Annotated in this window: 60 protein-coding genes (1 of these 60 running past the window's edge); 31 read left to right on the plus strand and 29 right to left on the minus strand. The window is 61.8% G+C overall.

The features are described from left to right. The first annotated feature begins 194 nt into the window (after positions 1 to 194). Genes AAC077_RS17960 through mdoH form a run of 3 tightly spaced genes read left to right on the plus strand, consistent with a single transcriptional unit; the run spans position 195 to position 4,860 of the window. Complete coding sequence (locus AAC077_RS17960) at positions 195 to 1,481, plus strand: OpgC domain-containing protein (RefSeq protein WP_339772553.1); 1,287 nt, start codon at positions 195 to 197, stop codon at positions 1,479 to 1,481. After that, positions 1,478 to 3,010, plus strand: coding sequence for a glucan biosynthesis protein G (locus AAC077_RS17965; RefSeq protein WP_339772557.1), 1,533 nt, complete (start codon positions 1,478 to 1,480; stop codon positions 3,008 to 3,010). Before AAC077_RS17960 ends, AAC077_RS17965 begins: the two co-directional genes overlap by 4 nt. After that, complete coding sequence (gene mdoH / locus AAC077_RS17970) at positions 3,007 to 4,860, plus strand: glucans biosynthesis glucosyltransferase MdoH (protein WP_339772559.1); 1,854 nt, start codon at positions 3,007 to 3,009, stop codon at positions 4,858 to 4,860. The genes AAC077_RS17965 and mdoH overlap by 4 nt, the downstream gene beginning before the upstream one ends. 22 nt (positions 4,861 to 4,882) lie before the next feature. Here the strand turns inward: mdoH and AAC077_RS17975 are convergent, their stop codons facing one another. From AAC077_RS17975 to AAC077_RS18000, 6 genes are all read right to left on the minus strand, one after another. Next, positions 4,883 to 5,656, minus strand: a complete 774-nt coding sequence (locus AAC077_RS17975) for a hypothetical protein (protein WP_339772562.1) — start codon at positions 5,654 to 5,656, stop codon at positions 4,883 to 4,885. A 92-nt stretch (positions 5,657 to 5,748) separates the two neighbouring features. Continuing rightward, complete coding sequence (locus tag AAC077_RS17980; RefSeq protein WP_339772564.1) at positions 5,749 to 6,588, minus strand: polyhydroxybutyrate depolymerase; 840 nt, start codon at positions 6,586 to 6,588, stop codon at positions 5,749 to 5,751. Positions 6,589 to 6,635: 47 nt separating this feature from the next. Then, entirely contained in the window at positions 6,636 to 7,103 is a 468-nt protein-coding gene (locus AAC077_RS17985) for a rhodanese-like domain-containing protein (protein ID WP_339772567.1), read from the minus strand. 89 nt (positions 7,104 to 7,192) lie between these two features. Further along, positions 7,193 to 7,714 carry a YHS domain-containing (seleno)protein gene (locus AAC077_RS17990; protein ID WP_339772568.1) on the minus strand — a complete coding sequence of 174 codons (522 nt, stop codon included), beginning with the start codon at positions 7,712 to 7,714 and terminating at the stop codon, positions 7,193 to 7,195. 157 nt (positions 7,715 to 7,871) lie between these two features. After that, complete coding sequence (locus AAC077_RS17995) at positions 7,872 to 8,663, minus strand: SseB family protein (protein WP_339772571.1); 792 nt, start codon at positions 8,661 to 8,663, stop codon at positions 7,872 to 7,874. Beyond that, the gene (locus tag AAC077_RS18000) at positions 8,660 to 9,241 is read right to left on the minus strand and encodes a uracil-DNA glycosylase family protein (protein ID WP_339772574.1); all 582 of its coding nucleotides are present in this window, start codon (positions 9,239 to 9,241) and stop codon (positions 8,660 to 8,662) included. The genes AAC077_RS17995 and AAC077_RS18000 overlap by 4 nt, the downstream gene beginning before the upstream one ends. A gap of 110 nt (positions 9,242 to 9,351) precedes the next feature. Here AAC077_RS18000 and AAC077_RS18005 point away from each other — a divergent pair, with 110 nt between their 5' ends. From AAC077_RS18005 to AAC077_RS18020, 4 genes are all read left to right on the plus strand, one after another. Beyond that, the gene (locus AAC077_RS18005; RefSeq protein WP_339772578.1) at positions 9,352 to 9,711 is read left to right on the plus strand and encodes a metalloregulator ArsR/SmtB family transcription factor; all 360 of its coding nucleotides are present in this window, start codon (positions 9,352 to 9,354) and stop codon (positions 9,709 to 9,711) included. Then, positions 9,704 to 10,747, plus strand: a complete 1,044-nt coding sequence (locus AAC077_RS18010; protein WP_339772581.1) for a permease — start codon at positions 9,704 to 9,706, stop codon at positions 10,745 to 10,747. Before AAC077_RS18005 ends, AAC077_RS18010 begins: the two co-directional genes overlap by 8 nt. A gap of 180 nt (positions 10,748 to 10,927) precedes the next feature. Beyond that, the gene (locus AAC077_RS18015; protein WP_339772583.1) at positions 10,928 to 12,193 is read left to right on the plus strand and encodes a Na+/H+ antiporter NhaA; all 1,266 of its coding nucleotides are present in this window, start codon (positions 10,928 to 10,930) and stop codon (positions 12,191 to 12,193) included. Positions 12,194 to 12,395: 202 nt separating this feature from the next. Further along, positions 12,396 to 13,055: an ATP-binding cassette domain-containing protein gene (locus AAC077_RS18020; RefSeq protein ID WP_339772585.1), complete on the plus strand. Its 660-nt coding sequence runs from the start codon at positions 12,396 to 12,398 to the stop codon at positions 13,053 to 13,055. A gap of 11 nt (positions 13,056 to 13,066) precedes the next feature. Here the strand turns inward: AAC077_RS18020 and AAC077_RS18025 are convergent, their stop codons facing one another. After that, on the minus strand, positions 13,067 to 13,357 hold the full coding sequence (locus AAC077_RS18025) for a hypothetical protein (RefSeq protein ID WP_339772588.1): 291 nt from the start codon (positions 13,355 to 13,357) through the stop codon (positions 13,067 to 13,069). Between AAC077_RS18025 and AAC077_RS18030 the strand changes: the two genes are divergently transcribed. Then, the gene (locus AAC077_RS18030; RefSeq protein ID WP_339772591.1) at positions 13,351 to 14,865 is read left to right on the plus strand and encodes a capsule biosynthesis protein; all 1,515 of its coding nucleotides are present in this window, start codon (positions 13,351 to 13,353) and stop codon (positions 14,863 to 14,865) included. The two genes, AAC077_RS18025 and AAC077_RS18030, sit on opposite strands and share 7 nt — an antisense overlap. Then, on the plus strand, positions 14,862 to 15,695 hold the full coding sequence (gene kdsA / locus AAC077_RS18035) for a 3-deoxy-8-phosphooctulonate synthase (RefSeq protein WP_339772593.1): 834 nt from the start codon (positions 14,862 to 14,864) through the stop codon (positions 15,693 to 15,695). Before AAC077_RS18030 ends, kdsA begins: the two co-directional genes overlap by 4 nt. Before the next feature lie 112 nt (positions 15,696 to 15,807). On the opposite strand, the gene AAC077_RS18040 is transcribed toward kdsA, so the two are convergent. Next, positions 15,808 to 17,748 carry an AsmA family protein gene (locus AAC077_RS18040; protein ID WP_339772596.1) on the minus strand — a complete coding sequence of 647 codons (1,941 nt, stop codon included), beginning with the start codon at positions 17,746 to 17,748 and terminating at the stop codon, positions 15,808 to 15,810. Positions 17,749 to 17,853: 105 nt separating this feature from the next. On the opposite strand from AAC077_RS18040, the gene rimO reads away from it, so the two are divergent. Next, positions 17,854 to 19,227, plus strand: a complete 1,374-nt coding sequence (gene rimO / locus AAC077_RS18045; RefSeq protein ID WP_339772599.1) for a 30S ribosomal protein S12 methylthiotransferase RimO — start codon at positions 17,854 to 17,856, stop codon at positions 19,225 to 19,227. A 77-nt stretch (positions 19,228 to 19,304) separates the two neighbouring features. Here the strand turns inward: rimO and AAC077_RS18050 are convergent, their stop codons facing one another. Beyond that, the gene (locus AAC077_RS18050) at positions 19,305 to 19,937 is read right to left on the minus strand and encodes a hypothetical protein (protein ID WP_339772603.1); all 633 of its coding nucleotides are present in this window, start codon (positions 19,935 to 19,937) and stop codon (positions 19,305 to 19,307) included. An 84-nt stretch (positions 19,938 to 20,021) separates the two neighbouring features. After that, positions 20,022 to 20,201, minus strand: a complete 180-nt coding sequence (locus tag AAC077_RS18055) for a hypothetical protein (RefSeq protein WP_339772605.1) — start codon at positions 20,199 to 20,201, stop codon at positions 20,022 to 20,024. A 581-nt stretch (positions 20,202 to 20,782) separates the two neighbouring features. Between AAC077_RS18055 and AAC077_RS18060 the strand changes: the two genes are divergently transcribed. The 3 genes from AAC077_RS18060 to AAC077_RS18070 all read left to right on the plus strand — a co-directional run bounded on the left by AAC077_RS18060 (position 20,783) and on the right by AAC077_RS18070 (position 22,282). After that, positions 20,783 to 21,145, plus strand: a complete 363-nt coding sequence (locus AAC077_RS18060; protein WP_339772608.1) for a hypothetical protein — start codon at positions 20,783 to 20,785, stop codon at positions 21,143 to 21,145. Positions 21,146 to 21,200: 55 nt separating this feature from the next. Further along, a complete protein-coding gene (locus AAC077_RS18065) occupies positions 21,201 to 21,593 on the plus strand; it encodes a DUF393 domain-containing protein (RefSeq protein WP_339772611.1) in 393 nt (130 codons plus the stop codon). A 62-nt stretch (positions 21,594 to 21,655) separates the two neighbouring features. Then, positions 21,656 to 22,282, plus strand: coding sequence for a hemolysin III family protein (locus AAC077_RS18070; RefSeq protein WP_339772614.1), 627 nt, complete (start codon positions 21,656 to 21,658; stop codon positions 22,280 to 22,282). On the opposite strand, the gene AAC077_RS18075 is transcribed toward AAC077_RS18070, so the two are convergent. Together AAC077_RS18075 and AAC077_RS18080 are read right to left on the minus strand one after the other, a co-directional pair. Next, entirely contained in the window at positions 22,279 to 22,629 is a 351-nt protein-coding gene (locus tag AAC077_RS18075; protein WP_339772616.1) for a YigZ family protein, read from the minus strand. The two genes, AAC077_RS18070 and AAC077_RS18075, sit on opposite strands and share 4 nt — an antisense overlap. Positions 22,630 to 22,758: 129 nt before the next feature. Then, positions 22,759 to 23,481, minus strand: a complete 723-nt coding sequence (locus tag AAC077_RS18080) for a M48 family metallopeptidase (RefSeq protein ID WP_339772618.1) — start codon at positions 23,479 to 23,481, stop codon at positions 22,759 to 22,761. Positions 23,482 to 23,645: 164 nt separating this feature from the next. Here AAC077_RS18080 and AAC077_RS18085 point away from each other — a divergent pair, with 164 nt between their 5' ends. The 14 genes from AAC077_RS18085 (at position 23,646) to AAC077_RS18150 (ending at position 35,257) form a co-directional block, all read left to right on the plus strand. Continuing rightward, positions 23,646 to 23,897 (plus strand): hypothetical protein, encoded by a 252-nt coding sequence (locus tag AAC077_RS18085; RefSeq protein ID WP_339772621.1) that lies wholly within the window; start codon positions 23,646 to 23,648, stop codon positions 23,895 to 23,897. Positions 23,898 to 23,965: 68 nt separating this feature from the next. Next, positions 23,966 to 24,829, plus strand: coding sequence for a branched-chain amino acid aminotransferase (locus tag AAC077_RS18090; RefSeq protein WP_339772624.1), 864 nt, complete (start codon positions 23,966 to 23,968; stop codon positions 24,827 to 24,829). Between the two features lie 4 nt (positions 24,830 to 24,833). Then, positions 24,834 to 25,433 (plus strand): 2-hydroxychromene-2-carboxylate isomerase, encoded by a 600-nt coding sequence (locus AAC077_RS18095; protein ID WP_339772627.1) that lies wholly within the window; start codon positions 24,834 to 24,836, stop codon positions 25,431 to 25,433. Between the two features lie 57 nt (positions 25,434 to 25,490). Then, positions 25,491 to 25,946 carry a universal stress protein gene (locus tag AAC077_RS18100; protein WP_339772629.1) on the plus strand — a complete coding sequence of 152 codons (456 nt, stop codon included), beginning with the start codon at positions 25,491 to 25,493 and terminating at the stop codon, positions 25,944 to 25,946. 56 nt (positions 25,947 to 26,002) lie between these two features. Next, positions 26,003 to 26,752, plus strand: coding sequence for a trypsin-like peptidase domain-containing protein (locus AAC077_RS18105; protein ID WP_339772632.1), 750 nt, complete (start codon positions 26,003 to 26,005; stop codon positions 26,750 to 26,752). A gap of 87 nt (positions 26,753 to 26,839) precedes the next feature. Continuing rightward, a complete protein-coding gene (locus tag AAC077_RS18110) occupies positions 26,840 to 27,403 on the plus strand; it encodes a NifU family protein (protein WP_028954825.1) in 564 nt (187 codons plus the stop codon). A gap of 97 nt (positions 27,404 to 27,500) precedes the next feature. After that, positions 27,501 to 28,085 (plus strand): tRNA (adenosine(37)-N6)-threonylcarbamoyltransferase complex dimerization subunit type 1 TsaB, encoded by a 585-nt coding sequence (gene tsaB / locus AAC077_RS18115; RefSeq protein ID WP_339772659.1) that lies wholly within the window; start codon positions 27,501 to 27,503, stop codon positions 28,083 to 28,085. Next, positions 28,082 to 28,492, plus strand: a complete 411-nt coding sequence (locus AAC077_RS18120; protein ID WP_339772661.1) for a GNAT family N-acetyltransferase — start codon at positions 28,082 to 28,084, stop codon at positions 28,490 to 28,492. The genes tsaB and AAC077_RS18120 overlap by 4 nt, the downstream gene beginning before the upstream one ends. Before the next feature lie 191 nt (positions 28,493 to 28,683). Further along, on the plus strand, positions 28,684 to 29,679 hold the full coding sequence (locus tag AAC077_RS18125) for a BMP family ABC transporter substrate-binding protein (RefSeq protein ID WP_339772664.1): 996 nt from the start codon (positions 28,684 to 28,686) through the stop codon (positions 29,677 to 29,679). Between the two features lie 77 nt (positions 29,680 to 29,756). Then, on the plus strand, positions 29,757 to 31,295 hold the full coding sequence (locus AAC077_RS18130; protein ID WP_339772667.1) for an ABC transporter ATP-binding protein: 1,539 nt from the start codon (positions 29,757 to 29,759) through the stop codon (positions 31,293 to 31,295). Positions 31,296 to 31,389: 94 nt separating this feature from the next. Beyond that, entirely contained in the window at positions 31,390 to 32,520 is a 1,131-nt protein-coding gene (locus AAC077_RS18135; protein WP_339772669.1) for an ABC transporter permease, read from the plus strand. 4 nt (positions 32,521 to 32,524) lie between these two features. Then, positions 32,525 to 33,493, plus strand: coding sequence for an ABC transporter permease (locus tag AAC077_RS18140; protein ID WP_339772672.1), 969 nt, complete (start codon positions 32,525 to 32,527; stop codon positions 33,491 to 33,493). Between the two features lie 88 nt (positions 33,494 to 33,581). After that, positions 33,582 to 34,496: a sulfite exporter TauE/SafE family protein gene (locus AAC077_RS18145; RefSeq protein WP_339772675.1), complete on the plus strand. Its 915-nt coding sequence runs from the start codon at positions 33,582 to 33,584 to the stop codon at positions 34,494 to 34,496. Next, a complete protein-coding gene (locus AAC077_RS18150; protein ID WP_339772678.1) occupies positions 34,496 to 35,257 on the plus strand; it encodes a TIGR02186 family protein in 762 nt (253 codons plus the stop codon). The genes AAC077_RS18145 and AAC077_RS18150 overlap by 1 nt, the downstream gene beginning before the upstream one ends. 37 nt (positions 35,258 to 35,294) lie before the next feature. On the opposite strand, the gene AAC077_RS18155 is transcribed toward AAC077_RS18150, so the two are convergent. The 5 genes from AAC077_RS18155 to AAC077_RS18175 all read right to left on the minus strand — a co-directional run bounded on the left by AAC077_RS18155 (position 35,295) and on the right by AAC077_RS18175 (position 41,488). Beyond that, on the minus strand, positions 35,295 to 36,830 hold the full coding sequence (locus AAC077_RS18155; RefSeq protein WP_339772681.1) for an AAA family ATPase: 1,536 nt from the start codon (positions 36,828 to 36,830) through the stop codon (positions 35,295 to 35,297). 50 nt (positions 36,831 to 36,880) lie between these two features. Continuing rightward, complete coding sequence (locus AAC077_RS18160) at positions 36,881 to 37,519, minus strand: acyl-homoserine-lactone synthase (RefSeq protein ID WP_339772684.1); 639 nt, start codon at positions 37,517 to 37,519, stop codon at positions 36,881 to 36,883. A gap of 100 nt (positions 37,520 to 37,619) precedes the next feature. Then, positions 37,620 to 38,339, minus strand: a complete 720-nt coding sequence (locus AAC077_RS18165) for a LuxR family transcriptional regulator (RefSeq protein WP_339772686.1) — start codon at positions 38,337 to 38,339, stop codon at positions 37,620 to 37,622. A gap of 366 nt (positions 38,340 to 38,705) precedes the next feature. After that, on the minus strand, positions 38,706 to 39,986 hold the full coding sequence (gene ccrA / locus AAC077_RS18170; protein ID WP_339772687.1) for a crotonyl-CoA carboxylase/reductase: 1,281 nt from the start codon (positions 39,984 to 39,986) through the stop codon (positions 38,706 to 38,708). Positions 39,987 to 40,123: 137 nt separating this feature from the next. Continuing rightward, on the minus strand, positions 40,124 to 41,488 hold the full coding sequence (locus AAC077_RS18175) for a 1-acyl-sn-glycerol-3-phosphate acyltransferase (RefSeq protein WP_339772688.1): 1,365 nt from the start codon (positions 41,486 to 41,488) through the stop codon (positions 40,124 to 40,126). A 176-nt stretch (positions 41,489 to 41,664) separates the two neighbouring features. On the opposite strand from AAC077_RS18175, the gene AAC077_RS18180 reads away from it, so the two are divergent. From AAC077_RS18180 to deoD, 3 genes are all read left to right on the plus strand, one after another. After that, a complete protein-coding gene (locus AAC077_RS18180; protein ID WP_339772736.1) occupies positions 41,665 to 43,656 on the plus strand; it encodes a protein meaA in 1,992 nt (663 codons plus the stop codon). Between the two features lie 132 nt (positions 43,657 to 43,788). Continuing rightward, on the plus strand, positions 43,789 to 44,115 hold the full coding sequence (locus AAC077_RS18185; protein ID WP_339772689.1) for an H-NS histone family protein: 327 nt from the start codon (positions 43,789 to 43,791) through the stop codon (positions 44,113 to 44,115). A gap of 156 nt (positions 44,116 to 44,271) precedes the next feature. After that, positions 44,272 to 44,976, plus strand: coding sequence for a purine-nucleoside phosphorylase (gene deoD, locus AAC077_RS18190; RefSeq protein WP_231033342.1), 705 nt, complete (start codon positions 44,272 to 44,274; stop codon positions 44,974 to 44,976). Between the two features lie 83 nt (positions 44,977 to 45,059). On the opposite strand, the gene AAC077_RS18195 is transcribed toward deoD, so the two are convergent. From AAC077_RS18195 to AAC077_RS18245, 11 genes are all read right to left on the minus strand, one after another. Then, positions 45,060 to 45,905 (minus strand): DUF1989 domain-containing protein, encoded by an 846-nt coding sequence (locus AAC077_RS18195; RefSeq protein WP_339772695.1) that lies wholly within the window; start codon positions 45,903 to 45,905, stop codon positions 45,060 to 45,062. A 60-nt stretch (positions 45,906 to 45,965) separates the two neighbouring features. Continuing rightward, complete coding sequence (locus AAC077_RS18200; protein WP_339772698.1) at positions 45,966 to 46,745, minus strand: succinate dehydrogenase iron-sulfur subunit; 780 nt, start codon at positions 46,743 to 46,745, stop codon at positions 45,966 to 45,968. Between the two features lie 12 nt (positions 46,746 to 46,757). Then, a complete protein-coding gene (locus AAC077_RS18205; protein WP_339772701.1) occupies positions 46,758 to 47,084 on the minus strand; it encodes a hypothetical protein in 327 nt (108 codons plus the stop codon). Next, positions 47,081 to 47,776, minus strand: coding sequence for an FkbM family methyltransferase (locus AAC077_RS18210; RefSeq protein ID WP_339772704.1), 696 nt, complete (start codon positions 47,774 to 47,776; stop codon positions 47,081 to 47,083). Before AAC077_RS18210 ends, AAC077_RS18205 begins: the two co-directional genes overlap by 4 nt. A 3-nt stretch (positions 47,777 to 47,779) precedes the next feature. After that, the gene (gene sdhA, locus AAC077_RS18215) at positions 47,780 to 49,585 is read right to left on the minus strand and encodes a succinate dehydrogenase flavoprotein subunit (RefSeq protein ID WP_339772707.1); all 1,806 of its coding nucleotides are present in this window, start codon (positions 49,583 to 49,585) and stop codon (positions 47,780 to 47,782) included. A gap of 25 nt (positions 49,586 to 49,610) precedes the next feature. Continuing rightward, the gene (gene sdhD, locus AAC077_RS18220; protein WP_339772710.1) at positions 49,611 to 49,982 is read right to left on the minus strand and encodes a succinate dehydrogenase, hydrophobic membrane anchor protein; all 372 of its coding nucleotides are present in this window, start codon (positions 49,980 to 49,982) and stop codon (positions 49,611 to 49,613) included. Positions 49,983 to 49,993: 11 nt separating this feature from the next. Further along, positions 49,994 to 50,377, minus strand: coding sequence for a succinate dehydrogenase, cytochrome b556 subunit (gene sdhC / locus AAC077_RS18225; RefSeq protein WP_037925116.1), 384 nt, complete (start codon positions 50,375 to 50,377; stop codon positions 49,994 to 49,996). 208 nt (positions 50,378 to 50,585) lie between these two features. Continuing rightward, positions 50,586 to 51,617, minus strand: coding sequence for a MaoC family dehydratase (locus AAC077_RS18230; RefSeq protein ID WP_339772719.1), 1,032 nt, complete (start codon positions 51,615 to 51,617; stop codon positions 50,586 to 50,588). Continuing rightward, positions 51,617 to 51,820 (minus strand): DUF1737 domain-containing protein, encoded by a 204-nt coding sequence (locus AAC077_RS18235; protein WP_028954851.1) that lies wholly within the window; start codon positions 51,818 to 51,820, stop codon positions 51,617 to 51,619. Before AAC077_RS18235 ends, AAC077_RS18230 begins: the two co-directional genes overlap by 1 nt. Positions 51,821 to 51,830: 10 nt before the next feature. Continuing rightward, positions 51,831 to 52,376 carry an NnrU family protein gene (locus tag AAC077_RS18240; protein WP_339772720.1) on the minus strand — a complete coding sequence of 182 codons (546 nt, stop codon included), beginning with the start codon at positions 52,374 to 52,376 and terminating at the stop codon, positions 51,831 to 51,833. A gap of 4 nt (positions 52,377 to 52,380) precedes the next feature. Continuing rightward, on the minus strand, positions 52,381 to 53,235 hold the full coding sequence (locus tag AAC077_RS18245) for a CoA ester lyase (RefSeq protein ID WP_339772722.1): 855 nt from the start codon (positions 53,233 to 53,235) through the stop codon (positions 52,381 to 52,383). 319 nt (positions 53,236 to 53,554) lie between these two features. On the opposite strand from AAC077_RS18245, the gene AAC077_RS18250 reads away from it, so the two are divergent. Beyond that, positions 53,555 to 53,890: a hypothetical protein gene (locus tag AAC077_RS18250; RefSeq protein ID WP_339772724.1), complete on the plus strand. Its 336-nt coding sequence runs from the start codon at positions 53,555 to 53,557 to the stop codon at positions 53,888 to 53,890. Positions 53,891 to 53,951: 61 nt separating this feature from the next. On the opposite strand, the gene AAC077_RS18255 is transcribed toward AAC077_RS18250, so the two are convergent. After that, positions 53,952 to 54,674, minus strand: the 3' portion of a protein-coding gene (locus AAC077_RS18255) for a sulfite exporter TauE/SafE family protein (RefSeq protein ID WP_339772727.1). Its footprint extends 33 nt past the window's final position; 723 of the gene's 756 nt are visible here — the last part of the coding sequence; its start codon lies beyond the right edge, outside the window; it ends in the stop codon at positions 53,952 to 53,954.

A 54,674-nucleotide genomic window follows, 5' to 3' on the forward strand; every position in this document is an offset into this window, starting at 1 on the left:
ATAGATGCCGGATTGCGCGCCGGTCGGGTTGAGCGTACAGCCCAGATTCTGGCGCAGCGGACGGCCCAGCGGGGCGGTCACGAAGACCGGTTCGCCCAGACCCGCGCGGCGTCGATTTCCCGCGCACGGCGTATTGCCGCCCAATGAGAAAAGTCAATGAAGACAACCGACAGAATGCAGATTAAGAGGCGCGGATGAACCATTCCGAAACCGCGTCCGCTGCCATGACCAAGACCCTGCAACGCCCCCCTGCCCCCGCCGCGGAAGCGCCCCGTACGAAAGTTGCAGAACTCGCCCCGCGCGTGCGCGATTTGCGTCTGGATTTCTTTCGTGGCCTGGCGATGTTTATCATCCTGGTCGCCCACACACCTGGCAATTTTCTGGCAAGCTGGATTCCGGCACGTTGGGGCTTTTCCGACGCGACCGAGATTTTCGTGTTCTGCTCGGGCATGGCCAGCGCGATTGCCTTTGGCGGCGGGTTCGACCGCGCAGGCTGGCGGCTGGGCAGCGCGCGGGTGCTGTTTCGTGTGTGGCAGGTCTATTGGGCACACGTCGGTCTGTTTTGCGCAACGCTGGCACTGACCGTCTGGCTGACCGATCTCGAGATCACCGGAATGAACTATTGGGGGCAGCTCAACCTGTGGCCGGTGTTCGTCGAGAGCGAAAAATGGGCAAACCCCAATATTTTTCTCAGCTTTATGACTTTGCGCTATGTGCCCAATTATTTTGATGTTTTGCCTATGTATATGGTCGTTCTGCTGTTCATGCCGATCATAATGCTGCTGGTGCGAGTGAACCTTTTCGCAGTTGCAGCGTTCGTGTTCTGCGTGTGGTTGATGGCACAGGAGACTTTGATGCATTCCGTAGGACTTGGAGCGTGGCATTTGGCCCTGCCTGCCGAGCCGTGGAGCAGCCGCATCTGGTTTTTCAACCCGTTCGGTTGGCAACTGATCTTCTTCACCGGGTTTGCCTTCATGCGCGGGTGGCTGCCCAAACCACCGGTGTCGATGGTGCTGGTGCTGCTGGCTGCGGTGATCGTGCTTATCACCATTCCGCTGTCTGACGTGGGCGTGCGCGAGTTCGATCTGCCATGGGCCAAGGCATGGCGTGCCGACTACGCGGCCTGGTTCGACAAGACATCCTTTGCGCCACTGCGTTATCTGCATTTTCTGGCGCTGGCCTACCTGGCCTGGGTCGTCGCAGGCGACAAGGGCAACCGCTTGCTGTCGCGTGGCACCGGCGCCGCGGCGCGGGTCTGGGGCTGGGTGGTGGCCATCGTGCTGAAGGTCGGCCAGCAATCGCTGGCGGTTTTCGTGGTCAGCATGTTCCTCGCACGGTTGATGGGCTTTGGCATTGACGTCACCAAGTTCGACACGCTGTCCACCGTATTGATCAATATTGCCGGGTGCATGGGGCTTGTCGCCACCGCATACGGCGCCGGCTGGTTCAAAAGCCAGCCTTGGAAGAAGGCGATTGCATGATGTTGCGACGCGAAGTTTTAGCCTCGATCGCGGCCTTTGCCGCGGCAACCCCCACACTTGGATGGGCGGACGAACCCGGCCTGCAACTCGGCGCACCTGCGCGGTTCGATCCTCGCACATTGATCCAGCGTGCCCGCGAAATGGCAGCCGAAGGGTATGTTACGCGCCCCAAGATCCCCAAAAGCTGGCGCGACCTGTCTTATGACCAATATCGCAAGATCTGGTTCGACGCGCGCAATGCCCTGTGGGAAGGCACCGACGCCCCGCAGCGTGTCGACGTGTTCCCGCCGGGCCTGTACTTCCCGCAAGCCGTCGCCATGTTCGAGGTCGAGGACGGCATCGCGCGCCCCTTGCTGTTCGACATGGATGTGTTCGACAAGACCGACAAGTTCCCCGATGTGGAACTGGACGGAACGCTGGGCTACAGCGGTCTGCGCCTGCGGGCCGAGTTGCACAAACCCGACATTTTCGAGGAATACGCGGTGTTTCAGGGCGCCAGCTATTTCCGTGGATTGGGTGCGGGCGAAACCTATGGGCTGTCGGCGCGCGGGCTGGCGGTCAACACCGGCGAACCCGAGGGTGAAGAGTTTCCCGACTTTATCGGCCTGTGGCTGGAACGCCCCGCGCACGGCGAGGCAACCATCGTGCTGCACGCGCTGCTGGACAGCCCGTCGGTGACAGGGGCCTATACCTTTCACATCACGCCGGGCGAGGTGCTGCGCATGACTGTGGCGGCGCATCTGTTTGCACGCACGGATCTGACCCACATCGGGATTGCGCCGCTGACGTCAATGTTCCTGTTCGATGACACTGAACGCCAGCGGTTTGACGACTTTCGTCCAGCCGTGCACGACAGCGACGGGCTGCTGATCCACAATGGCGGCGGCGAGAGCATCTGGCGCCCTCTGGCCAACCCGACCACCTTGCAAATCAGTTCATTCGTGGACACCGACCCCAAGGGGTTCGGCCTGATGCAACGCAAGCGCAAGCTGGAAGATTTCAACGACCTTGAGGCGCATTACCACAACCGGCCCAGCCTGTGGGTCACCCCTGGCGAAGGCTGGGGCAAAGGGTCGGTGTCGCTGGTGGAAATCCCTGCCGATCTTGAGATTTACGACAATATTGTCGCCTACTGGCGGCCCGCCGAGGTGATCCCCGCAGGGGCAGAGCACAAGATGAGCTATCAATTGGACTGGGGCGCCGACACCGCGCCGACGCCTGACGCAGACCCTATGCGCGTGCTGAACACCGCCGCAGGGGCCCGCCCCGAAGGCGGCCGCGTGTTTGCCATCGACTTTGGCCCCAGCCCCAACCTGCCCGACGATCTGGAGACGATCACCAAGGTCGTGTCGACCAGCGCGGGCACCGTGACCGAAGGTAACCTGCAACACAACCCTGCCACCGGCGGCGTGCGCCTTGCCTTCACCTTTATGCCCGAGGACGCCAAATTGGCGGAATTCCGGGTGCAACTGTTGTCGGGCGGCACCGCCCTCTCCGAGCTTTGGCTCTACCGTTGGACCGCAAAATGACCCAGACCGATCTGACCCACATGCCACCGCGTGCGCCGTTGGCCATGCCCGAACAGGACCTGCGCCGCGCCCCCGGCGCGCGCCCTTGCGCGCAAGACGGATTTGGCTGGCGTCTGGCGGTTTTCGCGCCTGCGCTGATCATTACCGGCTTGTTGCTGTGGGGGCTGCACGGCGTGCTGGCCCAGGCCGGCATGAGCTTTGTCGAATGGGCGCTGCTGGCGATGATCGGTATGACCTTTGTCTGGGTGTCGCTGGCGGTCAGCACCGTCGGTGTGGCCCTGGTTGGCCGGTTCGAGGCACGGGTGCCTGCACAGTCCGGTGCGCCGATTGACGTGGCCCTGCTGGTGCCCGTCTATAACGAGGTCACATGGGATGTCTTCGGCAACGCCGCCGCCATGCTGAACGATGTGGCCGCACGCAACCCGATGCACCGCTATTCGCTGTTTATCCTGAGTGACACGCAAAACCCCGACATCGCCCTGCGCGAATTGCAGGCGTTCGAGGTGCTGCGCCGTGGCGTGCCCGAAGGCATGTCCGTACATTACCGCCGCCGTGCGCAGAACGTGGACAAGAAAGTGGGCAACCTGGCCGACTGGATCACCGGATGGGGTGCCGCCCATGACGCGATGCTGGTGCTGGACGCCGACAGCCTGATGACCGGCCGCGCGATCGTGCGCCTGACCGACGAGATGGCCGCCGACCCGCAGGCGGGGCTGATCCAAAGCTTTCCGCAACTGATCGGGGCCGAAACCGTCTTTGCCCGCATCCAGCAGTTTTCCAACATGGCCTATGGCTGGTTGCTGGCCGAAGGGCTGGCCCGTTGGGCGCGCGCCGAAGGCAACTATTGGGGGCACAACGCGATCATCCGCGTTGAAGCCTTTGCCAGTGCCGCGGGCCTGCCGCACATTCGCGGTGGGCGCGATCTGATCCTCAGCCATGATTTTGTCGAGGCATCGCTGCTGCGTCGCGCCGGATGGACCGTGAAATTCCTGCCACGCGTTGCGGGCAGCTTCGAGGAAACACCCGGCACGCTGGTCGACTATGTGCTGCGCGACCGTCGGTGGTGCCGTGGCAACCTGCAACACCTGCGTCTGCTGGGCACCAAGGGGCTGCATCCGGTCAGCCGGTTCCACCTGTTTCAAGGGGCGATGGCCTATCTGATGAGCCCCGCGTGGTTCGTGCTGCTGGTGTTCTGGACCCTGCTGGGCAAGGACGCCGAAACCAACGTGATCCGCTATTTCAACGAGGCGAACCCCCTGTTCCCGTCGTGGCCGCCGGAAATGAGCCACATCGACAGCGCCGCCTTTCTGATCATCATGTACGCGATGTTGCTGACGCCCAAGGTGACCTCGGCGCTGGTCATTGCCCTGCGCCCCGGTGCGGTGCGGATGTTCGGCGGCAAGCGCGCCTTTGGCACGGCCTTTTTGACCGAAGTGGCGCTGTCCGTGGCCTATGCGCCGATCCTGATGATCCAGCAAACCAAGGCGGTGCTGCGGGCGCTGCTGTCGCGCCGCGAATCCTGGGCGCCGCAGAACCGCGAAGGCACGCGGCAGCCGTTGTTGGTGCTGCTGAAATTCCACTGGGTCGAAACCGCCTTGGGCGTGTTGCTGACGGCGGGGCTGATCGCGGGGCTGATCTCGTGGTGGCTGGTGCCGATCATCGCAAGCCTGCTGCTGGCGGTTCCGCTGTCGGCGCTCAGCTCGCTGAACCTTGCGCGGCACGCCCCTGCGGGCTTGCGGATGGACAGCCCGCTGACGCTGCACGAGCCTGCCATCGTAGGCCGCGCACGTGTGCTGCGCGCCGCATTGCGGGCCGATCTGGAAGGTCGCGGGACGCTGGCAGCCGAATAGGCTGACAAAAACAAAGGTTCGGTCAGCCCGTTGGCGCGCTGACCGAACGCCACTGCATCGGCTTGAAGCCGGGGTAAATCCGCAACCGCACATGGGTGATCCGCGCCAGACGATCCGCGCCGAAATCCACCGCGCGGTCATAGGCGATCAGCCCCTTTTCGATCCGCTCGGCCTGATCGGTGAAGCTGCGAAAGTTCATCGACGCCCCAACCCTGAAATATGCGAACCACACCCACGGACGTTGGCACAGCGACCGCATTAGCGGCCATGTCATCGCGGCGAATGCATCGTCCAGCTTGTCGGAAACCACGCGCTCCTGCTCCCACAGGAAATGCCGGTGGAACAGATCGCGCAGCACCTGTGGCGGCTGCGGTGTGGCCATGGCGGTGGCATAATCGCGGGCCAGATCGACGGGAATCCCTTGGGCGATGGCCGCGTCTGGGCCATGGGCCTTGATCGTGTGGACCAGCACATAGGTTTCGACCATCACAAGCTGGTTGATGTCCTTCAGCGCGGCGACATAGGCAGACAGTTCGCGGTAGCGCCGCACCGGCGCCGGCCGTCCCGTGGGATCAACGCCTGCCAGCCCCGCCGCCACCAGTTTCGCCCCCGCCAGATACCACGAAGCCCAAAGTGCGCCGTGGGCCGCGACCAGGGCGAACATGCAGGCCCCGTTCGAGGCCTCATACAGGTTCAGATACCCGCGCGCCCGACGTCTGAGGGCAGCCTTGGGACCGGCAGCGATCAGGGCTTGGGCACGGATGTCGGACAGGTGATCGGGGGAAAAAGGGGTCATTAACACTGAATACCTTGGGAAATATCACAAGACCCTAGGGCGGCAGTCAGGCAGAAATGCGGCCCTCGGGCGGTGGAATTCTGCCCTGCCTTCTACAGCCCTTCACGCCAGTCCAGCGCCATGTCGATCCAGCCCTCCGGCACCTTGTGGCCGCCCTCGAACAGCGCAAACTCTAACGCTGTACCGGGTGAGCACCGGTCCCACGCGCGGCGCAGGAACGGGCCGGTGGTGACAAAGCGGTCGGCGGCAAGCTGCACGCAGCCGTTGATCTGCCGCCAAAGTTGCATCGCATAGAACACATCGCCCTGCACAAAGGCCTGAGGGTCATTGACGTCGCGCCCGTCTATCACGCGCCCTTCCAGCGGGACGGTGGTGTCAGTCCAGCCGTGGGTGTGCAACAGCTTGACCGGCCCCGCGCAGGTGTCGGGATGCGGTCGCCAAAAGGCACCACCGACGGGCATATAGGCGGCAAATGCATCGGGTGCCGCACAGGCCAGATAGTGGGTCATCGACCCGCCGATGGAAAAGCCCGCCAGCACCATACTGTCCGCAACAAGGCCAAAGCGGGCTGCCGCATCATCGCGCACGGCGGTCAAAAAGGCTGTTTCGTCACGGACCTGAGGGCCTAGGGGGTGAAAGGACCAACTGCGCCCCGCGCGCCCTTCCATCGGGTCGCCGTCCGGACCGATCACTGCATAGCCCCGCGCCAGCGCCCTGCCCGCCCAGCCGTTTTGGCCGATGCTGGCCGCCCCGTTGCCGCCGTAGCCGTGCAGGAACATGATCGCCCCCTTGGGCGGCCCGTCAGGCAAGGTGATATGATAAGTGCCGCTGTCGATCTCGCAGGGGCCCGGTGTTTTGCCACAGTCAGCCCAAGCCATCGGGGCGGTCACAAGCAGCGCGAAGGTCGCGCATAGTCGGTGCAGTGTTTTCATGGTCCGATGCTGCCCCATAGAGTGCCCGACCGCCAAGCGGTTTCACCTCACACCTGCGTGACGGGCAGACCGCGTTTGATCCACCCCGGCCCAGCGCCCGAGCCAAACATGCCTTCGGGCACGTCCAGAATGTCGTCGAACCCGGCTTGCTGCATCTGCTTGACCATGAACCGCGACCGCACGCCCCGCGCGCAGATCAGCGCAATCGGCCGGTCAGGATTGGACTGGGCAAGATGGCCCAGCATGGCGGCAAAGTCGTCGCGGCGCATATCCAGCGGATGCGCGCCCTGCCCCACACCGGTCAGCGCCCATTCATCGGGACGGCGGATGTCGACCAGCAGCAGTTGGCCCGCCGTCGCCTGCGCATGGGCCTGCGGCGGCGTCAGGGTGGTGGCGTCGTTGCGGGCCGTGATGTTGTACCACCGGCCACTATAGAACGCGCCGCCGGTCAGGACGGCAGCGGTGCCAAGGCCTACCATGCGGCGGCGGGCAATGCGGGAAACGGGCTGTGTCATCGCGTCTTTCAGGTCCGCAGAATGGGGGGCTCTGCCCCCGGCGCTGTGCGCCTCCCCCAGAGTTTATCAGGCAAGATGAAGGTATAGGCCTAGTTCGGGGCGGCGGATTTGAATTTGGGAATGCGGCTGCGCGCGGCTGGTTTCGGGTCCAGAGACACCCAGTTGGCAGTGCTTGAGGTCAGGTTGCCGGGAATGTCGTTTTCCCAAAGGTCCACGACATCGGGGGTGATGTTCAGATATAGCTTGCCGTCCACGACCCGCCACAGGTTCGGGTTTGCCGGCACCTTGCTGCCCTGCGCCACACCATAGGCGCAGTGCCCGTCGTATTGCGGGGCAAAGGCCGCAGGGTTTGCAAGGAACCGGTCGCGGTTGGCTTCGGTCGAGAAGGCGAAGGTGGCCCCGTTGTAATCGGCGGTGATGTCAGCGCGTCCGGGGATGGCGGCGGGTTGATCCATGCCCACGGGGGTCTGATCCAGGTCGAAATAAGCGACCACGTCATAGCCCGAAGCGGCATAGCCGGTGCGGTCAATGTATTGTGGACCTGCGAAAGCCGTCGTGGCGAGGGTCAGCACAGTGGCTCCGGCGGAGATGGCAAGGTTGAAACGCGTCATAGGCTGCTCCTTTGCGCGGCATGTGCAACGAAGTTGGCCATAGAACGCAGCGCAAAGCATCCCCCCTGACGCGGATGTGAGGCGGCAGGCGGGTTTCGTGAGCGAAGGCGGCGATTGTTTCAATCCGGCGTGGGTTGCTGTGCCGGGACATAAGCGATTATTTCAGAATTGGCGGCTTGGCCGGGTCCGATCCAGGCGCCGGTCGGGTGCGCTCGGACAGATCTTCGGGCTGTGGCAGGTCGAACCGCAGGCCGGTGCGGGCCAGACGTTCGGCCATTGGATCATCGGCGCGAAAGAACGCCACATCCATGGCGCCTGCTTCGATCCCCGAAAAGGTAAGCGCCTCGGAAGCGGCCTGGGCCAGTGCGCTTTCGGCGTGGGGCAACGCGCCGACAAAGCCCAGCATATGCCCCGATCCGCCACCCGCATAGGTCACGCCCACAAGACAGGCATAGCGCGCAAGGCCCGTGGCGGTGGCCAGCTTTTCGTCAATGGCTTCGATCAGGCTGTCGGGCAGACCTTTGGGAGCGGTCAGGCTTTCGACCCTGGCTTCGACGTCTTGCGGCGCATTGCCCAGCGTGGTGTCCAGCCATGCCATCGCATCGGGTGGCAGCAGGATCGCGGACGGTGCCACTTCGAGGTTCAGGCCAAGGCCAAGATTGTTGGCCGCCAGCAAACCCGCCGTGACGCGTCCCGACAGGGCGGCATAGGGGGCAGCGGGGCCTGCGAAACCGGCCAGCCGTTCCTCGCGGTCAAAGGCAAGGACGTATTGCGTGCCTTCGGCGTCGAACAGTTGCGGGGTGATCTTGTCGCCCTCGGCGTCGCCCTCAAGCAGAACAAAAAGCTCGCTCGCGGCAAGGCGTTCGTAGAACCGCAGGCGCGGGGTGTCGTCATCCGGCGCGGCGGTCATGGCCGCGTGCGCGGCGTCGATGGGGGTGTGTTCTGTCATGTCAGCGCCTTTTGAACCGCTTTTCGCAAGACTGGCAAGAGGTCGGTTTCAAACCACGGGTTTTTGCGCAGCCATCCGGTGTTGCGCCATGACGGATGCGGCAGGGGAAAGACGGCGGGCGCATGGGCGCGCCAGCCTGCAACGGTTTCGGTGACCGGCGCGCGGGTGTTCAGGTGCCATTTCTGCGCATAGCCGCCGATCAGCAGCGTCAGGGGCACGGGGCCGATGTGGTCCATCGCCCCGGCCCGCCATGTTTTATGACAGATCGGCGGCGGCGGCAGGTCGGCCCCCTGCGCGTTATATCCCGGAAAGCAAAAGGCCATCGGCAGGATGGCAATGCGCGTCATGTCGTAGAACGTGGCGCGGTCGATCCCCATCCAATCGCGCAGGCGGTCACCCGACGGATCGTCAAAGGGTTTGCCCGAGGCATGGACCCGCGCGCCCGGTGCCTGCCCGGCCACCAGAATGCGCGGCGCGGCCTTGAACCAGACCACGGGGCGCGGGCTGTGACCGGTGGCGGTGGCTGCGAACCGTTGCGCACAAAGCGTGCAGGTGGCGATGTCGTCGGTGATGGCCATGATGTTTGGTATAGGGGGCAGGCGTCTGCGGGCAAGTCGTTCCCGCGTCATTTCGCAATTCATCGAAATAACAGTTGGCATCAGCATTTCATTTCTATAATTCTAGAAATATGAAAATAGAATCACAAATCCCCGCCCTGACCGATGATCTGGACCTGACCCTGGCTGCAAGCGCCTTTGCCGCGCTGGGGTCCGAGCAACGTCTGAGCGTGTTGCGCACTTTGGTGCGCGCGGGCCCTGAGGGGCTGAGCATCGGCACCCTTGGCGAACGCACGGGCGTGACCGGCAGCACGCTGACCCATCACGTCAAGGTGCTGGCCCAGGCCGGTCTGGTGACGCAGGCGCGTCAGGGCCGGTCGATCATCTGTGCCGCCGTTGCCTATGACACCGTGCGCCACCTGTCGGAATTTCTGCTGAATGAATGCTGCGCGGACTGCGCGGCCCTGTCCAAGGATCATGACCATGGCTGACCTGACCCAAACCACTGATGCCCCCCGCCCACCGCGCCGCTGGTTGCCCAACCTGCGTGGCGCGTGGCCCGCCACCCTGTTGTTGCTGCTTCTGGTGGCCGTGCTGGATTGGCCGCAATTCGGCCCCACGGTGATCTTTGCCGCCAAGGCCTTGCTTGGCACCGCCCCTTTTATCCTGTTTGCCGTGCTGGCGGTGGCCTATCTGAAGGCGAGCGGAGCAGAAACCCTGCTGGCCAAAGCCTTCGAGGGCAACACCGCGCGGATGATCGTGATGGCCGCGCTGCTGGGCGGTCTGTCGCCGTTTTGCAGCTGTCAGGTGATCCCGTTCATCGCGGCACTGCTGGCCGTTGGTGCACCGCTGGCCGCCGTGATGGCGTTCTGGCTGGCGTCGCCGCTGATGGACCCTGCGATGTTTGCCATCACATCAGGCACGCTGGGGTTTGAATTCGCCGTGGCCAAGACGCTGGCAGCGGTGGGATTGGGGCTGATGGGCGGCTTTGGCACATGGATGCTGGCGCGTTCGCCGATCTTTACCGAGCCGCTGCGCGAACGCCCTGCGGTTGGCGGCTGCTGTGGCGTGAAAAAACCGTTCTCTGGCGCGCCGGTGTGGAAATTCTGGACCGAAGACGCGCGGCGCGACACGTTCCGCGAGGCGGCGCTGGAAAACGGGCTGTTCTTGCTGAAATGGCTGACGCTGGCCTATGTGATCGAGGCGCTGATGCTGCACTATGTCCCTGCGGAATGGATCGCGGGACTGTTGGGTGGCACCGGACTGATGCCGATCCTGCTGGGTGCGCTGGTGGGCGCGCCGGCCTATCTGAACGGCTACGCCGCCGTGCCGCTGGTGGATGCGCTGCTGGCGCAGGGCATGACGCAGGGGGCCGCGATGTCGTTCGTGATTGCGGGCGGGGTCAGCTGCATTCCGGCGGCGGTTGCGGTCTGGGCGCTGGTCAAACCACGGGTCTTTGCGGCCTATCTGGGCTTTGCCGTCACAGGCGCGATGCTGGCCGGGGTGATCTGGCAGGCTGTGGCCTGAGATCATCGCGGGCCAAGCGGCCCGTCCCGCTGGCCCGAAGCAATCGGGAAGGGTGTGTTACAATCAGCCTTTCCGACAGCATGATGAACATCCGTCGCTCTAACGCAAACCCAGCCCGCGCATTGCCCGGCAATTCACAATCGGCTAAGGCATGGCGGTACATCTGATGGTGGAGCCCGCATGTACCGCGTCTGGAGCTTTCTGACCAACTATTCACTGTTGTTGATATTCGGCGCACTCATCGCGCTGGTTTGGGCCAACTTCGACGCGGCCAGCTATCACCACTTTATCCATTTTGAACTTTGGGATCACGCCCCCATCGGTCATCTGCACCGCGCAGCCGACGGCCACGAGACCTATCGCACGCTGACCCTGCATTACCTTGTGAATGACCTGCTGATGGCGCTGTTCTTTGCCATCGCGGCCAAGGAAGTCTGGGAAGCGGTGATTTTGCGGAACGGGTCGCTGCGCGGCAAAAAGGCGGCAACGCCCTTGTTTGCGACGCTGGGCGGAATGCTGGGACCGGTGACGGTTTATCTGGGGCTGGCGATGATACTCGGATCGTCCACCTTTGACGCCGTGTCGAACGGCTGGGCCATTCCGACCGCAACCGACATCGCGTTCAGCTACCTGGTCGGGCGCATCGTCTTTGGCGCGGGCCACCCTGCGGTGCGGTTCCTGCTGTTGCTGGCGATTGCCGACGACGCCGCAGGGCTGATCATTCTGGCGATCTTCTATCCCAGTGGCGATCTGGCCCCCGAATGGCTGCTGGTGTCGCTGGCCGCAGCGATTGGCGTGTTCGTGCTGTTCAACTGGCTGCCCCGCAAGCTGGATCGCGGCAATCAGGACCGTACCGTGTCGACATGGGTGCGCGTGAAGCTGACTTTTATCCCCTATCTGCTGGCAGGCTGCGCAAGCTGGTACGGCTTTATGGCCGCAGGGCTGCACCCGGCGTTGGGCCTGCTGCCCATCGTGCCGACCATCCCCCACGCTGACCGCGCGTTCGGGCTGTTCTCCGAGGCCGAACAATACCTGCGCGATCTGTTGAACCAGTTGGAACACGCACTGAAACACCCTGTTGAAATCATCCTGTTCTTCTTTGGCCTGCTGAACGCAGGCGTCGTGTTCGGTTCGATCGGTGAAGCCACATGGCTGGTGCTCTTGGGTCTGCTGGCCGGCAAACCGCTGGGCATCTTCCTGTTCGGCTGGTGCGCCGCGCGGCCGCTGGGTCTGGGCATTCCCGAGGGGATGCGGATCATTGATCTGATTGTGATCGGCTGTGTCGCGGCCATCGGCTTTACCGTGTCGCTGTTCATCGCCGCCGTCGCCTTTGACGCAGGTCCGGTGCAGGACGCCGCCAAAATGGGTGCATTGTTCAGCTTTGCCAGCGTGATCATCAGCATCTTGGCGGGCAAACTGCTGCGGGTTCAAAAACAAGAGCTGTAAGCCTAGGCGCCATTGCCCATGTCCCTACGCTGCGGTTGCGCGCAAAAGGACAATCCACTGTTGAAGTATACTTTTGTTATGGATCAAGACATAATATGGCCAAAATCTGTGGTTAAATCGTCCGCAACCCTCTGATAACGAGGGAGAGGCGAGACCAATTGAGGGGCGTTCTCCTTTCGGAGCCACGTGACCGGAGCAGGCGATGCTTGAGTTTGAGAATGTCAGCAAATCCTTCTGGACGGGCAGTCATCGCAAGGTGATCCTGGACCGCGTGTCGTTTCGCGTCGAGCTGGGCAATTCGCTGGGCATCCTGGCACCGAACGGCACAGGCAAGACAACGCTGATCAACATGATGGCGGGGCTGGAAAAGCCGGACGAGGGCGAAATTCGCCGCGATTGCAATATTTCGTTTCCGCTGGGCTTTATGGGCGGCGTCGTGCCAAAAGTGTCGGCAATGGAAAACGCCCGTTATATTGCGCGGCTGTACGGGCTGGACCCCGACTATGTCGAAAGCTTCTGCCGCTGGCTGTGCAATCTGGGTGAATACTTTGACCAACCGCTGGGCACATATTCGTCCGGTATGCGGGGGCGGTTTTCATTTGCACTGATGCTGGCACTGGACTTTGATATCTATCTGATTGACGAAGGTATGCCAGGGTCCACCGATGTCGAGTTCAACCGCAAGGCGGGCGAGATCCTGCAAGAGCGGCTGCGCACAACGACCATCGTTATCGTGTCGCACCAGGCACAGACGCTGGAGAAATTCGCCCGTTCCGCCGCCGTGCTGCTGGATGGACAATTGCATATGTTCGATACGCTGGAAGAGGCGAAAAGGCTTTATGACTACCAAACCAAAGGCTAGAAAGTTCCGCATCAAGCGGACAACGCCGCAGTCGAGTGGCACATCTGACAGCGCGCCATCAGCGGCCTCTGCGCCGCTGCGCCCCGTGCAGGATTCTGCCGCCCCGGCCACGCCACGCCCGACCACGGCAGCCCCTTCAGCGCCAACGCCCCGCCCGTCTGCTGCACCGGAACGCCCTGCCCCCGCCCAACAGGCCGCGCCGCCGCAACAGCCGCGCCCGCAGCCCCCGCAACAGCCACAGGCCGCCGCGCGCCCCGCTCAGCCGCAGCCTGAACAGCCACAGCCAGAACAGCAGATGCCACGACAAGGCGAGGTGTCTTCGGCCCGCGAAGTCGAGGGCGAAAACGACATGGACGCGATCCGCCACGAAGGTCTGACAGGCCGCCAGTTGCGCATGGCGCGGCGCGTGGCGCAAAAGCACGGGCTTGCGCCCACCTCGGACTTTGACGCGGTGCGCCTGCTGCGCGCCGAAGGGATCGACCCGTTCCAGCGGTCAAACATGCTGGATTTGGTTGTACCCAGCGAAAGCGGCCGCCAGCCCGGCGAGCCGGACGGCTTTGAAAACCTGCCCGCGCGCACTGACCAGAACCGCAATCAGTTGCCGCAAACGGTGCCTGCGGGCCGCATGAACCTGCCCTCGACCGAGCTGAGCCCGGCGGAAAAGCGGGTGCGCGAAATCTCGCAAATCCAGCGCGACATCGGCAAACGCCGCCGCAAGAAGCTGGGCCTGCTGCTGGTGCGTCTGGCGTTCTTCGTCGCGCTGCCGACCTTTCTGGCGGGCTGGTATTTCTACCAGATCGCCACGCCGATGTATGCGACCAAGGCCGACTTTCTGATCATCCAGAACGAAGGCAGCGGCGGTGCTGGCCCCTTGGGTGGCCTGCTGCCCACACAGTTTGCCACCAACTCGGACGCCATCGCGACCCAAGGCTATCTACAGTCCAAGGACGCGATGTTGCGATTGGATGATGACCTGGGGTTCAAGGCACATTTCACGCAGGACTGGATCGACCCGATCCAGCGCCTGAACACCGACCCGACCAATGAAGAAGCCTATAAGATCTACAAGAAAAACGTGAAGATCGGCTATGACCCAACCGAAGGCATGATCCGCCTGGAAGTGGTCGCCGCCGAGCCGGAAATGTCGGCAGAGTTTGCGCGCCGCCTGATCAGCTATGCGGAACAGCGGGTCAACAACCTGAGCCAGCAAAAACGCGAAGACCAGATGAAGGACGCCCGCGAAGGGTTCGAAAAGGCCGAAGCCGAACGGCGCGCAGCCCAGGAAGCGCTGGTGAAGCTGCAAGTGGAAAGCAGCACGCTGGACCCCGAAGCGGTGATTGCCGCCCTGCGCACACAGATCACCAACTATGAAACGCTGCTGCTGGAAAAAGAGCTGGAGCTGGCCGCCCTCGAAGACAACGCACGCCCGAACCAAGCCAGGTTGGACGGCGTCAAGGGCGACATCCGCCGCCTGAAAGACCAGTTGGCAAAGCTGAACCAACGCATGAACGACGCCTCTGAGGGTGAAAATTCGCTGGCCCAGATGGCGGTGAACCTACAACTGGCCCAAGCCGACCTTGCCAGCCGCGACATGATGCTGCAATCGGCCCTGCAACAGATGGAGCAAAGCCGCGTCGAAGCCTCGCGGCAGGTGCGCTATCTGACCGTTGCGGTGAAACCGGTGGCCAGCCAGGAACCGACCTATCCGCGCAAGTTCGAGAACACCGTCTTGGCATTCCTGATTTTCGCAGGCATCTACCTGATGATCTCGCTCACCGCGTCCATTCTTCGGGAACAGGTAACATCATGACCCATGTAAACGTCGCCGATCTGACCATCGGCAATGACCGTCCGCTGACACTGATTGCTGGCCCCTGCCAGCTGGAAAGCGTCGACCACGCGCAGATGATCGCAGGCAAGATGAAAGAAGCCTGCGATGCCGCAGGCGCGCAGTATGTGTTCAAGGCGTCCTACGACAAGGCCAACCGCACCTCGCTGTCCGGCGTGCGCGGCATGGGCATCGACGCCGGGCTGAAGGCGCTGCAATCGGTGGGCAAGGCCATCGGCGTGCCGGTGCTGACCGATGTGCATTCCGAAAGCCAGTGCGCGATTGCTGCCGAAGTGGCCGACATCCTGCAAATCCCCGCCTTCCTGTGCCGTCAGACCGACATGCTGCTGGCCGCAGGCAACACCGGTGCCGCGATCAACGTCAAAAAGGGTCAGTTTCTGGCGCCTTGGGAAATGCCCAACATCGTGACCAAGATCGAAAGCACCGGCAACAAACGCATCCTGCTGACCGAACGCGGCACGACCTTCGGCTATAACACCCTTGTGGCCGACATGCGCAGCCTGCCGCAGATGGCGCAAACCGGCTATCCGGTTGTGATGGACGCCACCCATTCGGTGCAACAACCCGGTGGCCAAGGCGGATCAAGCGGTGGCCAGCGCGAGTTCGCGCCCGTCATGGCCCGCGCCGCTGTCGCCTTGCGCGTGGCTGCGGTGTTCATCGAAACCCACGATGACCCCGACAATGCGCCCAGCGACGGGCCGAACATGATTTACCTCGACGACATGCCCAAGCTGATCGACGTCCTGATGCAACTGGACGCAGTGGCCAAGGCCAATCCGGTCACGCTGTAAGCGATTTTCTTTTGGCGGGAAATATCCCCGCCGGAGGCATTAAAATTCTTCTGGAGCACCAGAGGATTTCAAGCCTCCGGCGGGGATATTTGTGGCCAAAAGAAACCGGTGACTATTCGAAAATCTTCAGCAGTTCCTTGGCGATCTTTTCCTTCGCCTTGGCCTTGGCCGCATCTTCGACGCTTTGACCATCCTCGGCTTTCACGCCCAGCTTTTTCTCGACCGCCGCTTTCAGCTTGGCCTCGGCGGCGTCCTTCAGCTCTTCCTTTTTCGCGCCAAGGTTCAGGTCAATGGCCGCCTCGATGTCGGGGATGATGCGCAGGTTCGACCACGGGCCGGTGATGCGCACGGGGATGGCAATGCCGTTGCCTTCGTTGGCGTTCAGCGCGATGGGGGTGAACGTGTAATCCATGTCCTGCTGGCCCAGCCCGATCCGCCCCTTGCCGCGCGCCTGATAGCTGGCAAGGGTGAAGAGCAGGTCATCGTTCTGGACATTGCCCGCAGCCATGTTGAACGTCGCCCCAAGGCTGTCGAACACGGTCGTGCCGCTGCCCGTCGCTCCCGAGCGCATCAGCTTGTCCAGGTCGATCCCCTGAATGGTGCCTTTGCCGATGGCAATGGCGCCCGACCCTGACAGCGATTTCATGATCGCATCGACCGTATTGCCGGAGCCCAGAAAATTCAGCTCGGCATCGGCGCCCCCCGTCAAGCGGGTCAACCCCAGCGCATCGTTCAGCAGGGGTTGCATCGAGATGCCATTGGCAAACAGCTTGCCACCCACCGACAGGCCCGAACGGTTGTTCATAATGAACTGGCCGGTGATCGTGCCCTCGTAGGCATCGACTTCGCGCAGATCGAAGACGGCGCGGGAATTGTCGTTGGTCAACAGGGTGCGGGTGGCTCCCAGCTTGAAGCTGCCCAGATCGACCGAACTGGCGCGCAGCGCAATCTCGCCGTTGAATGCTCCCAGGCCCGAGGCGTCAATCCGGTCCTTGGGCCAGCCGGTTGCGGCGCTGTCAGAGCTGCCGCCGGGGCTGTTCTCGCCCGTGCCGGTCACGCCGGTCAGATCCAACGCGCCGGCGTTCAGTTGCGCATTGACCCGTGGTGTGCCGTTCAGGGCAATGTCTGCCGCCCCTGTCAGCGTGTTGCCGCCCAGGTTGGCCACCACTTCGCGCATCGACAGGCGGCGGTCCTTGGTCAGGGTGATGTCCGAGGCTATGTCGATGCTGCGGCCCAGCCCCTGCGGCAGTTCCACGGCGCCGGCGCCCAGCGCCTGCAAGAACGCGCCGGTGTCGGGCAGGTCCAGCGTCAGCTTGCCTGCAACCTCGCCCGCCGTGCTGGCGCGTCCGTCCAGCGATGCGGTGCCTTTGCCAGCGGTCAGTTGCACGGTCACGGGCTGCACCTGACCTGCAAGGAAACCGGCGAAGGCGCCGATGGTCGCGTTGACCTTCACCGCCGCGCCAGCAGGGCGCAGCGTGGCGCGAATATCGGCAGAGCCTGCGCGCTCGGGCCAGTCCAGCGCCAGGTCAACGCCGTCGTATTGCACCAGATCGGCACCTTCGGCGTCATAGATCAGCGTGGCGTCGGTGATATCCATCTTCTGGATCGAGAACGGGCGCGGTGCGACGTCGGGCGAGGTTTGCGTTTCGATCGTCGCAGCCCCAGAGGCGTCGGTGAACTGCCAACTGGCACGGCCGTCCTTGCGCTGTTCCAGCCGGATCGTGGGGCTGGTCGCAGCGATGTTGGTGATGCGGATCTCGCCCGACAGCAGGGCCGCGGCGTCAACGCCGATGGCGGCGTTTTGCGCGGTCAGCATCGGCCCCTGTTCGGACCATTTGGCGTTGCCGATCTCGATGCTGCCGACGGATGCCCCCAGCACCGGCCAGATCGAGAGCGACACATCGCCGGATATGGTCACATCGCGCCCGGTGGCATTACGGATCTGGTCAGCGGCGATGCGTGCGATCCGGTCGGCAGGCAGGAAAAACAGCGACACACCGGCCACAACCACGATCAAAACGATCAATCCGATCAGACGCCCGATCCATTTCATGCTAAACACCTTCCGCTAATCCATGGCCAATAGCTACGCGTCTTGCTGCCCATTCTCAATCAAGAACCCTTTCCGCCGCGCCTGCGTTGCACTAAAGGAGCGATCATGAGCACAAACCCACCCAACCTGCGCCCCGACATCGCCCCCGCCGCCCGGCTGGATGGCAAGACACGCCCCGGCCAGCCGTCCATCGGCATGGTCAGCCTGGGCTGCCCCAAGGCGTTGGTGGACTCGGAACGTATCCTGACGCGCCTGCGGGCCGAAGGATACGGGATTTCGCCCGACTATTCCGGCGCGGATGCGGTGATTGTGAACACCTGCGGATTTCTGGACAGCGCCAAGGCAGAAAGCCTTGAGGCGATTGGCGAGGCCTTGTCCGAGAACGGGCGGGTGATCGTGACGGGATGTCTGGGGGCAGAGCCCGAGTATATCACCGGCGCGCACCCCAAGGTTCTGGCCGTCACCGGTCCGCATCAATACGAACAGGTTCTGGACGCTGTGCACGCCGCCGTGCCGCCGTCGCCCGATCCTTTTGTCGACCTGCTGCCCGCCAGTGGCGTCAGCCTGACGCCGCGCCATTACAGCTATCTGAAGATTTCCGAAGGCTGCAATCACAAGTGCAAGTTCTGCATCATCCCAGACATGCGCGGTCGCCTGTCCAGCCGTCCGCACAAGGCCGTGCTGCGCGAGGCTGAAAAGCTGGTCGAGGCAGGGGTGCAGGAACTGCTGGTGATTTCGCAGGACACATCCGCCTATGGCACCGACTGGGACCGCGAAGTGCGGCGCGGGTTGACCGAACAGCCGATCACCACGCTGGCGCGCGATCTGGGCAGCCTGGGCGCGTGGGTGCGCCTGCATTACGTCTATCCCTACCCGCATGTGCGCGAGATGATCCCGCTGATGGCGGACGGGCTGGTGCTGCCCTATCTGGACGTGCCGTTTCAGCACGCCCACCCCGACACGCTGAAACGCATGGCCCGCCCCGCCGCGGCCGAGGCGACGCTGGACCGAATCGCGGAATGGCGCGACATCTGCCCCGACATCGTTTTACGCTCGACTTTTATCGTCGGCTACCCAGGCGAGACCGAGGCCGAGTTCCAGACCCTTCTGGACTGGATGGACGAGGCGCAACTGGACCGCGTCGGCTGTTTTCAATACGAAAACGTCGAAGGCGCGCGATCAAACGCCCTGCCCGATCACGTCGCCCCCGAGGTCAAACAAGAGCGTTGGGACCGGTTCATGGAAAAGGCGCAAGCCATATCCGAGGCCAAGCTGGCGGCCAAGGTCGGCACACGCATCGACGTGATCGTGGACGAGGTGGACGCCGACGCCGCAACCTGCCGGACCAAGGCCGACGCGCCCGAGATCGACGGCAACCTGTTCATCGACGAAGGGTTCGAAGCGTTGACACCCGGCCAGATCGTCACCGTCGAGGTGGACGAGGCGGGCGAATATGATTTGTGGGGTCGGTTGGTCTGATACAGAAAACGAGTATTTATGCAGATCCTATTCACGCCCGTGATTTAGTTATTCGATGGTTTCCCTAAGAACTTCGGCTATTCTAAATTTTCCAGCCGACCGCGAAGCCTTATGACAGACTGATTGTACGTAGGGCGGCACGCCAAACGAGCATATACGAGTGGGATACGAAATTTCTTAGAGAACCTTAGAACATCTTCTTCTGAAGCAGCCGTCTCGAGAAAATCCATTCGGAACTCCACCGGAAATAACGTCTCAAGGGCCAAGAGTTCTGCTTCTTGCTCTCGATTCAAGGGAGCAAAGTTTCCTGTCAGTGCTGTAGTATCCGCGGCTAAGAGTTCCAGCAACGCCGTCAGAGATTCGACCGTCGCAACGCGATCTGCGATAATACGATCTATCATGCAATGATACATTTCTTTACAGACGCCAAAACGCCGCCAGCAGTAATTGTGGTTCTTAGCGTAGTAGATTTTTGCAAGGTCTAAAGTACCGCTATACGGGGTCGTCTGTCCTTGAAACTTCTGCACCTGAGCAACAATATGTTTAGTAGTAATATCAGCCTCGAAGATTGCGATCTTATCCACGACTCCACGCGCTTCAATGTATGGATGTAAAAGCGAAGTTCTAATCGGAGGACCGCCACCTTCACTCATGTCCAAACGATGCTCAGTGTGATAATCTTTGAGTACATTCCCTACGTTTTCAAGCATGGTTCATTCCAATAAAAAAGGAGGCCGTTAAGCCTCCTTATAGAAAATTGTAGATGTGTAAAACCCAGAACCAACTAAATATGGCTAGTCGACACCATCTACCTCTTTAACGTTCCCAGCATCAATTGCCTCTTGGAATGCCAACGCATCACTCATCAACGCATCAGAGGTAACTGACGCATCTCGCCGAACAAAAAACTTGATGTCGGCAAGACCTCCATCAAAAGCTTTTTGAAAGCGCTGGTCAAATGTCATATCTGTCATTTCGCTCTCCATTTTCCATCTAGCCTCTCCGGCTTTGCTAGTTCTGAACCTTGAACGCCTCTCGACACTCAAATAAATACCTATTTGCACCTACGCGCAAGATACACCACGTTTGCGGCGTTTTTTTGACGTCTCCGGAGCACTCACCTCCGCACACATCGTTAATTCAGAAAACATACCAACGTGGAGGCAGTTCACTTTTATAACTATGAGCCTTTTCGGCTTTGCTTCGACTTGCTTCGCAAGACTATTTTTGACAACCAGTCAAGCCCATGACACGCACTACTTAGCACCTTGTACGCACATCCCCAACCACAACACAACTCCTTGACATGCGATTGTCCGCTCAACGTATCTGATTCGTTACACCAATCCGATAGTCAAGTGCGTTCTTGTCTTGACAAGTGGTGCTTTTCGAGCGCTCGGCAAGGCCAGTCTAATCACAAAAAAGTTAAGAAAGTGCGATGCACCAGTTAACTCGCCATAATTTCGTGATTTGAGCGTTGAGGGCTTTGATGAATCCTTGAAAATGTTCCGCCTTTGTTCTATTTTGTTCTTAACAGGAACAAAGGAACGCCGTCATGGCCCATGCATCTGTTTATGAACCCGCCCTGCCCGGACTGTTTGTTCCGGTGCAATCCGACCTGCCGCTGAACACGCCCGAACCTGCCACGGACAAGCAGGTGGCCTATGCCATGGCCATCGCCAAGCGGACGGGCAAGGAATTGTCGCAAGCCACCTTGCGCGACCGGCGGGCGTTGTCGGCGTGGATTGATGCGCACAAGGTCAAGCCGGTCGAGGGCAAGTTTTCCAACTACCCCTCGGGCAAACAGGTCGCCTTTGCCGAGCGGATCGCACGGATCAAGCGGCAGGACGTGCCGCGCGAGTGTTTCAAGGACAAGCAGTTGATGTCCCGCTGGATCGACGGAAACAAGCCGCGCTAAGGTGTGCCGCTTTGTCGTCTGTTATAACGCGGGTGCGCGCCCTATCTTTTAGGGCATGGAACAGAACACCACAAAAGACACCAGCGTATTGTACAACGCCGAATGCCCGGTGTGCCGGTTCGAGATCGACCATTACGCCGGGTACAGCCGTGAACAGGGCCTGCCGATCCGCTTTGACGATTTGAACAGCGATGCATTGGAAAGCTGGGGTGTCAGCGCCGATGATGCGGCCAAGCGGTTGCATGTGCGCAAGAACGGTCAGGTTTATTCCGGCATTCCCGCCTTTGTGCTGCTGTGGCAGGACATGCCGCGTTTTCGCTGGCTGGCGCGGGTGGTATCGTGGCCCGTGGTGCGGCCCGTTGCAGTGTTTTTATACGATCGGGTGCTGGCGCCTGTTTTGTACCGCTGGCATCTGGCGCGCGGACGCAAAGCGGCCAAGGTCCAGTAACGTCAACCGGATTGTTACACTTCTGCCATAGCCTGCGGGCTGAAACAGGCTAATCTGATCTTATGGCTTATCCACGATCTCTTGCTGAAACGCTTGCCGACGGGTCGGTGCATGTCATCGGGCTGACGGGTTCGGTGATCGGTGCCGCGATCCTGCTGGTGCATGTCACAACCCATGCGCCAGCGGCGACAGTTGCGTCGGTCAGTGTCTATCTGGCGGTGCTGGTCTTTGCCTTTGCGGCCTCGGCCGCCTATCACCTGCTGCCGTGGGATCACACGCGGCCTTTGCTGGCACGGGTGGATCATGCGTCGATCTATCTGAAAATTGCAGGCACCTATACGCCGCTTGTGGTGATGCTGGGCACTGTCAGCGGCTATGTGGTGCTGGCCTTTGTCTGGCTGGTGGCCCTGGGCGGCGCGATTGCCAAGCTGTCGTTCTGGTCAACCGAGGGGCGCGGGTCGCTGGCGTTATATCTGGCTTTGGGCTGGGCCAGTGTGCTGCTGATCTGGCCGATGTGGTCAAACCTAAGCGGGGCTGCCATGACATTGGTCGCAGCGGGCGGGCTGACATATTCGGCGGGGGCCGTGTTTTTTGCCATGCGCGAATTCCGCTTCCAGATGGCGCTGTGGCATGTGTTTGTGCTGGTTGCTTCGGCCTGTTTTTTCGCGGCCATCGCGCTGAGCGTTTAAAGCGCGTCCAGATAGGCGCGCACGCAGGTTTGCACATGGCGAAACCGGTCGCCCCCCAGATGCTTGCCGCCGTACCAGCGTGTCACCACGATCAGGTGATCGGCCAGATCTTCGCGCTCTAACATGCGAATGATCACCATGCCCGCGCCGGCCTCGCCGTCATCGCCCTTGATCGGGCCACCGTCCGTCAGCAGCGCCGCCCATGTGTTGTGGGTCGCCTTGGCATAGGCTTTGTCGCGTTTTAGCTGTTTGAGTGCTGCGTCAATATCGGCGCGGCTGCTGACAGCCACGCCAGACACCGCGTATTTCGACCCGCGGTCGGTCAGGATATGTCCCAGCAATCGCATCCGCTCAGGTTTCGGCCAGCTTGCGCAGAACTTCAACCACGCGTCGGCAAAAAATCCGGCGCATTCCCGAAACAATGCAACGGTTTGCGCCCTGCCCTGCGGCAAAGGTCCTAGGCACAGTGGATGTGATTACAGCTTGGCCGCCGTGCGCCGCACAGTTTCAAGCCGCGCACCGTTGGGCGGATGGGTGCCCAGGAACCGATTGCCGGGATCGGGGATGCGGGTAAAGAACTCGGCCCCGCGCAGCGGGTCATAGCCCGCGCGGTGGGTGATGATGGTGCCCAGCGCGTCGGCTTCCAGCTCGAACTCCTTGGAATAGGTCCGCGCGCCCACCTGTTCGCCCAGCCGCTGCGCCGATTCCACAGCGCCCGCGTCGCCGCCGGTCAGCGTCGCCAGACCGGCAAAGATCACAGCCCCCGCCACCGCGTTCTGACGCTGGCGCGCGATGTGGCCCGCAATGTGGTGCGCCGCCTCGTGACCCATGACAAAGGCGATTTCGTCAACATTATAGGCGTCTTGAATAAGCTTGAGCGTAAAGACGATCACCGGGCGGTTGGTCTTGTCCAGCGTCTGATAGGCATTGGCAGGTTCGCCCGGGCGGTCGTCAACGACAATGCGGAAATCGCAGTTCACGCCGGTCGTCCGGTTGCGGCATTCGCGTTCTGCCACCGGTTCCAGCCGCTGCAACACCTGCACAAAGGCGCGTTCAGCCTGATCCGAATTGCGCAACTCGTCCGCGCCAGAGGCGCGAACAGACGTCGTCTGCTGTGCAGGGCCTGATACCGTTGTGGGCACGTCGCAGGCGGCCAACAGCGCCAGCGGTAGCAGAACCTGCACCAGTTTTTTGAACATGCGTATCACTCCCCTGCCTTGCACGGCGCGCGCCGTTAGCCTCATCCGCTAACTTAACATGTCCGCCGCCCGCTTCCAGCCCCGATAGGCCGCAATCACAGGTCCGAGATCGCAAGATGCGGATCACCGCTTGCATGTGTGCACGGCAAAGGTAGGCTTGGGGCATGTTTACAATTGAACACGAATTCGACTCGACCGTGATCACCCTGGTGGACGACGGCGGCGTGCCGTTGCAGGAAGATGTGATCGTGAACACCTTTACCGAATGCGTCACCGTCGAACAGTTCGACCCGCGCACAGGCCAGGTCATGAAGATCACCCTCAGCCATGCGCAAGTGCGCGATATGTCGGCGGCGCTGGACCTGCCCGAGGGGGTTTACGCCATCCGCGAAGGCAGCAACGACGACGGGACGTAACTGCGCCTTTCTGGCTGGACGCTGGGGTCGTTGCTGATAACGTCCTGCCAAATTCAGGAGAGCGCGAGATGCCCATAGGAACCGAGATCAGAACATTCTTCGAAGGCCGCTGGCACGATGGCGATGTGCCGGTGATGAAGGCCGCCGATCACGGATCGTGGCTGGGCAGTACCGTATTCGACGGCGCGCGGTTCTTTGACGGCCTGACCCCGGATCTGGAAGCGCACTGTGCCCGCGTGAACCGGTCCGCCAAGGCGCTGATGATCACGCCCACGGTCAGCACCGAAGACATGGTCGCCGCCGTGCACGAAGGGCTGAAAGCCTATGATCCCGCCGATCCGGTCTATATCCGACCGATGTATTGGGCGCTGGACGGCGACGCATCCGGCATTGTGCCGATGCCCGAGGGGACCGGCTTTGCCATCTGTCTGGAAAAGGTCCCGATGGCGGCCCCCGAGGCATCGACCACGCTGACACGAACCAAATTCCGCCGTCCGGTGCTGGAAGACGCCGTGGTGAACGCCAAGGCAGGGTGCCTGTACCCCAACAACGCGCGCATGCTGGCCGAAGCCAAGTCCAAGGGGTTCGGCAACGCGCTGGTGGCCGATGCTCTGGGCAACGTGGCCGAAACCGCCACCGCCAACGTGTTCATGGTCCGCGACGGCGAGGTGTTTACGCCGGTGCCCAACGGCACCTTCCTGTCGGGCATCACGCGCGCGCGCCACATCAGCAATCTGCGCGCCGATGGCGTGACCGTGCACGAAACCGTTCTGGGTTTTGACGACTTTCACGACGCGGACGAAGTGTTCCTGAGCGGCAACATGATGAAAGTCACCCCCGTGACCGCCTTTGACGACACCCAATACCAGATCGGCCCCGTCACACGACGCGCCCGGCAACTGTACTGGGACTGGGCCGCATCCGAAAGGTAACACCATGACCAAACCGCTTGAATTCTGGTTCGAATTTGCCAGCACCTACAGCTATCCCGCCGCCATGCAGGTCGAAGCCGCCTGTGCCGCGCGTGGCGTTCCGCTGGTCTGGAAACCCTTCCTGCTGGGGCCGGTGTTCGGTGCACAGGGCATGACGGATTCGCCGTTCAACATGTATCCGGTCAAGGGCGCCTATATGTGGCGCGACATGGAACGCATCTGCGCCGCAGCCGCCCTGCCCCTGCAAAAGCCGTCGACGTTCCCGCGCGGCAGCATGTTGGCGGCCCGTATTTGCGCAGCCCACGCGGGCGCGGACTGGATCGGGGATTTTGTGCGCGCGGTCTACACCGTCAACTTTGCCGAGGATCTGGACATTGGCGCGGCCGAGGTGATCGGGCCGGTTTTGCAGGCGCTGGGACAAGACCCCGCCGCCATCATCGACAGCGCAGGCACGCCCGAGGCCAAACAGGCCCTGCGCGCCTTGACCGACGACGCCATCGCACGCGGTATCTTTGGCGCGCCCAGCTTTACCGTGGGCGACGAACTGTTCTGGGGCCATGACCGCTTGGACATGGCCTTGACCGAAGCGGCCGCCCTTGCGTGATCAACATTGCGCGGCACGTTGTGTTGCGCCATGTTGTGCAGTGAAACGGAGGACGTGATGCGCAAATTTCTGGTCGTGCTGGATGACAGCCGCGAATGCTTGAACGCCATGCGCTTTGCCGCCATGCGTGCGGCCAAGACCGGCGGCGGCGTGGCCGTGTTGTCGGTGATTCCGCCGGACGAATTCAACCACTGGATCGGTGTCGGCGACATCATGCGCGAAGAGGCCCGCGAACGGATCGAGGCGCACTTTGAAGTGTTCGCCAAGTGGATGCGCGACAAACAGGGCGTCAATCCCGAGCTGGTCATTCGCAACGGTCAGGCGGCGGACGAAATCATCGCGCAGATCACCGAAGACCCCGAAATTGGCGTTCTGGTTCTGGGCGCTGGCACCGACAATAAAGGACCGGGGCCGCTGGTCACACAATTGTCGCGCAACGCCGCATCCTTGCCCATTCCGATCACCATCGTGCCCGGCGACCTGAGCAAGGAAAAACTGGAAGCCATCACCTGAACGGATCGCGCGGATGTGCATTGTGCGCCGACCCGGACCGGCATAGCGTCCGCGCTATGAAACAGCTTTTGTGCGCCTTTGTTTTCCTGCTTTGCCCGCTGGTGCCCGTCTGGGCATCAGGTGCCGACGATCTGGTGCGCGCGCTACAGGCGCAAGGCGCACAAGCCGACAGCCCCGAAACGATGGTCGAGGCAGATGATGCCAAGGGCCAGACACGCCGCGCCGGCGTCGGGTTTTACATCAACGAAACGACCTTTGTGACCGCTCAGAACGCGGTGGATCATTGCGGCGACGCAGGGCTGCGGTTGCCAGACGGCACGCCGGTTGAACTGTTGGCCGAGGCCGCTGACGCAGGGCTGGCGGTGCTGACCAGCGCGCGCCGGTCCGGCCATTGGCTGGCCCTCGGCGGCGACGCCATTGCCGACCCACGCAAGATCACTGTTCTGGGGGTGACCAAAGACGGCTGGAAAGAGGCAGAGGCCAAACGCTCCGAAGTGCGCCTTTTGGGTCAGATCGAAGCCACCGGACAGATGATTGCGCAAATTCCCGCCAAGAAACGCAACATCGGCGCGCCGGTTTTGGACGCACAGGACCAGGTGATTGGCGTGGTCGCAGGTCCGCTGACCTTGCACGGGGCCACAGACGCCCAGGCCAAGGGGCTGCGCAAGCTTGCCGCCGTGGTTGGCATCACGGGACTGCCTGCCTTTCTGGATGCGCATCAGATCACCTATCAGCGCGCGGCCGCAGGGCCGGATGCACCGCCAAACGATCCCGCTCAGGCGCTGACCGGGGTCATGTGCCGCTAAGCGATACAGTTTAGAATGGTTCCAAACCTTGACTTGCGGGCCCATCATCCGCATATCAGGTGTAACAGCCCACGAGGAGCGCCTGCCATGTTCATCCAAACCGAATCGACGCCGAACCCCGCGACACTCAAGTTTCTGCCCGGCCAGACCGTTCTGGACATGGGCACCGCCGACTTCCCCACAGCCGACGCCGCTGCAAAATCGCCGCTGGCACAGCGTATCTTTGCCGTATCGGGCGTGACTGGCGTGTTCTTTGGCACCGACTTTGTCACCGTGACCAAGGATGACGCGACCGAATGGGATCACATGAAGCCCGGCGTTCTGGGCGCGATCATGGAACATTACCAGTCCGGCGACGCGGTCATGGACGAGGGCCACGCGCCTGCATCCGGCCATGCCGAGCATTCGGGCGAGGATGGCGCGATTGTCGGCCAGATCAAGGAACTGCTGGACAGCCGCGTGCGCCCCGCCGTGGCACAGGATGGCGGCGACATCACGTTCCACGGCTTTGACCGCGGCGTTGTCTACCTGCACATGCAAGGCGCCTGCGCCGGCTGCCCGTCGTCCACGCTGACGTTGAAAATGGGCATCGAAAACCTGCTGCGCCATTACATCCCCGAAGTCACCGAAGTGCGCCCCGTCGCGGTCTGATCTTCGTGCGTGATGTCTCAAGTCCTTGCGGGCGCTGCATGTGCGGCGCCCTGCGCGTTTCTGCCAAGCGCGTTTCTGCCATGTGCGGGGTCGCGCCATGAGCACCATCCTGGGCTTTGACACCTCGGGCGCGTGGTGTGCGGCTGCCCTGTGGTCAGACGGCAGCGTGGTCGAGACGGTGGCCGAAGAGATGACACGCGGACAGGCCGAACGCCTGATGGGCCTGCTGCAAGAGCTTTTGGCCCGTCATGGCCTGACGTGGCGCGATCTGGATGCGCTGGGGGTTGGTGTCGGGCCCGGCAACTTCACGGGCATTCGCATCGGTGTCTCTGCCGCGCGCGGTCTGGCGCTGGGGCTGGATGTGCCAGCCTACGGCGTCACCGGCTTTGACCAACGCAATGGCCTGCAATTGCCACTCGTCTGCGTGCCCGCGCCACGCGAATCGGTCTATGTGATGCGGGCAGATGGCCCCGCTTTGGTCACCCGCGCAGAGGTTGAAGCTGACGGCACCACGCTGTCCCCCGATCCTGCACCTGCCGATCTGGCCGCCGCCATCGCCCGCCACGCCGCAGCGCGGTTCCCGCAAAGCGCCCCGCCGCCCGCGCCCTACTACCTGCGGCCCGCCGATGCGGCACCGGGCCGTGACGTGCCGCCGGTGATATTGCCGCCTGTCACGTCATGACCCCGCAAGACATGGCGCAGATTCACGCCGCGGCCTTCACCGACGCGCGCCCCTGGACCGCCGCCGAATTCACCAGCCTTCTGGACAGCCCGCATGTTTTCACCAGTACGGCACCGCACGGGTTTGCCCTTGTGCGGGTGGTCGCAGGCGAGGCCGAGCTGCTGACCATCGCCGTCGATCCTGCCCATCAGGGCCAGGGGACCGGACGCAGATTGATGACCCGCTGGATGACGCTGGCCGCGCAAAGCGCCAGTGACGCTTTTCTCGAGGTTGCCGCAGACAACGCCCCTGCGCGCGCGCTTTATGGCAGCTGCGGCTTTGCGCAATCCGGGCTGCGCACGGCCTATTATGCCCGTGCAGGCGCGCCGGCCGTTGACGCCGTGCTTATGCGCGCGCCGCTCGGCTAACCTCACCTTAGGTCAGCCTGCCGAATCCGCACCCATCCGCAGAAAAAGCGGTTGACCCGGCACCCACGGTGCGGCCTTATTTGCATCTGATCAATCTGATCTGCCTGTTATGCACACAGAAATGCACGGGCGTCGGGCCCCGCCGCCCCATCGGGCGACAGGCTCCAAACACGAACACTGGGAGATACCACATGACCCTTATGCAAAAATTTCTGGGCGCCGCTGCCGGGCTGGCCCTGACCGCAGGTGCCGCTTTTGCCGAACCCGCGCTGGTCTATGATCTGGGTGGCAAATTCGACAAATCCTTCAACGAAGCCGCCTTTGCCGGCGCGCAACGCTGGGCCGAAGAAACCGGCGGCACGTTCCGCGAGATTGAAATGCAATCCGAAGCACAGCGCGAGCAGGCCCTGCGCCGCTTTGCAGAATCGGGTGCCAACCCGGTGATCACCACCGGCTTTGCGTTCTCAAGCGCGCTGGAAGTGGTTGCTCCCGATTATCCCGACACAACATTCGTCACCATTGACGGCTGGGTCGACGCCCCCAACGTCAAGGTCATCGGCTTTACCGAGCACGAAGGGTCCTATCTGGTTGGCATGCTGGCAGCCGAAGCGTCGAAAACCGGCACCGTCGGCTTTATCGGCGGCATGGACATCCCCCTGATCCGCAAATTCGCCTGCGGCTACGCCCAGGGCGTCAAGGCGGTGAACCCCGATGCAACCATCATCTCGAACATGACTGGCACAACACCGGCAGCTTGGAATGACCCCGTCAAAGGTTCGGAACTGACCAAGGCGCAAATCAGCCAGGGCGCTGACGTGGTCTATGCCGCAGCCGGCGGCACCGGCGTGGGCGTTCTGCAAACCGCCGCCGACGAGGGCATCCTGTCCATCGGCGTCGACAGCAACCAGAACCACCTGCACCCGGGCAAGGTTCTGACCTCGATGCTGAAGCGTGTTGATGTGGCCGTGTACGAATCGATGAAAGCGGGCGACGCGCTGGAAGGTGGCGTCGAAGTACTGGACCTGGCCAACGGCGGCGTCGGCTATGCGATGGATGAAAACAACGCAGACCTGGTCACCGAAGCGATGAAAACCCCCGTAGACGCGGCAGCCGCGTCGATCGCATCGGGTGACATCGTGGTCCACGACTACACATCCGACGACAGCTGCCCCGCACTGTCGTTCTGATCGCTTTTTGAAACCATGCAGGGGCCGCGCCATGTCAACTGGCGCGGCCCTTTCGCAAGACAAAGGGTTCGCCAGCCATGTCAGCCACCTCCGTTGCCCCCGCGATTGAACTCAAAGGCATATCCAAGGCCTTTGGCCCCGTGCAGGCCAACAAGGACATCTCGATCCGCGTGATGCCCGGCACGATCCACGGGATCATCGGCGAGAACGGCGCAGGCAAATCCACCCTGATGAGCATCCTCTACGGTTTTTACAAAGCCGACGCAGGCGAGGTTTTCATCAGTGGCACCAAAACCGACATTCCCGACAGTCAGGCCGCGATTGCGGCGGGCATCGGCATGGTGTTCCAGCACTTCAAGCTGGTCGAAAACTTCACCGTGCTGGAAAACATCATCCTGGGCGCCGAAGACGGCTGGTCGCTGACCACGTCGCTGGGCAAGGCCCGCAAGGAACTGGTCGCGCTGGAACAGGAATACGGGCTGAACGTGAACCCCGACGCCGTGATCGAGGATCTGGGCGTGGGGATGCAACAGCGCGTCGAAATCCTCAAGGCGCTGTACCGGCAGGCCGACATCCTGATCCTGGACGAACCCACCGGCGTGCTGACCCCCGCCGAGGCCGACCAGCTGTTCCGCATTCTGGGTCGGCTGCGCGAAGAGGGCAAAACCATCATCCTGATCACCCACAAGCTGCGCGAGATCATGGAAATCACCGACACCGTCAGCGTCATGCGGCGCGGGCAAATGACCGCCACGGTCAAGACAGCAGAGACCACGCCCGAGCAACTGGCCGAGCTGATGGTGGGCCGCAAGGTGCTGTTGCGCGTGGACAAGGCCCCCGCGGCGCCGGGTGACGTCGTGCTGGACATCCAGAACCTGCATGTCACCGACGAGACTGGGGTGGAGCGGCTCAAGGGCATCAACCTGCAAGTGCGGGCCGGCGAAATCGTCGGCATCGCCGGTGTCGCAGGCAACGGCCAGTCCGAACTGCTGGAACTGCTGGGCGGCTATGCGCGCGGCACCGGCACCGTGCTGCTGAACGGCGATCCCATCGACCTCAGCGGCAAACATTCCGACGGCCAGTCGCGCCGCGCCCGCGGCATCGCCCACGTGCCCGAGGATCGCCAGCGCGAAGGTCTGATCATGGATTTCCACGCCTGGGAAAACACCGCCTTCGGTTATCATCACGATCCGGCCTATCGGTCCGGGCCGCTGATGGACAACGCCGCCATTCAGGCGGACACCGCCGAAAAAATGGAACGTTTCGACGTGCGCCCGCCCAATCCGAAACTGGCGGCCAAGAATTTCTCGGGCGGCAACCAGCAAAAAATCGTCCTCGCCCGCGAGATCGAACGCAACCCCGACCTGCTGTTGGTGGGCCAGCCCACGCGCGGCGTTGACATCGGTGCCATCGAATTCATCCACCAGCAAATCGTCGCCCTGCGCGATCAGGGCAAGGCGATCCTGCTGGTCTCGGTCGAGCTTGAGGAAATCTTTTCCCTGTCAGACCGCATCGCGGTGATGTTCGACGGGCACATCATGGGCGAACGCCTGCCCGAACAGACCGACGAAAAGGAACTGGGGATGCTGATGGCCGGCATGGAGGTCCCGCAATGACCCTGCGTTCTTTTGGCTGTAAATATCCCGGGGGAGTCCCGCAGGGACGGGGGCAGCGCCCCCACCGCCCCGCCCACCAGACAGGAGCCGCCGCATGGATGTGATGCCAAAATGGGCCGAGGTGATCCTCGTGCCGCTGATCTCGCTGATCCTGGCCGCCATCATCTCGGCGCTGGTGATCCTGGCCATCGGCGAAGACCCCATCGCCGCCGTCAAGCTGATGGTGTCGGGCGCGCTGGGGTCGACCTATGGCTGGGGCTATACGCTGTATTACGCCACCAACTTCATGTTCACCGGCCTTGCGGTCGCCGTGGCCTTTCACGCACGGCTGTTCAACATCGGTGGCGAAGGTCAGGCGGCCCTGGGCGGTTTGGGCGTGGCGCTGGCCTGTCTTTACATCCCCTGGCCGCACTGGTCGCTGGCGCTGCTGGGTGCAATTGTCATGGCCGGCATTTTCGGCGCGATCTGGGCCGCGATCCCCGCCTATCTGCAAGCCAAGCGGGGCAGCCATATCGTCATCACCACGATCATGTTCAACTTTATCGCCGCCTCCTTGCTGAACTACATCCTTGTGAACGTCCTGCGCCCACGCGGCAGCATGGACCCCGCGACCGCCCGTTTCCCCGAAGGGACGCATCTGCCGACCTTGCACGATGTGCTGGCCCCCTTGGGCATCAACTTTTCCAAGGCAGCCCCCGCCAACATCACTCTGCTGGTGGCCGTTCTGGCCTGTGTGCTGGTCTGGGTGCTGATCTGGCGCACCCGTCTGGGGTACGAGCTGCGGGCCTATGGGCATTCTGAAAGTGCTGCGAAATACGCGGGTATTTCGCCGTTCAAGATCACCATGATCACCATGATCATTTCCGGCGGGCTGGCCGGTTTGATGGCGATCAACAACGTCATGGGCGAGGCCGAGCGGCTGGTCCTGAACGCGGTGGAAGGGGCCGGTTTCATCGGCATCGCCGTGGCCCTGATGGGCCGCAGTCATCCCTTTGGCGTTTTCATCGCCGCGATCCTGTTCGGATTTCTGTACCAGGGCGGGGCCGAACTGGCGCTATGGACCACGATCCCGCGCGAGCTGATCGTCGTCATTCAGGCGTTGGTGATCCTGTTTACGGGTGCGCTGGACAATATGGTGCGGATGCCGCTGGAGCGGATGTTTCTTGCATTGCGCCGCGCCCGCGCGCCCAAGCCCGAACGCAAACCTGTAGAGCCGGCGGAGTAATATCATGGATTTCCTGACCCTGATCCAACTGCTCGACAGCACTGTGCGCCTTGCCACGCCGCTGCTGCTGGCCTGTCTTGCCGGCCTGTTCAGCGAACGCGCGGGTATTTTCGACATCGGCCTCGAGGGCAAGATGCTGGCCGCCGCCTTCTTTTCCGCCGCCGTGGCTTCGGTCACCGGATCGGTCTGGCTGGGCCTGCTGGCGGGCATCGCGGCGTCGTTGATGCTGAGCGCACTGCACGGCGTCGCCTCGATCACCTTTCGCGGCAACCAACTGATTTCCGGCGTGGCGATCAACTTTCTGGCCTCGGGTCTGACGGTGCTGATTGCGCAAAGCTGGTTCCATCAGGGCGGGCGCACACCGTCGCTGATGGGCGGCGGGCGGTTCACGCCGATCACCCTGCCCTTTGCCGATGCGGTGGCCGATGTGCCGTTTCTGGGCCCGATCTATTCCGAGCTGATCTCGGGGCATTCCATCCTTGTCTACATGGCCTTTGCCGCCGTGCCGCTGACATGGTTCATTCTGTTCCGCACCCGCTTTGGCCTGCGCCTGCGGGCCGTGGGCGAGAACCCTGCCGCTGTGGACACCGCCGGCGTGTCGGTCGTGGCGCTGCGCTATGCCGCCGTTGCGATCTGCGGCGTGCTGTGCGGCATCGCCGGGGCCTATCTGTCGACCGCCCTTCAGGCCGGGTTCGTCAAGGATATGTCAGCCGGACGTGGCTATATCGCACTGGCGGCGCTGATCTTTGCAAAGTGGCGGCCTTGGTACGCGCTCTATGCCACGCTGTTGTTCGGGCTGTTCGGCGCGCTGGAAACCCGCCCCGATGTGATCACTGCCCTGACCGGAATGCGCGTGCAGGGCCAACTGTTGGGCGCCCTGCCCTATATCATGACGGTGATCATTCTGGCGGGCTTTGTCGGCCGCGCCAACCCACCGCGCGCCGGGGGCGAGCCATACGTCAAGGAACGATAGGTCCAGATTTCGCGATTTGTCGGTCCTGACGCTCCATGCTGCGGTGTAGCATATTGCTTTCGTCCCGTGACGTGGCCTAAGTAGGGGTATGCAAATATACCTTCCCATTGCAGAAGTTTCGGTAAATGCCTTCTTGCTGCTGGGCTTGGGCGGGCTGATCGGCATTTTGTCAGGTATGTTCGGCGTCGGCGGCGGCTTTTTGATGACGCCGCTGCTGTTCTTTATCGGCATCCCACCGGCAGTGGCCGTGGCCACGGGCGCGAACCAGATTGTCGCTTCGTCCTTCTCGGGCGTTCTGGCGCATTTCCGGCGGCGCACGGTGGATCTGCGAATGGGCACGGTCCTGCTGGTCGGCGGTCTGATCGGGGCCGCCGCCGGTGTGGCGATTTTCAACTACCTTCGGTCGATCGGTCAGGTCGATCTGATGGTGCGGCTTTGCTATGTGGTGTTTCTGGGCATCATCGGCTCGCTGATGTTCGTCGAAAGCCTGGCCGCGCTGCGCCGGTCGTCGTCGGGCATCAAGCCCAAGCGGAAAAAGCACGGTCTGGTCCACAAGATGCCGCTCAAGATGCGGTTCCGCGTTTCGGGGCTGTATATCTCGGTGATCCCGCCGCTGATGGTGGGGCTGTTCGTCGGGGTTCTGGCCGCGATCATGGGCGTCGGCGGCGGGTTTATCATGGTGCCCGCGATGATCTACATCCTTGGGATGCCGACCAAAGTGGTGATCGGCACGTCGCTGTTCCAGATCATTTTCGTGGCCGCCTTCACCACCATGCTGCACGCAACCACCAACTATACCGTCGATGTGGTTCTGGCGGTTCTGCTGCTGGTGGGCGGCGTCATCGGTGCGCAGATCGGCACCAACATCGGCCTGCGGATGAAGGCCGAACAGTTGCGCGTCTTGCTGGCCCTGCTGGTGATCATCGTCTGTGGCAAGCTGGCGCTTGAACTGTTGTTGCAGCCGTCGGAATTGTATTCGATTGCCCCCATGGTGGTGCAGTGATGCGCGGTCTGGTGCTGGCCTTTCTGACCTTTTGCGCCGCCTTGCCTGCGCGCGCCGAAGAGGTCGTTCTGGGCCTGTCCAAAGACGAAGTTGCGATCACTGCCAGCTTCGACGGCTCGGAAATCCTGATTTTCGGCGCTGTTCGCCGCGAACAACCGATCCCCGATGGGCCACCGCTTGAGGTGGTGATCACAGTTGCAGGACCATCCATGCCCGTCACCGTGCGCCGCAAGGAACACCGCTATGGCATCTGGATCAACACCGATGCCGTGGATGTCGACCGTGCGCCCAGCTACTATGCCGTGGCGTCCAGCGGCCCGCTGCGCGAGGTCCTTTCCAATATCGAAGACCTGCGCCACCGCATCACCGTGCCCCGTGCGATCCGCTCGGTCGGCGCGCCGATGACCATTCTGGACTCGGCATCCTTTACCCGCGCACTGATCCGCATCCGTGGCAACGTGGGCCTGTATCAGGTGCTGGAAGGCAACGTAAACGTCGATCAGCAAACGCTGTTTCGCACGTCGATCCAACTGCCGTCGGCCGTGACCGAAGGCGGCTATGTCACCCGCATCTTTCTGACGCGCAATGGCAAGGTCGTGACGCAATACCAGACCACAATCGAAGTCCGCAAAGTCGGGCTGGAGCGGTGGTTGCATTCGCTTTCACGCAATCAGCCCCTGTTGTACGGGCTGATGTCGATCGCCATCGCCATCGCAGCCGGTTGGGGCGCATCGGCGGGTTTCGCGTTGTTGCGGCGTTAGGGTCAGGGCCCTAGCAACTGTATCTTCAACTTGCTGGCTACAGGAACGCTTCGGGTTCGGCCAGATTAAGCGGCGCGGCAGGCACCGCGCGCAGATCATCCACACGCAACGGTTCGGTCGGCTTCGACAGGCGGTTGCGCACCACCCAGATCAGACGGTCCTGCGCGCGGGTGATGGCCACATAGGCCAGACGCTTCCACAAGGGTTGCCCTGCCTCGACACGGCCCATGCGTGCCGCGACGAACAGATCGGGTGCGAACACCTGCACCGTGTCCCACTGGCTGCCCTGGGCCTTGTGAATGGTCACGGCGGCGCCGTGCAGGAACGTGGCCCCCATACGGGCAGCAAAGGGGATGAACGGTTCTTCCTCGTCCGGCTTTTCGATCTTCACGATCGAGGCGGCGGAAATCTGCGGGTCTTCCGCGCCCATCACATGCAACCGTGAAAAGCCCGGCTTGCGCCCTGCCCCCAGAAACACCACCTGCGCGCCCTTGATCAGGCCGCGTGCCTCAAGGTCCAGTCGTTTCTTGCGGTGCTTCAATGGCAGTTCGATCCCGTCGCAGATCAACGGCTCGCCTTCGATCAGCGCGTCTTCGGGTGCGCCGTAAACGGTGCGAAAGGCGTTGATCAGCCGGATACGCGTGGCATTGCGCCAGACCAGAACCGGGCTGCGCGCCATCAGGTCCACCTCGACCCGCTGGCCCCAGACCACCCGCTCGTCACGTTTTGCAGCGTCCTCGATCATCTTCTCGAAGTGATGGAATTCCAGCGCCGGATCGGCCAGCGCGTGCGCCAGGTCCAGGATCGGGTTGTCGGCGGCCTGCCGGTGCACACGGCTTAGGTTCAGCACGCGCGGGGCGGGCAGTTTTTCAAACACCATGGTGCCGGATTGTCCCACAGGGGCAAGCTGAGCCGGATCACCGAACAGCAGCAGCGTCGGGAAGATTTCCTTCAGGTCGTCGAACTGCTTGTCATCCAGCATCGAGGATTCGTCGATAAAACCGATGTCCAACGGCTCTTCCCGACGCTTCCAGCCGGTGATGAAATCGCTGCCCCGCAGACCGGCGGCCGCCAGCGCGCCGGGGATGGATTTGTTGTTGGCATAGAACGCCGCCGCGCGGTCCAGAGCGAGCTCGGTCAGGTCGGGAATTTCGGGGCGTTCGCCATTGCCGGCCAGCCATTCGGCGATGCGTTCATATTCGGGATCATAGACCGGCGTGTACAGAATGCGGTGGATCGTCGTCGCAGGCACCCCGCGCAGACGCAGCACGCTGGCCGCCTTGTTGGTGGGGGCAAGGATCGCCAGCGTGCGCTTTTCCTTGCGCTTGCGCGATTCGTAGTCGCCCGACACAACCTCGACCCCCGCCTGCTCCAGCGCCTTATATAGCTGCGCCAGCAGCAGCGTCTTGCCCGACCCTGCCTTGCCCGTGACCGCCATCACCGCGCTGGCCGAGGATTTCGGCGGCATCAACAGGTGTTCGTCCAGATCAATGCCTGCGCCCCGCAGCATCTCGGTCACTGCGTCATAGGCCACGGCCTGATCGTCGGAGTATGTAAGGGCGGTATCGGTCATTTGGCGACCCTAAGCCCGAGCCGCCGCGGGGACCAGAGGGAAGGCGCGCTTTAGGCAGTGCGCGCCAGATTTTGTCTGTGAGTGCTGCCAAAGGACTGGTCGAACCACTGGCGCGACAGGTCCGGGCGGACTCCGGCCCGCTGTGCCACGGCGGCCTTGTCTGCGGGCGCGAACTGCCACAAACCGACGCTGATTTTGTCGCGGCCCGCGCCCGTGCTGCCCAACACCTCGGGCGACGCGCCGATCATGCGATAGATGCGCACCATGCGCGCGTCGAACACGCCGACGAAATGGTCCACTTCGAAGTTTTCCATAATCTCGCCCCCGCCCAGCATCAACGCCGCCGCAACGTGGCTGCCCGCACCGCGTGCCAGACAAAAGCGGGTGCATTCCCAGATGCGGGGGCTGGCGATGGGCACACCATCGGTCAGATGGCCAAAATGGTCGTTCACCATCACCGGCCCCGTAGTGGGCAGAAACCGCATCGAGCCGCCGTGGCTGCCGTCGGGTTCCTCCCAAATCACATACAGCGGGTTCAGGTCATCGTATTGATCCCGCTCGGCCCCGGTGTCGTCCACGCTGACCTCCCAGCCAAGGCGCGTTTTGAACTGGTCGGCGCGGTCGCGGAACATGGCGTCGCGCAGGGCGGGAAAGGTATGAAGGTCGGTGCCGTAGATGTAACGCAGCATGTGTGTGGCTCCCCATTGGTCTGATTGACCAACGGGGTAGCGGCACGCGGGTTAACGTGGGCAATAGCGACCGTGCGCTGCTAGAGATGGTTGCGCAACACTACACAACAATCAGCCCACGGCTCATAGCGCGGGCCACCGCATGTGTCGTGTTCATCGCCCCCAGCTTGAACCGCGCACTTTCGATATAGACCCGCAAGGTATGTTCGGAAATCGACAAGGTTTCAGCCACTTGTGCGCGGCTGTATCCCATCGCCAGCAAAGTCATGCTGTCCACTTCACGCGGCGACAGGCTGCGCGCTTGCTCTGGCTGGCGGTCGGGTTCGAATTCAAGCGCCTTTTGGTTGAAAGCGTGGGCAATCAGGATCAGCGCACGGCGATGGGTTTCGGTGAATGTGGCCCATGTGGCGTCGTCGCAACTGTGCGATACGGTGAACAACGCAAACTGGCCGTTGGGGCCGCGGATCGGCACGGTAAACCCCTGATTGCCGACGCCGTATTCAATCGCTTCGGCCTGAAAGGCGCGGGCGGCTTTGCTGGACCAATCCAGACGCTTCCAGTCAACGGGATGAAACCGCTGGTAACACCCGATCACCACGGGGTCGATGCGCAGGTAATTCTGTTCCAGGTAACGTGTACGCCATTCGCCGGAATATGTACCACATCCGTACTGATCGCCCGCACTGTCCACCCAGTGATAGATCATGTGATTTACGCCAAAAACCTCGGCGAACTCTTCAATGACACTCTGAAGAACGTCCAGCGTTTCAGACCGCTCCAGCCTCTCCAAAATGGTTTCCATCTGCGCATTCAGCGTCATCGGGCCCGCCTGTTACCGGTTCTGCTTTTCCCGAGATCTCGGCCATTGCAACGATTGCGGTGTCGTCCAGCTGCTCGGCCAGAAGGGGCAATCCGTTTGCGTGGGCAAAGGCCCGGAGATCCGTCAGAACATCCAAAATCCAATCGCTCTTCATATCAGGTTCGCCCTCAGTTGGTTAACAGTCGGTTAATTCAACTATAGCAGGAGCAAATTTCTTAAGAAATTCGCGTATTGGCACTCCCCCGAAATGGCGAGAGCGGTTTTGCCAAGTCATTGAGGTTGCAGGGCAAGGTTTGCAAACGCAAAAACGCCCGCGCGTCACAAGTGATTCGCGGGCGTTTGGTTCATCTTAGACGTGCGCAGGTGTTACCGGCCGGCTTCCAATGCGTCCTCGAACGTGCGCAGGCCGGTCTTGGGGGCCTGCACCAGCACCGACATGTTGCCGGGCTTGTGTTCGTTGCGCATCATTTTCATATGCGCATCGGGCAGGTCGTTCCACAGGAACACCTCGGACATACACGGATCAAGACGGCGTTCCAGCATCAGGCGGTTGGCGGCAGACGCTTGTTTCAGGTGGGCAAAGTGGCTGCCTTGCAGACGCTTCTGGTGCATCCACATGTAACGCACGTCAAAGGTCAGGTTGAAACCAGATGTGCCCGCGCAGATCACGACCATACCGCCCTTTTTCACCACAAAGGTCGACACAGGGAATGTCGCCTCGCCCGGATGTTCGAACACCATGTCGACGTTCACGCCCTTGCCGGTGATGTCCCAGATGGCCTTGCCGAACTTGCGCGCCTCGGCGAACCAGGCGTTGTATTCAGGCGTGTTCACCTTGGGCAACTGGCCCCAGCAGTTGAAATCCTTGCGGTTCAGAACGCCCTTGGCGCCCAGATCCATCACAAAGTCCCGCTTGCTTTCGTCCGAGATCACGCCAATGGCGTTGGCCCCTGCGGTGTTGATCAACTGGATCGCATAAGAGCCCAGACCACCCGACGCGCCCCAGACCAGAACGTTCTGGCCAGGTTTCAGGTCGTGCGGCTCGTGGCCGAACAGCATCCGGTAGGCGGTGGCCAGTGTCAGCGTGTAGCAGGCACTTTCTTCCCATGTCAGGTGCTTGGGGCGCGGCATCAACTGCTGCGCCTGCACGCGGGTGAACTGGCTGAACGAACCGTCGGGCGTCTCGTAACCCCAGATGCGCTGGCTGGGCGAATACATCGGATCGCCGCCGTTGCATTCCTCGTCGTCGCCATCATCCTGGTTGCAGTGGATCACAACCTCGTCGCCGACTTTCCAGCGCTTCACCTTGTCGCCCACCGCCCAGATGATGCCCGAGGCATCGGAACCGGCAATGTGATAGGGTTGCTTGTGACCGTCAAAAGGGCTGATCGGCTGCCCAAGGGCCGCCCAAACGCCGTTGTAGTTGATGCCCGCAGCCATCACCAGAACCAGCACATCCTGGCTGTCCAGCTCGGGCACATCCACGACCTCTTGCAGCATCGCCTTGTCCGGCTCGCCGTGCCGTTCGCGGCGGATGGCCCATGCGTACATCTGCTTGGGGACATAACCCAACGGGGGCATTTCGCCCACTTCGTACAGGTCTTTTTCGGGTGCTTCGTAGTGCGCGATGCCAGTGTCCAAAGCCATGCCAGTCTCCTTAGCCGTAGATGAATCGCCGCAGTGCAGAATCGCGACGGGTTTAGGATGAAATATTAAGACCCGCGCAACATTGCAACCGCATTTGGTCACTTTTTGTAATTTTATGACTTTGCGCGCGCAGAAATTTAGGGCGCAGTCGCAGCATCAGGATAAAAATGCGCGATCGAGTTGGCATAGAACTGCAAAACGTCCCGTTCCGCAGGGTTCATGGCGTACTGCCCGTCGGTTTCGATGATCAGCCCGCGCAACAGCATGTGCTTTTCCGCCTTCAGGCTGATGTTGCGGATCGAATCCTGTGACGCCAGCACATTGGTCTTGGCGGCGCGTATTTCGGTTTGCATGGCCTGTTGCAGGGCATCGTGATCCAGCGGAGCCGTCGCCCGCAGCATCACCCGCGACAGCACCGGCACAAAACACAGCGGCATTTCGCTTTCGATCCGGCGCATCAGGTCGGCCCCCAGCGCCTCGATGTCCGGCTTTGGCGCGTAGCTGGACAGGGCCACAGGCTGGCCGAACACCACCGCCGCCTCGCCAAAGCGCATTTGCGTGCCGAACAGCCGAAGCCACCCCTTGCGCAGGATGTAGAACAGGATCACCGAAATACGCGCCCGGAACCGGCGGCTGCCTTCGTTGCTGGCGGAAATCAGAATGCGGTCTTCCAGCACCCTGTCATAGTTGATGGCCACGGGAACAAAGACGACCTCGCGGCCCGATTCCTCCCAGGCCTCGACCACATAGGACAGCAGCCCCAGCTTGGGCGGCATCACGCGCCCAGACAGCGACAGACCGCCCTCGGGGAAGATCGCCTGTGTCGCGCCCCCTGTGGTCGCCATCTGGACATAGCGTTGCAGAACGCGCCGGTAGAGCGCACCACGGGATTTGCGCCGGATGAAATAGGCACCCATCGACTTGATCAGCACGCTTAACGGCCAGACCCGTGCCCATTCGCCCACCGCATAAGACAGCGCCGACGCGCGCGCGGCCAGATAGGTGACCAGCACATAATCCATGTTGGACCGGTGGTTCATCACAAAGATCACCGTGGCATCAGGGGCCACGTTTTTCAGCGCGGTTTCGTTCAGCAGACCGGTGCGCACATCATAGACCGTGTTGGCCAGAAACCGTGCGATGCGAATGCCAACGCCAAAATAGGTAAAGGCTGAAAAGCTGGGCACGATTTCGCGGGCATAGCGTTTGGCCTGCTCAAAGGCGACGTTTTCCGGCACGCCTTCTTTGCGTGCGTGTTCCACAATGGCCTGCGTCACCTGCGGGTCATACACCAGACGCTGGATCATATCGTGCCTGCGCGCCAGCTTGAACGGCTCGATGGGCCGCGTCAGGCGGGTGTTCAGCCGCGCGACGGCTTTCTCCAGACGCCGCCGAAAGAACCAGCGCACGGACGGCAGCAGGAAATGGCTCAGCGCCGTGACCGTTGCGAACAACACGATGACAATGAACAGCCATAAGGGAAGTTGGATGGTTTGCGTCATGCCGCCACATTTGCAGCCGGATCGGTCCAAGGACAACACCCAACTGCACAAAGCGGCGCAGCAGGTGCGGTTGACGGCTTGGCAATCGGGCACAGATCACAAAATGCGTTTACGCCGCGATGCAGCGAATTGACACTACCCGAAAGTTTCATATAGCTAGTCCATGACGCAATAATATTGCCCACCCAGATTCACGAGGCCTTTCGATGACACAAAAAGATCGCCCCTGGCTTATCCGCACCTACGCAGGCCATTCGACCGCCAAGGCGTCGAATGCGCTGTACCGGTCGAATTTGGAAAAAGGCCAGACCGGCCTGTCTGTCGCTTTTGATCTGCCGACGCAGACCGGCTACGACAGCGACCACATTCTGGCACGGGGCGAAGTGGGCAAGGTTGGCGTGCCGGTGGCGCATCTGGGCGACATGCGGGCGTTGTTTCAGGACATTCCGCTGGAACAGATGAACACGTCGATGACGATCAACGCGACCGCCCCTTGGTTGCTGGCGCTGTATATCGCCGTCGCCGAAGAACAGGGCGCGGATGTGGCGGGGCTGCAAGGCACCGTGCAAAACGACCTGATCAAGGAATACCTCAGCCGCGGCACCTATATCTGCCCCCCTGCCCCGTCACTGAAGATGATCGCGGACGTGGCCGAATATTGCTATACCAATGTGCCGAAATGGAACCCGATGAACGTGTGTTCCTATCACCTGCAAGAAGCGGGTGCCACGCCCGAGCAGGAATTGGCATTTGCGCTGGCCACCGCCACCGCCGTTCTGGATGCGTTGAAACCCCGCGTTCCGGCAGAAGACTTTCCCGTATTGGTTGGGCGTATTTCGTTTTTTGTGAATGCCGGAATTCGGTTTGTGACCGAAATGTGCAAAATGCGTGCCTTTGTTGATTTGTGGGACGAAATATGCGCGACCCGGTATGGCGTTGAAGATGCAAAATACCGGCGTTTCCGATATGGCGTTCAGGTCAATTCGCTGGGGTTGACCGAACAACAACCTGAAAACAACGTTTACCGTATTCTGATTGAAATGCTGGCCGTGACGCTGTCGAAAAAGGCACGCGCCCGCGCGGTGCAATTGCCTGCGTGGAACGAGGCGCTTGGCCTGCCGCGCCCCTGGGATCAGCAATGGTCGATGCGGATGCAGCAAATTCTGGCCTTTGAAACGGACTTGCTGGAATTCGATGACTTGTTCGATGGCAACCCTGCGGTCGATGCCAAGGTGGAAGAATTGAAAGCCGGCGCGCGGGCGGAACTGGACAACCTTGACGGCATGGGCGGTGCGATTGACGCAATCGACTATATGAAAGCGCAACTGGTGCAATCGAACTCGGACCGTCTAAGCCGTATTGAAGCGGGCGAAACCGTGGTTGTCGGCGTGAACAAATACACCAATACCGAACCATCGCCGCTGATGACCGAAGACGGCGGAATCATGACCGTGGACCCCGCCACCGAAGCCGAGCAGATCAGCCGCTTGCAAGACTGGCGCAGCAGCCGCGATCAGGCGGCTGTAGATGCCGCATTGGCCGATTTGCGCGCGGCAGCCGCGGCAGGCGAAAACATCATGCCGGCATCCATCACCGCGGCGCGCGCAGGCGTGACCACCGGCGAATGGGCCGCCCAAATGCGCAATGTGTTTGGCGAATACCGCGGCCCCACGGGCGTCTCTGCATCTGTGTCAAACAAGACCGAAGGTTTGGACGATCTGCGCGCCGCCGTTGACGCGGTCAGCGACAAGCTGGGCCGCCGGTTGAAATTCCTGGTGGGCAAACCGGGGCTGGACGGCCATTCCAATGGCGCCGAACAGATCGCCGTGCGCGCCCGCGATTGCGGCATGGACATCACCTATGACGGTATTCGCCTGACGCCCGAAGAGATTGTCGCCGCCGCATTGGACCAAGACGCCCACGTGGTCGGCCTGTCCATTCTGTCGGGCAGCCATGTGCCACTGGTCGAGGATTTGATGGACAGAATGCGCAATGCAGGTCTGGGACATATTCCCGTCATCGTCGGCGGAATTATTCCTGACGAAGATGCAAAACGTCTTCAGGGATTTGGCGTCGCACGGGTCTATACCCCGAAAGACTTTGAATTGAATACAATAATGAAAGACATCGTAACTTTGGTCGACCCCAAAGCAGTTGCCGCTGAATAGCGTCAATTGCCCTTGATACGGGAAAAGAACGCCCCTTTCCCGAATTCCGAGAAAGCTTGATTACTTTCAAAAGCTTGCTAAATGCTTGGTTTTACGCAATGCAGAAATGTACGCTTTTGGAAAGGCACCGTAATGAATATTGATCTCGACACCATGTCCCACAAGGATCTGGAAAAATTGCTGATCGACGTTAAAGCAGCGATTAAGAACGCCCAGGCCCGCGACCGTCGCGAGGCCCTCAAGGCCGCTGAAAAAGCGGCTGCGGAATACGGGTTTTCGCTGGACGAATTGTCCGGTGCCACCGGTTCGAAAAAGGGCGGCAAGGCCAAAAGCCCCTCGGTTCCGAAATTCGCAAACCCTGCGGATGCCTCGCAGACCTGGACCGGCAAGGGCCGCCAACCCAAATGGTATGTCGAAGCGATTGAAGCCGGCAAAAAGCCCGCCGATCTGGAAATCTGAACCAGACGGCTTTTTACAGTTTTGCAACGGCGCCTTTTGACCAGGTTAAAAAGTGCCGTTGCATTCCCCCCACCTCTTTGGCTTCCCTAACGTGTCCCCTTGCCCCACCGCAGTCATGCGGGCACTCTGGGCAAGACACAGTTTAGGAGCCCCCCAATGACCGTCCACATCGGAGCCAAACCCGGCCAGATCGCTGAAACCGTTTTGATGCCCGGCGACCCCTACCGCGCCAAATGGGCGGCGCAGACCTTTCTGGAAGGCGCAGAGCTGGTCAACGAAGTGCGCGGGATGCTGGGCTTTACCGGCACCTACAAAGGCAACCGGGTGACGATTCAGGGGTCCGGCATGGGGATGCCGTCGCTGTCGATCTATGCCAACGAACTGATCCGCGATTACAATGCCCAGACACTGATCCGCATCGGGTCCTGCGGCGGGATGCAGCCCCATGTGGGCATCCGCGACGTGATCGTGGCGATGACCGCCAGCACCATCACCTCGCCGTCATCGGGCATTTTCCGCGAACTGAACTATGCCCCCTGCGCCGATTACGGATTGCTGGCGGCTGCGGTCAAAGCGGCCGAGGCGCGCGGAACCAAGACGCATGTGGGCGGCATCTATTCGTCAGATGTTTTCTATGCTGAACGCCCCGATCTGGACGAACAGATGGTGCGCCACGGGATATTGGGCGTCGAGATGGAAGCGGCCGAGCTGTACACACTGGCCGCGCGGCACGGCCGTCGGGCGTTGGCGGTATTGACCGTCAGTGACCATTTGCAGACCGGCGAGGCGCTGCCGTCCGAAGACCGCGAAAAGACCTTTGGCGACATGGTCGAAATCGCGCTTGAAGCGGCGTTCGCCTGATCGTCTGAGCGGTCGCGCGGGGGCTTCTGAGGGAGCCTCCGGCGGGGATTTATTGAACCAGAGAAGTTGGACCGTGTCGGCGTTCAACGCCCGTGAGTGCGGTCGTAGCCGTTGGGCTTGGGCGCGCGCCAACCTGCCAGCGCATCCGCTTGCGGTTGGAACACCTCGACCAGCAGCGGATAACAGGCGGCGGTGTCGCTGGAGTGCTCGGACGAACAATCGCCCCCCGGGCAAGCGCTGAGCGCACCAAGCAGGTCGATCTCGGCGAAAAAGTCGATGTGATCGCCGGGGCGCACGGGGCTGGCTTTCATGAAATACTGGCCAGTGTCGCGGGTAAAGCCGGTGCACATGAACACGTTCAGCACGTCATGCACATGCGGCTCTGCCTGATGCGGGGACACACCCAGATGGTCGGCCAGCGCGCGTGTCAGGTTTGAATGACAACAGTGGTGGTACTGCCCGCCCGCCAGCAAGTTGTGGGTGTAGGGATCGCAACGGGTGCCGATCACGTCGTGGACCGACCCGCCAAAACTGTCGATGCCGTACCAGTCCAGCGTGTCGTGGATCACCGTCGCCATGGGGCGCATCCCCGGAAAGCTGGACCACATGCGGTCGCCGGTGCTGATGTGGGTGCCGTGCAGCGCGCGGGTTTTGCCGGAATAGAACCGTTCGGACAGGTCACGGGCGTTCCACAGGTTCAGGTCGCCCACCTGCGGCCCCTCTACCGATGAAATGCGGAAAATGTGGCCCGCAGGAACGGTAAAGGTCGCTGCATCGCGCGGGGGCACTGTGACCGCGTCGACCTTGGTCAAGCCCGCGCGGGCCGCTGAATAGAACGCCATATCGGGCTGTGGCAGCGTTTCAACCGGATAGCAGATCACCGGCGCTATGGCGCGGCGGGCGTCGGCATCGTCTGGGGGATGGGGCACAGGTGCAACCTCGGGTCAGAGGGCAAAGGGCGCGCCCGGCAGGGGCGCGCCGCAGATGGATCAAACGGCGCGTTCGACCATCATTTTCTTGATGTTGGAAATCGCTGCGGCAGGGTTCAGACCCTTGGGGCATGTCTTGGCGCAGTTCATGATGGTGTGGCAGCGGTACAGCTTGAAGGGATCCTCAAGGTCGTCCAGACGCTCGCCCGTCGCCTCGTCCCGGCTGTCGATGATCCAGCGGTAAGCGTGCAGCAAGGCGGCTGGCCCAAGGTAGCGGTCGCCGTTCCACCAGTAGCTGGGGCAGGATGTCGAGCAGCACGCGCACATGACGCATTCGTACAGGCCGTCCAGCTTTTCGCGGTCCTCGACCGACTGCTTCCACTCTTTCGCGGGGCGGTTGGTCTTGGTTTCCAGCCACGGCATGACCGATGCGTGCTGCGCATAGAAGTGTGTGAGGTCGGGGATCAGATCCTTGACCACCGGCATGTGCGGCAGCGGATAGATCTTCACGTCGCCCTTCACCTCGTCCATGCCATAGATGCAGGCCAGCGTGTTGATGCCGTCGATGTTCATCGCGCACGACCCGCAGATGCCCTCGCGGCACGAGCGGCGGAAGGTCAGCGTCGGGTCGATCTCGTTCTTGATCTTGATCAGCGCGTCCAGGATCATCGGGCCGCAGGCGTCCAGATCAATCCAATAGGTGTCGACCTGCGGGTTTTTCCCGTCGTCGGGGTTCCAGCGGTAAATCTGGAACTTGCGCAGGTTGGTGGCACCTTCGGGCTTGGGCCATGTTTTGCCGGTCTTGATCCGGCTGTTCTTGGGAAGCGTCAGTTGAACCATCTGGTGTCTCCTTTACGCGGTCAGGGCTGCGAGGCCCGCCTTGGTGATGCATGATTGTGTTTCTGGCCGTTCGATCACACTTCGAACCAGCGCAGCGGTTGTCTCACTGACGCCGATCACGGCGTCCTTGGCGAATTCGCCGATTTCACGGGCCGAGGCGTTGTCGATGACGCAGTCGGAAAACGGCGTCACGGCGGCCTTGGGCACCATGGGAAAGCGGGTGGCAAAGGTTTCGGCCACCGCCGCCTTGGCCGAGCGGCGCGCCACGCCGTCCACCGCCTGGGTGGTTTCGGCGCAGGCGGTCAGCGCCAGCAGCGATACGATCAACAGCGCCCTCATGCCGCCCACCGCGTGAACATCACGTCCATGTGGCGCGGCTGTGCGCGTTTGCCGGGGCCGTCTGCGATGGCAAGGATGTCGCGCAGTTCCAGGCCTGCGTCCGCCAGCAGCGCGATGGCCGCCGAAGGTGGGGTTGATTGGGTGAACCGTTCGGTCACGCTCAGCTCCAGTATCACAAATTCGCAGCGTTTCAGGGTGTCGGGTCCGCCTGCCAGCACGGCAGTTTCAAACCCTTCGGTGTCGACCTTCAGCCCGACGCGCCCGTCATAGGCCGCCGCCACGTCGTCCAGCCGCTTGACCGGTACATCGTAGGTGTCGACCTTGTTGAACGTACCGGCCAGATTGTCCGTCCGTTCCATCAACGACGCCATCGCGCCGCCCTTGCCAGGTGCCGTTTCGGGCACGTTCAGGGTGGCTGTGCCCGCCTCGGCCCCCAGCGCCACGGCGTGAAAGTCGAAATCCTCAAGCTGCCCCGAGGCGCGCACGACGTCGCCGCAACCGGGTTGCGGGTCGATCAGCACAAAGCGCGCATCGGCAAAGGATTTGTACAGCCACGGCGTGCCGTCATGCACCCCGACATCAAACACGACATCGGGGGAAAATCCGTATCCTTTCAGATAGAACGCACGTGTCTTGATGGGATGGACAGCCAACCCTTCGGACTTGAGCGTGCGCCGGATTTCACCAAGCATGGGTCAGAACGTCCGCTTCTTCGGCGCGATCTTCTTGGGGTCGATCCCGCCTTCGGTTTCGTTGGTCAGCGGGTCCATGTGTACGGCCCGATAGCCCAGCGTCGCCTTGTTGTCGTCGAACCATGTCAACGAGTGCTTGCGCCAGTTCTCGTCGTCGCGCTCGGGGTAGTCCTCGTGGGCATGTGCCCCGCGGCTTTCCTTGCGCGCCGCCGCCGCCGTGATGGTTGCCACAGCGTTGGGGATCAGGTTGGCCAGTTCAAGCGTTTCCATCAGGTCCGAGTTCCAAACAAGGCTGCGGTCGGTGACCTGAATGTCAGACCACTTGCCCGCAATCTCGTCCATCGCAACCTTGCCCGCCTGCAACGTCTTGTCTTCACGGAAAACAGCGGCGTCTTTTTGCATGGTCTGCTGCATTTCCATGCGCAGTTCTGCGGTGGGCGTGCTGCCCTTGGCGTGGCGGGTGTTGTCGAAACGGTCCAAAGCGGCCTGAACCGACGCAGGGTTCGGCGTGGGCACGGCGCTGTCGGGGTTCACGATCTTGCCCGCGCGGATCGCCGCGGCACGGCCAAAGACCACAAGGTCGATCAACGAGTTCGAGCCAAGCCGGTTCGCGCCGTGCACCGAGGCACAGCCCGCCTCGCCCACGGCCATCAGGCCGGGTGCGACGCGATCGGGTTCGTCCTCGGTCGGCGACAGCACTTCGCCCCAATAGTTCGTCGGGATACCGCCCATGTTATAGTGCACGGTCGGGATCACGGGGATCGGTTCCTTGTTCAGGTTCACACCTGCGAACACCCGCGCGCTTTCCGAAATACCCGGCAGGCGCAGTTTCAGCGTCTCGGGCGGCAGGTGGGACAGGTTCAGGTGGATGTGGTCACCGTTCTTGCCGACACCGCGGCCTTCGCGGATTTCCATCGTCATGCAGCGGCTGACATAGTCGCGGGGCGCGAGGTCTTTATACTGGGGCGCGTAACGCTCCATGAACCGTTCGCCTTCGGAGTTGGTCAGATAGCCACCCTCGCCGCGCGCACCTTCTGTGATCAGGCAGCCCGCACCATAGATGCCGGTGGGGTGGAATTGCACGAATTCCATGTCTTGCAGCGGCAGACCCGCACGCGCCACCATGCCGCCACCGTCGCCGGTGCAGGTGTGGGCGCTGGTTGCGCTGAAATAGGCGCGGCCATAGCCGCCGGTGGCCAGCACGACCATCTTGGCGCTGAACAGGTGCAGGGTGCCGTCGTCCAGCTTCCAGCACATCACGCCTTGGCATTCGCCCTCTTCGGACATGATCAGGTCGATGGCGAAATATTCGATGAAGAACTCGGCCTTTTGCTTCAGCGACTGGCCGTACAGCGTGTGCAGAATCGCGTGGCCGGTCCGGTCGGCAGCGGCGCATGTGCGCTGCACGGCGGGGCCTTCGCCGAATTCGGTGGTGTGGCCGCCGAACGGGCGCTGGTAAATCTTGCCCTCGTCGGTGCGCGAGAACGGCACGCCGTAATGTTCCAGCTCGTAAACCGCCTTGGGCGCTTCGCGGGCCAGATATTCCATCGCATCCGTATCGCCCAGCCAGTCCGACCCCTTGACGGTGTCGTACATGTGCCATTGCCAGTTGTCGGGGCCCATGTTGGACAACGACGCGGCAATGCCGCCTTGTGCGGCAACGGTGTGCGAGCGGGTCGGGAACACTTTGGTCACGCAAGCGGTGCGCAGGCCCTGTTCGGCCATGCCCAGCGTCGCACGCAAACCAGCGCCACCGGCGCCTACGACGACGACGTCGTATTCGTGTGTTTCATATTCATATGCAGCCATTGAAATGTCTCCTCTGACTGGCGATTTAAAGTGCGATGCGGGCGATGGCGAAAAGGCCCGTCGCCGCAATGGCGTAGCAGACGCAGATCATCACCACGATCGAGATTTTTTCAGCGACACCGTGGACATAGTCCTCGATCAGCACCTGAACGCCGTCCTTGAAGTGTTTCATGGTCACGGCAAAGGTCAGCGCAGCCACGATGGCCGGGAACGGGTGGCTGAAGTATTCCAGCACCTCGGCGTGGGGCTTGCCCAGCATCGGGCCAAAGGTAAAGACGAACAGCGGGATCAGGATCAGCAGCGCAACGGCGCTGACTTTCATCGCCCAGAAATGGGCGGTGCCGGATTTGGCCGATCCCATGCCCACGGCGCGCTTGCGGTCTGTAAGATAACGCATCGGTGGCTCCCTTAGATGATGATGATGGTCAGGATGGTCAGAACGACCGATCCGCCAATGACGGCCCAGCCAAGTTTCTCGGCGGTGTTGATCTCAAGGCCAACGCCGTTGTCCCAGATCAGGTGCCGGACACCGGCCAGCGTGTGATACCAAAGCCCCCACAGCGACAGCGTCATCACCAGATCGCCAAACCAGCTTGTCAGGAAACCGTCTGCGGTTGCAAAGGCTTCGGGCGATGTGGCGGCGGCGATGAACCACCATGTGATCAGAAATGTGGTGACCAGCAATGCGTTGCCTGTGATCCGTGTGAGGATCGACGTCATCGACGTCAGTTGCGGGCGGTAGATGGTCAGATGCGGTGAGAGCGGGCGGTTGCCCCGGTTCACGTCGGCCATGACGACTCCTTTGGCTTGGTGCTTGGTCTCTTACTAAACCGTTTTTTCGCGCTGTCACGTAGATGCGCCAATTTGTTACCACTAACAGGGGTGGTTTTTCAGCGCACCCCGCAATAATCGGCATATTGTGATCACAGTAGATTGCGCCGTGATCACAAATAAATCATGACTGTTTTTATAGGGTTTATGCGCCACCCCTGCCCTGCACTTAAAGCGGAACCAGCGCCCAATAATCCAGATCCAGCAGTACGTCAGGCAAATATTTGCCGTCTTCGCCGCGCAGCTTGAACGGATCGCCGCCCTTGGTCGCCACCAGCCGCAGCCGCAGCGCACCCACACCGGGGGCGCTGGTTTCGGCCTTGTCCAGAACCTCGGACCACGCGCGGATCGTGTCGCCGGACAGGCAGGGGTTCGCATGTGCGCCGCCGTTCAGCCCCACAACCATCTGCGCGTTGGCCAGCCCGTTGAACGACAACGCGCGCGCCATCGAAATCACGTGGCCGCCATAGATCAGGCGGCTGCCGTCGGGGCGTGCGGATGTGTCAAAGTGCACCTTGGCCGTGTTCTGCCACAGCCGCGTCGCCATCATATGCTCGGCCTCTTCCACGGTGACACCGTCCACGTGGTCGATCTGTTCGCCGATCTCGTAATCGCCCCAGCGGTGCGGCTCGCCCGCCAGGGTGAAATCATAGTTGCTGAAATCCAGCCCCTTGGGGATCACCAGCGCGGCGGGGTCGACCACATTGGTCAGCTCGGGCACCACCGTTTCGGGTGCCGGCGCATCAACGTCGCCCTTGCGCACCATGACCCAGCGCACATATTCCAGCACTTCCTCGTCATGCTGATTCAGTCCCGTGGTGCGCACATAAACCACGCCGGTCTTGCCGTTCGAGTTCTGTTTCAGCCCGATCACCTCGGACCGTGCACGCAGGGTGTCGCCGGGCCAGACGGGCAGTTTCCAGCGTCCTTCGGCATAGCCAAGGTTCGCCACCGCGTTCAACGACACATCCGGCACGGTTTTGCCGAACACGATGTGAAAGGCGATCATGTCATCCAGCGGCGAGAACGGCAGACCGCAGCCTTGCGCGAACTGGTCGGACGAATACAGCGCATGACGCGCCGGATACAGCATGTGATAAAGCGCGCGTTCGCCCATTTTGACGGTGCGCGGCACCGCGTGGTCGATCACCTGCCCCAGCGTGTAGTCTTCGAAAAATCGGCCCGGATTGGTCTTTTTCATCAGTGCGCCCCCAGCTTGGTGTCGGGGGTATAGGTGCCGGGCGCTTCTTTCACCACGGCCTGACCGCAGCGCATGACGCCTGCGGCGTGGTCCCATGTCTGGGTCGGGCTGCCGTGCAGTTCCCACCCCTTGTTCAGCGCATCCGTCACCTTGTGACAAAAGGCCGACGTGTCCTCTTCGGACAGAAAACGATAGAGTTTCATAATCTTATCCTTACCCGAACGGGTTATAGCCCAGCCATGTGTGGATGGCGCCGATCACGCCCAGCAGCACAAACGAGATACCAAGGAACATGATGTCCTTGGAAATCGCGCCCTTGGCGGGCGGTGTCCATGCGGGCTCGGCGCGGTTGATCACGACCATTTCGGCCAGCGCCCAGACCAGCAAGCCGCCAAACAGCACGAACGATGGCACATCGCCGTTCACCAACAGGTGCGCGATGGCCCACAGTGAAAACCCCGTCAGCATCGGATGGCGCATCTTGTAGAAGATCGCGCCCTTCTTCGGACCGGGGCTGACGAAATACAAAGCGGCAACCATCAGCAGGTTGTTGATCCCCGTGGTCGCCGGATGACGCCCCCAGAAAAACGCACCATCCGCCGCGCGGTAGCCAAAGATCATCAGCAGCACAGAGGCCACAAGCGCAATTGCGACAACGCCCTTGCCGGCGTTGCCCATGGCGGCGCGCTGTGCCGGCATGGCACGTTTAAAGAAATGGGCCGCGGCCCACAAAAGAACCCCAAGAATAAGCAGTGTCATGTGTTCAACCCTCTGCCATGGCTGCAATGGCCTCGGCTTGTGCGATCAGTTTGCGCGCGGTTTCTACGTGCAGATTCTCGACAATCTTGCCGTCAACCACAGCCACACCCTGCCCCGAAGCTTCGACTTCGTCAAAGGCTTCGATCTGACGGCGGGCGGTGTCGATCTCGGCGTCCGACGGGGAATAGGCCGTATTTGTCACGGCCACCTGTGCGGGGTGGATCAGGGTCTTGCCGTCAAAGCCCATGTCGCGGCCCTGCTCACATTCCAGCGCCAGCCCCTCGTCGTCCTTGAAGGCGTTATAGACCCCATCCACAATCGCCAGCCCATGCGCCTTGGCCGCAAGCAGGCACAGGCCCAGCCCTGCCTGCAACGGCAGACGGTCGGCGCGGGCGCGCGTGTTCAACTCTTTCGCCAGATCGTTGGTCCCCATCACCAGACCCTGCAACTTGGGGTGGGCCGCAATGGCGGCGGCGTTCAACATGCCGGCGGGCGTCTCCATCATCGCCCACAGCGGCGCGTCGCCGGTGATCGCGGCCAGTGCATCCAGATCAGCGGGGCTGGACACCTTTGGCAACAGGATCGCATCGGCCCCCATATCAGCGGCCGCACGCGCATCGTCGGCACCCCAGTCTGTGTCCAGCGCATTGATGCGAATGATCTTCATCCGCGCGCCATAGCCGCCTTGGGCCAGCGCTTCGGCCAGAATGCCGCGTGCGCTGACCTTTTCTTCGGCGGTCACCGCGTCTTCCAGATCGAAGATGATTGCATCGACCGGCAGCCCGCGTGCCTTGTCCAGTGCACGGGGTTTGGATGCCGGAATGTAAAGAACGGAACGCAACGGACGGTCGAGAGCCATAAGCCTGCCTTTCGGGTAGGGTAATAATGTTGCGCGCAAGGACGCATTTTTTTGCGAAAGGTTCAAGAGGAAACGCGCCGCAATGCAGCAAATGTCAAATTTTCCGCAGCGGCGCGCGGTGCATTAACCATTATTTACCACTCAAGGCGCAGGCTGAAACGGTCCGATATCACCAATAGGGCCGTTTTGGCAGGGCCGCCGAACCTTTGCGGAAGGGGTGTCGCGACAACACAGGAACCGGGGCCGCCCGGTCATCGTCGGGCAACCGGCTCAGGCCAGATGACTGCGGGTGACGCCTTTTGACCAAAGGCTGAACAACATGACACGCAACAAGACATTCTTGCATCTCGCCGCGCTGACGGCTGCGGCCACGCTGTACCTGATGGCGGCTGGCCACGTGGCGGCACAATCCAGCGCGCGCAACTGCGGGCCGCGCGCATTGGTGGTGGACCGGCTGGCGTCTGGCTACGGCGAAACCCGCCAGTCAATGGGACTGGGCGCCAACAACCAGGTGATCGAGGTGTTTGCCTCGTCCGAAACGGGCACATGGACAATCACGGTGACCACGCCCGCGGGGGTGACCTGCCTTGTGGCGTCGGGACAGGCATTCGAGGAACTGGCCGAAGCGTTGCCGCCCCCCGGCAACGACGCCTGAAACAAGCGTTAAGAGATTGACGGGCGGCCTTCCGGGGCCGCCTTTTTCATGGGCAGACCGATCAGCTCAGCCCATCCCAAATCAGCTTGATCCCGGTGACCACCAGCAGCGCATAGGTCAGTGCGAAAAACGCAAGTTCCGGCACCAGCCGGTGCGCCTTGACCCCGACCCACGCGCCCGCCAGCGCAAAAGGCGCAAGTGCCAGATTGGCCAGCCCCGTTTGCAGCGTGAACATGCCCAGATAGGCATAGGGAACGAATTTGGCCACGTTGATCACCCAGAACAGCAGCACCGTAGACGCCTGATATTCCGTCTTGGTCATGCCGCGTGACAGCAGATAGACCGCCGCCGGCGGGCCGCCCGCATGGCTGACAAAACTGGTAAATCCCGCAACCAGCCCCGCCACGGCCCCCGCGCCCTGCCCCAACGGCCTGGACGTGGCAGCGATCCAGCCGCGCGCCCGGCCCACCTGCCAGGCTACGAACGCCAGCGAAATCACTCCGATCAGCACGCGGAACACATCCGCATCGGCCACCCGGTACAACGCCGCGCCCAGCACAACACCGGGCAGCGCGCCCAGAATCAGCAACCGCGTCTCGGGCCAGCGCCACTTGCGCCAGTACGGTCCCAGCGTGGCCACGTCGATCAGCATCAGCATCGGCAGCATGACGCCCAGCGCCAGCCCCGGCTCGACCACCAGCGCCAGAATCGACGCGCCCGCAAAGGCGGCGCCCGACCCGAAACCGCCCTTGGACACCCCCGCAAACATCACTGCGGGACCAGC

This window comes from uncultured Pseudosulfitobacter sp. (genome assembly GCF_963976325.1).
Taxonomy (GTDB): Bacteria; Pseudomonadota; Alphaproteobacteria; order Rhodobacterales; family Rhodobacteraceae; genus Pseudosulfitobacter.

Excerpts from the sequence above, each read along its gene's own strand:
- AAC077_RS17960 (WP_339772553.1), top strand. The coding sequence starts at position 195 with ATGAACCATTCCGAAACCGCGTCCGCTGCCATGACCAAGACCCTGCAA.
- AAC077_RS17965 (WP_339772557.1), top strand. The coding sequence starts at position 1,478 with ATGATGTTGCGACGCGAAGTTTTAGCCTCGATCGCGGCCTTTGCCGCG.
- mdoH (WP_339772559.1), top strand. The coding sequence starts at position 3,007 with ATGACCCAGACCGATCTGACCCACATGCCACCGCGTGCGCCGTTGGCC.
- AAC077_RS17975 (WP_339772562.1), bottom strand. The coding sequence starts at position 5,656 with ATGACCCCTTTTTCCCCCGATCACCTGTCCGACATCCGTGCCCAAGCC.
- AAC077_RS17980 (WP_339772564.1), bottom strand. The coding sequence starts at position 6,588 with ATGAAAACACTGCACCGACTATGCGCGACCTTCGCGCTGCTTGTGACC.
- AAC077_RS17985 (WP_339772567.1), bottom strand. The coding sequence starts at position 7,103 with ATGACACAGCCCGTTTCCCGCATTGCCCGCCGCCGCATGGTAGGCCTT.
- AAC077_RS17990 (WP_339772568.1), bottom strand. The coding sequence starts at position 7,714 with ATGACGCGTTTCAACCTTGCCATCTCCGCCGGAGCCACTGTGCTGACC.
- AAC077_RS17995 (WP_339772571.1), bottom strand. The coding sequence starts at position 8,663 with ATGACAGAACACACCCCCATCGACGCCGCGCACGCGGCCATGACCGCC.
- AAC077_RS18000 (WP_339772574.1), bottom strand. The coding sequence starts at position 9,241 with ATGGCCATCACCGACGACATCGCCACCTGCACGCTTTGTGCGCAACGG.
- AAC077_RS18005 (WP_339772578.1), top strand. The coding sequence starts at position 9,352 with ATGAAAATAGAATCACAAATCCCCGCCCTGACCGATGATCTGGACCTG.
- AAC077_RS18010 (WP_339772581.1), top strand. The coding sequence starts at position 9,704 with ATGGCTGACCTGACCCAAACCACTGATGCCCCCCGCCCACCGCGCCGC.
- AAC077_RS18015 (WP_339772583.1), top strand. The coding sequence starts at position 10,928 with ATGTACCGCGTCTGGAGCTTTCTGACCAACTATTCACTGTTGTTGATA.
- AAC077_RS18020 (WP_339772585.1), top strand. The coding sequence starts at position 12,396 with ATGCTTGAGTTTGAGAATGTCAGCAAATCCTTCTGGACGGGCAGTCAT.
- AAC077_RS18030 (WP_339772591.1), top strand. The coding sequence starts at position 13,351 with ATGCCACGACAAGGCGAGGTGTCTTCGGCCCGCGAAGTCGAGGGCGAA.
- kdsA (WP_339772593.1), top strand. The coding sequence starts at position 14,862 with ATGACCCATGTAAACGTCGCCGATCTGACCATCGGCAATGACCGTCCG.
- AAC077_RS18040 (WP_339772596.1), bottom strand. The coding sequence starts at position 17,748 with ATGAAATGGATCGGGCGTCTGATCGGATTGATCGTTTTGATCGTGGTT.
- rimO (WP_339772599.1), top strand. The coding sequence starts at position 17,854 with ATGAGCACAAACCCACCCAACCTGCGCCCCGACATCGCCCCCGCCGCC.
- AAC077_RS18050 (WP_339772603.1), bottom strand. The coding sequence starts at position 19,937 with ATGCTTGAAAACGTAGGGAATGTACTCAAAGATTATCACACTGAGCAT.
- AAC077_RS18055 (WP_339772605.1), bottom strand. The coding sequence starts at position 20,201 with ATGACAGATATGACATTTGACCAGCGCTTTCAAAAAGCTTTTGATGGA.
- AAC077_RS18060 (WP_339772608.1), top strand. The coding sequence starts at position 20,783 with ATGGCCCATGCATCTGTTTATGAACCCGCCCTGCCCGGACTGTTTGTT.
- AAC077_RS18065 (WP_339772611.1), top strand. The coding sequence starts at position 21,201 with ATGGAACAGAACACCACAAAAGACACCAGCGTATTGTACAACGCCGAA.
- AAC077_RS18070 (WP_339772614.1), top strand. The coding sequence starts at position 21,656 with ATGGCTTATCCACGATCTCTTGCTGAAACGCTTGCCGACGGGTCGGTG.
- AAC077_RS18075 (WP_339772616.1), bottom strand. The coding sequence starts at position 22,629 with ATGCGATTGCTGGGACATATCCTGACCGACCGCGGGTCGAAATACGCG.
- AAC077_RS18080 (WP_339772618.1), bottom strand. The coding sequence starts at position 23,481 with ATGTTCAAAAAACTGGTGCAGGTTCTGCTACCGCTGGCGCTGTTGGCC.
- AAC077_RS18085 (WP_339772621.1), top strand. The coding sequence starts at position 23,646 with ATGTTTACAATTGAACACGAATTCGACTCGACCGTGATCACCCTGGTG.
- AAC077_RS18090 (WP_339772624.1), top strand. The coding sequence starts at position 23,966 with ATGCCCATAGGAACCGAGATCAGAACATTCTTCGAAGGCCGCTGGCAC.
- AAC077_RS18095 (WP_339772627.1), top strand. The coding sequence starts at position 24,834 with ATGACCAAACCGCTTGAATTCTGGTTCGAATTTGCCAGCACCTACAGC.
- AAC077_RS18100 (WP_339772629.1), top strand. The coding sequence starts at position 25,491 with ATGCGCAAATTTCTGGTCGTGCTGGATGACAGCCGCGAATGCTTGAAC.
- AAC077_RS18105 (WP_339772632.1), top strand. The coding sequence starts at position 26,003 with ATGAAACAGCTTTTGTGCGCCTTTGTTTTCCTGCTTTGCCCGCTGGTG.
- AAC077_RS18110 (WP_028954825.1), top strand. The coding sequence starts at position 26,840 with ATGTTCATCCAAACCGAATCGACGCCGAACCCCGCGACACTCAAGTTT.
- tsaB (WP_339772659.1), top strand. The coding sequence starts at position 27,501 with ATGAGCACCATCCTGGGCTTTGACACCTCGGGCGCGTGGTGTGCGGCT.
- AAC077_RS18120 (WP_339772661.1), top strand. The coding sequence starts at position 28,082 with ATGACCCCGCAAGACATGGCGCAGATTCACGCCGCGGCCTTCACCGAC.
- AAC077_RS18125 (WP_339772664.1), top strand. The coding sequence starts at position 28,684 with ATGACCCTTATGCAAAAATTTCTGGGCGCCGCTGCCGGGCTGGCCCTG.
- AAC077_RS18130 (WP_339772667.1), top strand. The coding sequence starts at position 29,757 with ATGTCAGCCACCTCCGTTGCCCCCGCGATTGAACTCAAAGGCATATCC.
- AAC077_RS18135 (WP_339772669.1), top strand. The coding sequence starts at position 31,390 with ATGGATGTGATGCCAAAATGGGCCGAGGTGATCCTCGTGCCGCTGATC.
- AAC077_RS18140 (WP_339772672.1), top strand. The coding sequence starts at position 32,525 with ATGGATTTCCTGACCCTGATCCAACTGCTCGACAGCACTGTGCGCCTT.
- AAC077_RS18145 (WP_339772675.1), top strand. The coding sequence starts at position 33,582 with ATGCAAATATACCTTCCCATTGCAGAAGTTTCGGTAAATGCCTTCTTG.
- AAC077_RS18150 (WP_339772678.1), top strand. The coding sequence starts at position 34,496 with ATGCGCGGTCTGGTGCTGGCCTTTCTGACCTTTTGCGCCGCCTTGCCT.
- AAC077_RS18155 (WP_339772681.1), bottom strand. The coding sequence starts at position 36,830 with ATGACCGATACCGCCCTTACATACTCCGACGATCAGGCCGTGGCCTAT.
- AAC077_RS18160 (WP_339772684.1), bottom strand. The coding sequence starts at position 37,519 with ATGCTGCGTTACATCTACGGCACCGACCTTCATACCTTTCCCGCCCTG.
- AAC077_RS18165 (WP_339772686.1), bottom strand. The coding sequence starts at position 38,339 with ATGACGCTGAATGCGCAGATGGAAACCATTTTGGAGAGGCTGGAGCGG.
- ccrA (WP_339772687.1), bottom strand. The coding sequence starts at position 39,986 with ATGGCTTTGGACACTGGCATCGCGCACTACGAAGCACCCGAAAAAGAC.
- AAC077_RS18175 (WP_339772688.1), bottom strand. The coding sequence starts at position 41,488 with ATGACGCAAACCATCCAACTTCCCTTATGGCTGTTCATTGTCATCGTG.
- AAC077_RS18185 (WP_339772689.1), top strand. The coding sequence starts at position 43,789 with ATGAATATTGATCTCGACACCATGTCCCACAAGGATCTGGAAAAATTG.
- deoD (WP_231033342.1), top strand. The coding sequence starts at position 44,272 with ATGACCGTCCACATCGGAGCCAAACCCGGCCAGATCGCTGAAACCGTT.
- AAC077_RS18200 (WP_339772698.1), bottom strand. The coding sequence starts at position 46,745 with ATGGTTCAACTGACGCTTCCCAAGAACAGCCGGATCAAGACCGGCAAA.
- AAC077_RS18205 (WP_339772701.1), bottom strand. The coding sequence starts at position 47,084 with ATGAGGGCGCTGTTGATCGTATCGCTGCTGGCGCTGACCGCCTGCGCC.
- AAC077_RS18210 (WP_339772704.1), bottom strand. The coding sequence starts at position 47,776 with ATGCTTGGTGAAATCCGGCGCACGCTCAAGTCCGAAGGGTTGGCTGTC.
- sdhA (WP_339772707.1), bottom strand. The coding sequence starts at position 49,585 with ATGGCTGCATATGAATATGAAACACACGAATACGACGTCGTCGTCGTA.
- sdhD (WP_339772710.1), bottom strand. The coding sequence starts at position 49,982 with ATGCGTTATCTTACAGACCGCAAGCGCGCCGTGGGCATGGGATCGGCC.
- sdhC (WP_037925116.1), bottom strand. The coding sequence starts at position 50,377 with ATGGCCGACGTGAACCGGGGCAACCGCCCGCTCTCACCGCATCTGACC.
- AAC077_RS18230 (WP_339772719.1), bottom strand. The coding sequence starts at position 51,617 with ATGAAAAAGACCAATCCGGGCCGATTTTTCGAAGACTACACGCTGGGG.
- AAC077_RS18235 (WP_028954851.1), bottom strand. The coding sequence starts at position 51,820 with ATGAAACTCTATCGTTTTCTGTCCGAAGAGGACACGTCGGCCTTTTGT.
- AAC077_RS18240 (WP_339772720.1), bottom strand. The coding sequence starts at position 52,376 with ATGACACTGCTTATTCTTGGGGTTCTTTTGTGGGCCGCGGCCCATTTC.
- AAC077_RS18245 (WP_339772722.1), bottom strand. The coding sequence starts at position 53,235 with ATGGCTCTCGACCGTCCGTTGCGTTCCGTTCTTTACATTCCGGCATCC.
- AAC077_RS18250 (WP_339772724.1), top strand. The coding sequence starts at position 53,555 with ATGACACGCAACAAGACATTCTTGCATCTCGCCGCGCTGACGGCTGCG.